The organism is Chryseobacterium sp. 1B4 (assembly GCF_036631475.1).
Taxonomy (GTDB): domain Bacteria; phylum Bacteroidota; class Bacteroidia; order Flavobacteriales; family Weeksellaceae; genus Chryseobacterium.
This window is the reverse complement of the sequence record NZ_JAPNUF010000010.1, coordinates 1-57,671: the sequence shown is the minus strand read 5'-3', so window position 1 is coordinate 57,671 and position 57,671 is coordinate 1. Positions and strand designations below refer to the sequence as shown.

At 37.8% G+C, this 57,671-nt stretch carries 51 protein-coding genes, 13 pseudogenes and 1 riboswitch (1 of these 65 running past the window's edge); of the genes and pseudogenes, 37 read left to right on the top strand and 27 right to left on the bottom strand.

Features of this window, described 5'->3' with window-relative positions; translation table 11 throughout:
- A protein-coding gene (locus OWR28_RS21850) for a cytochrome d ubiquinol oxidase subunit II (protein ID WP_332388508.1) crosses the window boundary here: on the bottom strand, positions 1-102 show its 5' portion. 903 nt of this gene lie to the left of the window's left edge; the window shows 102 of its 1,005 coding nt (coding positions 1-102); the start codon lies at positions 100-102; the stop codon falls past the left edge of the window.
- Positions 99-1,442, bottom strand: a complete 1,344-nt coding sequence (locus OWR28_RS21845) for a cytochrome ubiquinol oxidase subunit I (protein WP_332388507.1) — start codon at positions 1,440-1,442, stop codon at positions 99-101. Before OWR28_RS21845 ends, OWR28_RS21850 begins: the two co-directional genes overlap by 4 nt.
- A gap of 232 nt (positions 1,443-1,674) precedes the next feature.
- Here OWR28_RS21845 and gyrB point away from each other — a divergent pair.
- From gyrB to OWR28_RS21805, 8 genes and pseudogenes are all read left to right on the top strand, one after another.
- Positions 1,675-3,608, top strand: a pseudogene (gene gyrB / locus OWR28_RS21840) (DNA topoisomerase (ATP-hydrolyzing) subunit B).
- Positions 3,609-3,689: 81 nt separating this feature from the next.
- Complete coding sequence (locus tag OWR28_RS21835) at positions 3,690-4,112, top strand: DUF5684 domain-containing protein (protein WP_332388506.1); 423 nt, start codon at positions 3,690-3,692, stop codon at positions 4,110-4,112.
- A gap of 401 nt (positions 4,113-4,513) precedes the next feature.
- Positions 4,514-5,088 (top strand): annotated as a pseudogene (locus OWR28_RS27245) (DUF3857 domain-containing protein); the annotation flags it as partial.
- A 75-nt stretch (positions 5,089-5,163) separates the two neighbouring features.
- A complete protein-coding gene (locus OWR28_RS27240) occupies positions 5,164-5,697 on the top strand; it encodes a transglutaminase domain-containing protein (protein ID WP_494168504.1) in 534 nt (177 codons plus the stop codon).
- On the top strand, positions 5,628-6,404 hold the full coding sequence (locus OWR28_RS21820; protein WP_332388504.1) for a DUF3858 domain-containing protein: 777 nt from the start codon (positions 5,628-5,630) through the stop codon (positions 6,402-6,404). The genes OWR28_RS27240 and OWR28_RS21820 overlap by 70 nt, the downstream gene beginning before the upstream one ends.
- A 2-nt stretch (positions 6,405-6,406) precedes the next feature.
- The gene (locus OWR28_RS21815; RefSeq protein WP_332388503.1) at positions 6,407-8,341 is read left to right on the top strand and encodes a transglutaminase-like domain-containing protein; all 1,935 of its coding nucleotides are present in this window, start codon (positions 6,407-6,409) and stop codon (positions 8,339-8,341) included.
- 91 nt (positions 8,342-8,432) lie between these two features.
- Positions 8,433-9,257 carry an RsiV family protein gene (locus OWR28_RS21810; RefSeq protein ID WP_332388502.1) on the top strand — a complete coding sequence of 275 codons (825 nt, stop codon included), beginning with the start codon at positions 8,433-8,435 and terminating at the stop codon, positions 9,255-9,257.
- Between the two features lie 43 nt (positions 9,258-9,300).
- A pseudogene (locus OWR28_RS21805) lies at positions 9,301-10,151 on the top strand (diacylglycerol/lipid kinase family protein).
- A gap of 182 nt (positions 10,152-10,333) precedes the next feature.
- Here OWR28_RS21805 and OWR28_RS21800 read toward each other — a convergent pair.
- Positions 10,334-11,550: pseudogene (locus OWR28_RS21800) on the bottom strand (dicarboxylate/amino acid:cation symporter).
- A 227-nt stretch (positions 11,551-11,777) separates the two neighbouring features.
- The gene (ggt, locus tag OWR28_RS21795; RefSeq protein ID WP_332388501.1) at positions 11,778-13,466 is read right to left on the bottom strand and encodes a gamma-glutamyltransferase; all 1,689 of its coding nucleotides are present in this window, start codon (positions 13,464-13,466) and stop codon (positions 11,778-11,780) included.
- Positions 13,467-13,864: 398 nt separating this feature from the next.
- Here ggt and OWR28_RS21790 point away from each other — a divergent pair, with 398 nt between their 5' ends.
- The 6 genes from OWR28_RS21790 to OWR28_RS21765 all read left to right on the top strand — a co-directional run bounded on the left by OWR28_RS21790 (position 13,865) and on the right by OWR28_RS21765 (position 20,386).
- Positions 13,865-14,242, top strand: coding sequence for a TonB-dependent receptor plug domain-containing protein (locus OWR28_RS21790; RefSeq protein ID WP_332388500.1), 378 nt, complete (start codon positions 13,865-13,867; stop codon positions 14,240-14,242).
- Positions 14,243-14,375: 133 nt separating this feature from the next.
- Positions 14,376-16,535 carry a TonB-dependent receptor domain-containing protein gene (locus OWR28_RS21785; protein WP_332388499.1) on the top strand — a complete coding sequence of 720 codons (2,160 nt, stop codon included), beginning with the start codon at positions 14,376-14,378 and terminating at the stop codon, positions 16,533-16,535.
- Positions 16,536-16,772: 237 nt separating this feature from the next.
- Complete coding sequence (locus tag OWR28_RS21780) at positions 16,773-16,946, top strand: hypothetical protein (RefSeq protein WP_332388498.1); 174 nt, start codon at positions 16,773-16,775, stop codon at positions 16,944-16,946.
- Between the two features lie 263 nt (positions 16,947-17,209).
- Complete coding sequence (locus tag OWR28_RS21775) at positions 17,210-18,130, top strand: ETX/MTX2 family pore-forming toxin (protein ID WP_332388497.1); 921 nt, start codon at positions 17,210-17,212, stop codon at positions 18,128-18,130.
- Between the two features lie 524 nt (positions 18,131-18,654).
- Positions 18,655-19,620 (top strand): NAD-dependent epimerase/dehydratase family protein, encoded by a 966-nt coding sequence (locus OWR28_RS21770; protein ID WP_332388496.1) that lies wholly within the window; start codon positions 18,655-18,657, stop codon positions 19,618-19,620.
- 406 nt (positions 19,621-20,026) lie between these two features.
- Entirely contained in the window at positions 20,027-20,386 is a 360-nt protein-coding gene (locus tag OWR28_RS21765) for a hypothetical protein (RefSeq protein ID WP_332388495.1), read from the top strand.
- Between the two features lie 222 nt (positions 20,387-20,608).
- Here OWR28_RS21765 and OWR28_RS21760 read toward each other — a convergent pair whose 3' ends face one another.
- Positions 20,609-21,823: a metallophosphoesterase gene (locus OWR28_RS21760; RefSeq protein WP_332388494.1), complete on the bottom strand. Its 1,215-nt coding sequence runs from the start codon at positions 21,821-21,823 to the stop codon at positions 20,609-20,611.
- Between the two features lie 56 nt (positions 21,824-21,879).
- On the bottom strand, positions 21,880-22,947 hold the full coding sequence (locus OWR28_RS21755) for a 3-oxoacyl-ACP synthase III family protein (protein ID WP_002980530.1): 1,068 nt from the start codon (positions 22,945-22,947) through the stop codon (positions 21,880-21,882).
- 101 nt (positions 22,948-23,048) lie between these two features.
- Here OWR28_RS21755 and OWR28_RS21750 point away from each other — a divergent pair, with 101 nt between their 5' ends.
- The 8 genes and pseudogenes from OWR28_RS21750 (at position 23,049) to OWR28_RS21715 (ending at position 29,327) form a co-directional block, all read left to right on the top strand.
- Positions 23,049-23,618 (top strand): hypothetical protein, encoded by a 570-nt coding sequence (locus OWR28_RS21750; protein ID WP_332388493.1) that lies wholly within the window; start codon positions 23,049-23,051, stop codon positions 23,616-23,618.
- A gap of 72 nt (positions 23,619-23,690) precedes the next feature.
- Positions 23,691-24,352 (top strand): annotated as a pseudogene (gene ubiE / locus OWR28_RS21745) (bifunctional demethylmenaquinone methyltransferase/2-methoxy-6-polyprenyl-1,4-benzoquinol methylase UbiE).
- 3 nt (positions 24,353-24,355) lie between these two features.
- The gene (gene porT / locus OWR28_RS21740) at positions 24,356-25,138 is read left to right on the top strand and encodes a type IX secretion/gliding motility protein PorT/SprT (protein ID WP_332388492.1); all 783 of its coding nucleotides are present in this window, start codon (positions 24,356-24,358) and stop codon (positions 25,136-25,138) included.
- Positions 25,139-25,158: 20 nt separating this feature from the next.
- On the top strand, positions 25,159-25,578 hold the full coding sequence (locus OWR28_RS21735; RefSeq protein ID WP_232723173.1) for a V-type ATPase subunit a family protein: 420 nt from the start codon (positions 25,159-25,161) through the stop codon (positions 25,576-25,578).
- Positions 25,578-25,865, top strand: coding sequence for a cell division protein ZapA (locus OWR28_RS21730; protein ID WP_077415090.1), 288 nt, complete (start codon positions 25,578-25,580; stop codon positions 25,863-25,865). The genes OWR28_RS21735 and OWR28_RS21730 overlap by 1 nt, the downstream gene beginning before the upstream one ends.
- 227 nt (positions 25,866-26,092) lie before the next feature.
- A complete protein-coding gene (gene rny, locus OWR28_RS21725; RefSeq protein WP_332388491.1) occupies positions 26,093-27,658 on the top strand; it encodes a ribonuclease Y in 1,566 nt (521 codons plus the stop codon).
- A 73-nt stretch (positions 27,659-27,731) separates the two neighbouring features.
- Positions 27,732-28,973 (top strand): MFS transporter, encoded by a 1,242-nt coding sequence (locus tag OWR28_RS21720; RefSeq protein WP_332388490.1) that lies wholly within the window; start codon positions 27,732-27,734, stop codon positions 28,971-28,973.
- A gap of 174 nt (positions 28,974-29,147) precedes the next feature.
- On the top strand, positions 29,148-29,327 hold the full coding sequence (locus tag OWR28_RS21715) for a hypothetical protein (protein ID WP_209785223.1): 180 nt from the start codon (positions 29,148-29,150) through the stop codon (positions 29,325-29,327).
- Positions 29,328-29,407: 80 nt separating this feature from the next.
- Here the strand turns inward: OWR28_RS21715 and OWR28_RS21710 are convergent, their stop codons facing one another.
- The 6 genes and pseudogenes from OWR28_RS21710 to OWR28_RS21685 form a co-directional block, all read right to left on the bottom strand.
- Positions 29,408-30,343 (bottom strand): YeiH family protein, encoded by a 936-nt coding sequence (locus tag OWR28_RS21710; protein ID WP_332388489.1) that lies wholly within the window; start codon positions 30,341-30,343, stop codon positions 29,408-29,410.
- A 98-nt stretch (positions 30,344-30,441) separates the two neighbouring features.
- Positions 30,442-31,320, bottom strand: a complete 879-nt coding sequence (locus tag OWR28_RS21705; protein WP_332388488.1) for a LysR family transcriptional regulator — start codon at positions 31,318-31,320, stop codon at positions 30,442-30,444.
- A 229-nt stretch (positions 31,321-31,549) separates the two neighbouring features.
- Positions 31,550-32,854 (bottom strand): annotated as a pseudogene (locus tag OWR28_RS21700) (voltage-gated chloride channel family protein).
- 31 nt (positions 32,855-32,885) lie between these two features.
- Positions 32,886-32,953, bottom strand: a riboswitch (Fluoride riboswitch).
- Between the two features lie 164 nt (positions 32,954-33,117).
- Positions 33,118-33,534 (bottom strand): annotated as a pseudogene (locus OWR28_RS21695) (GLPGLI family protein); the annotation flags it as partial.
- Between the two features lie 187 nt (positions 33,535-33,721).
- Complete coding sequence (locus OWR28_RS21690) at positions 33,722-33,955, bottom strand: hypothetical protein (protein WP_332388487.1); 234 nt, start codon at positions 33,953-33,955, stop codon at positions 33,722-33,724.
- A 233-nt stretch (positions 33,956-34,188) separates the two neighbouring features.
- Positions 34,189-34,608 carry a hotdog domain-containing protein gene (locus OWR28_RS21685; RefSeq protein ID WP_332388486.1) on the bottom strand — a complete coding sequence of 140 codons (420 nt, stop codon included), beginning with the start codon at positions 34,606-34,608 and terminating at the stop codon, positions 34,189-34,191.
- A 119-nt stretch (positions 34,609-34,727) separates the two neighbouring features.
- Here OWR28_RS21685 and OWR28_RS21680 point away from each other — a divergent pair, with 119 nt between their 5' ends.
- Together OWR28_RS21680 and OWR28_RS21675 are read left to right on the top strand one after the other, a co-directional pair.
- Positions 34,728-35,084 (top strand): arsenate reductase family protein, encoded by a 357-nt coding sequence (locus OWR28_RS21680; protein WP_332388485.1) that lies wholly within the window; start codon positions 34,728-34,730, stop codon positions 35,082-35,084.
- A 143-nt stretch (positions 35,085-35,227) separates the two neighbouring features.
- A complete protein-coding gene (locus OWR28_RS21675; protein WP_332388484.1) occupies positions 35,228-35,413 on the top strand; it encodes a hypothetical protein in 186 nt (61 codons plus the stop codon).
- Between the two features lie 54 nt (positions 35,414-35,467).
- Here the strand turns inward: OWR28_RS21675 and gcvT are convergent, their stop codons facing one another.
- Genes gcvT through idi form a run of 3 tightly spaced genes read right to left on the bottom strand, consistent with a single transcriptional unit; the run spans position 35,468 to position 37,536 of the window.
- The gene (gene gcvT, locus OWR28_RS21670) at positions 35,468-36,544 is read right to left on the bottom strand and encodes a glycine cleavage system aminomethyltransferase GcvT (protein ID WP_332388483.1); all 1,077 of its coding nucleotides are present in this window, start codon (positions 36,542-36,544) and stop codon (positions 35,468-35,470) included.
- A 9-nt stretch (positions 36,545-36,553) separates the two neighbouring features.
- Positions 36,554-37,027: a hypothetical protein gene (locus OWR28_RS21665; protein WP_332388482.1), complete on the bottom strand. Its 474-nt coding sequence runs from the start codon at positions 37,025-37,027 to the stop codon at positions 36,554-36,556.
- A complete protein-coding gene (gene idi, locus OWR28_RS21660; protein ID WP_332388481.1) occupies positions 37,027-37,536 on the bottom strand; it encodes an isopentenyl-diphosphate Delta-isomerase in 510 nt (169 codons plus the stop codon). Before idi ends, OWR28_RS21665 begins: the two co-directional genes overlap by 1 nt.
- A 325-nt stretch (positions 37,537-37,861) precedes the next feature.
- Here idi and OWR28_RS21655 point away from each other — a divergent pair.
- Both OWR28_RS21655 and OWR28_RS21650 read left to right on the top strand, forming a co-directional pair.
- Positions 37,862-38,271, top strand: a pseudogene (locus OWR28_RS21655) (LNS2 domain-containing protein).
- An 86-nt stretch (positions 38,272-38,357) separates the two neighbouring features.
- Positions 38,358-39,316: pseudogene (locus OWR28_RS21650) on the top strand (D-2-hydroxyacid dehydrogenase).
- Between the two features lie 76 nt (positions 39,317-39,392).
- Here OWR28_RS21650 and mscL read toward each other — a convergent pair.
- On the bottom strand, positions 39,393-39,770 hold the full coding sequence (gene mscL / locus OWR28_RS21645; protein WP_142725646.1) for a large conductance mechanosensitive channel protein MscL: 378 nt from the start codon (positions 39,768-39,770) through the stop codon (positions 39,393-39,395).
- Positions 39,771-40,017: 247 nt separating this feature from the next.
- Between mscL and OWR28_RS21640 the strand changes: the two genes are divergently transcribed.
- Positions 40,018-41,535, top strand: a complete 1,518-nt coding sequence (locus OWR28_RS21640) for an NAD(P)H-hydrate dehydratase (protein ID WP_332388480.1) — start codon at positions 40,018-40,020, stop codon at positions 41,533-41,535.
- A 111-nt stretch (positions 41,536-41,646) separates the two neighbouring features.
- Here the strand turns inward: OWR28_RS21640 and lgt are convergent, their stop codons facing one another.
- Both lgt and yidD read right to left on the bottom strand, forming a co-directional pair.
- Positions 41,647-42,495, bottom strand: a complete 849-nt coding sequence (lgt, locus tag OWR28_RS21635) for a prolipoprotein diacylglyceryl transferase (protein ID WP_332388523.1) — start codon at positions 42,493-42,495, stop codon at positions 41,647-41,649.
- A gap of 448 nt (positions 42,496-42,943) precedes the next feature.
- A pseudogene (gene yidD / locus OWR28_RS21630) lies at positions 42,944-43,194 on the bottom strand (membrane protein insertion efficiency factor YidD).
- Positions 43,195-43,296: 102 nt separating this feature from the next.
- On the opposite strand from yidD, the gene OWR28_RS21625 reads away from it, so the two are divergent.
- On the top strand, positions 43,297-44,574 hold the full coding sequence (locus OWR28_RS21625) for a replication-associated recombination protein A (protein ID WP_332388479.1): 1,278 nt from the start codon (positions 43,297-43,299) through the stop codon (positions 44,572-44,574).
- 93 nt (positions 44,575-44,667) lie between these two features.
- On the opposite strand, the gene OWR28_RS21620 is transcribed toward OWR28_RS21625, so the two are convergent.
- From OWR28_RS21620 to OWR28_RS21595, 6 genes are all read right to left on the bottom strand, one after another.
- Positions 44,668-45,057, bottom strand: a complete 390-nt coding sequence (locus OWR28_RS21620; protein WP_332388478.1) for a hypothetical protein — start codon at positions 45,055-45,057, stop codon at positions 44,668-44,670.
- A gap of 116 nt (positions 45,058-45,173) precedes the next feature.
- On the bottom strand, positions 45,174-46,031 hold the full coding sequence (locus OWR28_RS21615; RefSeq protein WP_332388477.1) for a DUF2339 domain-containing protein: 858 nt from the start codon (positions 46,029-46,031) through the stop codon (positions 45,174-45,176).
- A gap of 107 nt (positions 46,032-46,138) precedes the next feature.
- Positions 46,139-47,401: a DUF2339 domain-containing protein gene (locus OWR28_RS21610; protein ID WP_332388476.1), complete on the bottom strand. Its 1,263-nt coding sequence runs from the start codon at positions 47,399-47,401 to the stop codon at positions 46,139-46,141.
- A 111-nt stretch (positions 47,402-47,512) separates the two neighbouring features.
- Complete coding sequence (locus tag OWR28_RS21605) at positions 47,513-48,223, bottom strand: hypothetical protein (protein ID WP_332388475.1); 711 nt, start codon at positions 48,221-48,223, stop codon at positions 47,513-47,515.
- 366 nt (positions 48,224-48,589) lie between these two features.
- On the bottom strand, positions 48,590-49,438 hold the full coding sequence (pheA, locus tag OWR28_RS21600) for a prephenate dehydratase (RefSeq protein WP_332388474.1): 849 nt from the start codon (positions 49,436-49,438) through the stop codon (positions 48,590-48,592).
- A gap of 215 nt (positions 49,439-49,653) precedes the next feature.
- A complete protein-coding gene (locus OWR28_RS21595; protein WP_332388522.1) occupies positions 49,654-50,067 on the bottom strand; it encodes an acyl-CoA thioesterase in 414 nt (137 codons plus the stop codon).
- 136 nt (positions 50,068-50,203) lie between these two features.
- On the opposite strand from OWR28_RS21595, the pseudogene dnaA reads away from it, so the two are divergent.
- From dnaA to OWR28_RS21565, 6 genes and pseudogenes are all read left to right on the top strand, one after another.
- A pseudogene (gene dnaA / locus OWR28_RS21590) lies at positions 50,204-51,656 on the top strand (chromosomal replication initiator protein DnaA).
- A gap of 96 nt (positions 51,657-51,752) precedes the next feature.
- Positions 51,753-52,205, top strand: a complete 453-nt coding sequence (locus tag OWR28_RS21585; RefSeq protein ID WP_332388473.1) for a low molecular weight protein-tyrosine-phosphatase — start codon at positions 51,753-51,755, stop codon at positions 52,203-52,205.
- A 2-nt stretch (positions 52,206-52,207) separates the two neighbouring features.
- Positions 52,208-52,627 carry a nuclear transport factor 2 family protein gene (locus OWR28_RS21580; protein ID WP_332388472.1) on the top strand — a complete coding sequence of 140 codons (420 nt, stop codon included), beginning with the start codon at positions 52,208-52,210 and terminating at the stop codon, positions 52,625-52,627.
- Between the two features lie 84 nt (positions 52,628-52,711).
- Positions 52,712-53,408: pseudogene (locus OWR28_RS21575) on the top strand (SAM-dependent methyltransferase).
- Between the two features lie 84 nt (positions 53,409-53,492).
- Positions 53,493-53,738: a hypothetical protein gene (locus OWR28_RS21570; protein WP_332388471.1), complete on the top strand. Its 246-nt coding sequence runs from the start codon at positions 53,493-53,495 to the stop codon at positions 53,736-53,738.
- Positions 53,738-53,869 carry a hypothetical protein gene (locus tag OWR28_RS21565; protein WP_332388470.1) on the top strand — a complete coding sequence of 44 codons (132 nt, stop codon included), beginning with the start codon at positions 53,738-53,740 and terminating at the stop codon, positions 53,867-53,869. The genes OWR28_RS21570 and OWR28_RS21565 overlap by 1 nt, the downstream gene beginning before the upstream one ends.
- A gap of 53 nt (positions 53,870-53,922) precedes the next feature.
- Here OWR28_RS21565 and OWR28_RS21560 read toward each other — a convergent pair whose 3' ends face one another.
- Together OWR28_RS21560 and OWR28_RS21555 are read right to left on the bottom strand one after the other, a co-directional pair.
- The gene (locus OWR28_RS21560; RefSeq protein ID WP_332388469.1) at positions 53,923-54,267 is read right to left on the bottom strand and encodes a DUF4349 domain-containing protein; all 345 of its coding nucleotides are present in this window, start codon (positions 54,265-54,267) and stop codon (positions 53,923-53,925) included.
- A gap of 41 nt (positions 54,268-54,308) precedes the next feature.
- Positions 54,309-54,806 carry a DUF4349 domain-containing protein gene (locus tag OWR28_RS21555; protein WP_332388468.1) on the bottom strand — a complete coding sequence of 166 codons (498 nt, stop codon included), beginning with the start codon at positions 54,804-54,806 and terminating at the stop codon, positions 54,309-54,311.
- 160 nt (positions 54,807-54,966) lie between these two features.
- On the opposite strand from OWR28_RS21555, the gene OWR28_RS21550 reads away from it, so the two are divergent.
- Entirely contained in the window at positions 54,967-56,010 is a 1,044-nt protein-coding gene (locus tag OWR28_RS21550; protein WP_332388467.1) for a DUF2891 domain-containing protein, read from the top strand.
- Between the two features lie 52 nt (positions 56,011-56,062).
- On the opposite strand, the gene OWR28_RS21545 is transcribed toward OWR28_RS21550, so the two are convergent.
- Positions 56,063-56,479: an Mpo1-like protein gene (locus OWR28_RS21545; RefSeq protein WP_332388466.1), complete on the bottom strand. Its 417-nt coding sequence runs from the start codon at positions 56,477-56,479 to the stop codon at positions 56,063-56,065.
- Between the two features lie 74 nt (positions 56,480-56,553).
- Here OWR28_RS21545 and OWR28_RS21540 point away from each other — a divergent pair, with 74 nt between their 5' ends.
- On the top strand, positions 56,554-57,399 hold the full coding sequence (locus OWR28_RS21540; protein WP_002980460.1) for a helix-turn-helix domain-containing protein: 846 nt from the start codon (positions 56,554-56,556) through the stop codon (positions 57,397-57,399).
- A gap of 88 nt (positions 57,400-57,487) precedes the next feature.
- Positions 57,488-57,671 (top strand): annotated as a pseudogene (locus tag OWR28_RS21535) (TolC family protein); the annotation flags it as partial.

Below are 57,671 nucleotides of genomic sequence, written 5' to 3'. Positions count from 1 at the left end.
ATTCGTGAAGAGTTCCACAATTCCTGCCCCGAAATCAGCACCTCCCAGAATAATATAAAGACAGATGGAAAGCCAGAGAAAACCTATTACAATGTAAATCATGATTTTTTGTTTTTATCGTTAAACTGAGAATCGGTAGGGTCGTAAAGTTTCGGTACCATCTGAATCTGTCTTTTTAAAAGGAAAATAAGGATCAGTGATAAGGATACAAAAATTGCGGTGAAGAAATAGAATGAATATTGTATTCCCGGCATCGGGGTTACGGCATCTACAGTTCTCATAATGCCGTAGATAATCCATGGCTGTCTTCCCACTTCAGTTACGGTCCATCCTGCTTCCAGTGCAATATATCCAAAAGGTGTTGCGATGAGGAAGGTTTTTAACAGCCAGTTTTTGTTCAGCCATTCTTTTCTGAAGAAAAAAGCATATAAATAGACAGCTCCGATAACAATCATGACCACACCAAAGAAAATCATGATTTGAAAAGCATAATGAACAACTGCAACCGGAGGCCACTCATCTCTCGGAAAATCTTTAAGACCTTTTACTTCGGAATTGAAATCGTTGCTTACCAGGAAGCTCAAAACCTTTGGAATTTTCACTGCATATTTCACTTCTTCATTTTTCTCATCTGGAATTCCTCCAATCACGAATGAAGCTCCTTTTTCAGTTTCAAAATGCGCCTCCATAGCCGCCAGTTTGATGGGCTGTCTTTCCGCAACGGATTTAGCCGCGACATCACCGCTTAAAGGAGCGCCAAAAGCTCCGATAAGGGCAAAGCCCACTGCAATTCTAAAAGCTTTGGTATGAAATTCAATATTCCTTTTTCGCATGATCATAAAGGCGTGAACTCCTGCAACTGCAAATCCTGTCGCACAAAATGCTGCCACTGTCATATGAAGAGCCTGAGGAAACCATGCATCATTGAACATTGCTTTTATAGGATCTATATTAAGGTACTGCCCGTTAATATAATCAAAACCGGTCGGTGAATTCATCCATGAGTTGGCTGCCACCACCAGAATTCCGGAGGCAAGTCCGCTTAGCCCCACAAGAAATCCGCAGAACCAGTGAAACCATTTATTAAACCTTTCCCAGCCATAGAGAAAGAACCCAATGGCAATTGCTTCAATAAAAAAGGCTGTTCCTTCCAGAGAAAAAGGCATTCCGAAAATAGGACCGGCATGTTTCATAAAACCGGGCCACAAAAGTCCCAGTTCAAAGGAAAGCATTGTTCCGGAAACAGCTCCGGTGGCAAAAAGGATAGCCACCCCTTTGCTCCATGCTTTTGTTAATCCTTTATATACTTCATTGTTGGTTTTAAGATATTTCCAATGGGCAAAAGCCATCAGAAAAGGCATCACCATACCCACACAGGAGAATATGATATGAAAGCCCAGGGAAAGTGCCATCTGAGCACGTGCTGCTATAAAATCATCCATAATATCAACTTTTCAGTAAATAAATTTACGCATAAATTATTGATGATGAATATGATTTACAACAGTTGATATTTCACCAATACATTTTAATTTTGATTCTTTATTGACTTCTTATCCCTTATGTCTGGGCTAAGAAAACACTCCATTTTTTGACACTTTTTAACTTTCATACCTCGAAAAAAATCACGATATTTGTAAGTCTTTGCATAGAGCAGGATTTTTAATATTTAATATGAGTCAAAAACAATATACAGCTAGTAGTATTCAGGCATTGGAAGGAATGGAACACGTTCGTATGCGTCCTTCAATGTACATTGGTGATGTAGGAGTCAGAGGACTTCACCACTTGGTTTATGAAGTAGTAGATAACTCTATTGACGAAGCTTTGGCAGGATACTGCGATACGATCTTCGTTAGCATCAAGGAAGGAAACGGAATTGAAGTAAGTGATAACGGTAGAGGTATCCCGGTTGATTTCCACGAAAAAGAGCAGAAATCAGCCCTTGAAGTTGTAATGACTAAAATCGGAGCCGGAGGTAAGTTTGATAAAGACTCTTATAAGGTTTCAGGAGGTCTTCACGGGGTAGGGGTTTCGTGTGTGAATGCACTTTCCAATGAGATGATCACTACTGTTTACAGAGACGGAAACGTTTACCAGCAGATTTATTCCAGAGGAAAAGCGCAGACCGGTGTTGAAGAGATCGGTCACAGCGAAAGAAGAGGAACCAAGCAGTTTTTCCAGCCGGATGATACTATATTTACAGAATTAGTTTACAATTACGATACATTAGCAAGCCGTTTAAGAGAGCTTTCTTACCTTAATAAAGGGATTACCATTACGCTTACCGATGAAAGAGAAAAATTGGAAGACGGATCTTTCCGTTCAGAAGTTTTTCATTCTGAAGGCGGATTGAAAGAGTTCGTTGCTTACATTGACGGTAACCGTGAATCTATCATGGAGCATGTGATTTTCATGGAAGGAGAAAGAGATGATATCCCGGTAGAAGTAGCAATGCGTTATAACACTTCGTTCAATGAGAATCTTCACTCTTATGTAAACAACATCAATACCCATGAAGGGGGAACTCACCTGGCAGGTTTCAGACGTGCTTTGACGAGAACCCTTAAGAAATATGCTGATGATTTAGGGATTCCACAGAAGGAAAAAGTAGAAGTTACAGGAGATGACTTCCGTGAAGGGTTAACAGCTGTAGTTTCCGTAAAAGTAATGGAGCCTCAGTTTGAAGGACAGACTAAAACAAAATTAGGAAACTCTGAAGTTTCCGGTGCTGTAGATAAAATTGTAGGGGAAATGCTTACCAATTTCCTTGAAGAAAACCCAAATGAAGCGAAACAGATTGTTCAGAAAGTGGTTTTGGCAGCAAAAGCAAGGCAGGCTGCTAAGAAAGCCCGTGAAATGGTTCAGAGAAAATCTCCGATGGGAGGTTCTGGTCTTCCGGGAAAACTGTCTGACTGTTCATCAAAAGATCCGGCAGAATCTGAGATCTTCCTTGTAGAGGGAGATTCCGCAGGGGTACTGCCAAGCAGGGAAGAGACAGACACTTCCAGGCAATTCTACCGTTAAGAGGTAAAATCCTGAATGTAGAAAAATCAATGCTTCATAAAGTGTATGATAACGAAGAGATCAGAAATATCTATACAGCTCTTGGAGTTTCTGTAGGAACTGAGGAAGACAGCAAAGCATTGAACTTATCAAAACTGAGATACCACAAGATCGTTATCATGACCGATGCCGATATTGACGGATCTCACATTTCTACACTGATTCTTACTTTCTTCTTCAGATATATGAAAGAACTTATTGAGAACGGTTATATCTATATTGCTCAACCGCCTTTATACCTGTTAAAGAAAGGAAACAAAAAAGTATACGCTTACAACGAAAAAGAACGTGAAGAGTTTACTTTGGAAATGTCTCCGGACGGAAAAGGGGTAGAAGTACAGCGTTACAAAGGTCTTGGAGAAATGAACCCGGAGCAGCTCTGGGAAACAACCCTTAACCCGGAACACAGAATTCTGAAGCAGGTAACCATTGATAATGCGGTGGAAGCAGACAGTATTTTCTCCATGTTGATGGGAGACGAGGTTCCGCCAAGAAGAGAATTTATTGAGAAAAATGCGAAATATGCCAAAATTGATGCATAAACGTTTTTAAAAATATAATAAAAAAGCTTCCGATTATTTGGAAGCTTTTTTTATATTTGGACAAATCAAAAAACAAATAATATGTTAACTCTTTTACAAACAGACCCTTATAACGGGACAGATGCCGTGTCTGGCGCAGCCGCTGCAGGCATAGGGATGGGAGCTATGTTCTTCGGATTATTGTGCTATATATTCTATGGATATTGCATGTACAAGATCTTTCAGAAAGCAGGAAGACAGGATGCATGGGCTGCTTTTATTCCTATTTATAATACAATTGTATTGCTGGAAATCGTGAAAAAACCAATCTGGTGGTTCATCCTTTTCTTTATTCCATTGGTCAATATTTTTGCATGCTGGGTGGTATATGACAGGCTTGCCAAAGGATTTGGAAAAGAAACACCGCTTTACACGATTCTGATTCTCCTTTTCGGATTTATTTTTATTCCGGTATTGGGCCTTGGAAGTGATCAGTTCGATAGCAAGCGTATTCCAAATGATTAAATAATATAAGAAAGAGAAAATTAAAGACTTCAGCAATGAGGTCTTTTTTATTGCTACCATCATTTGTAGAATTAATTGTACTCCTGTTTCAAATTAATTCTACACCTTTTGAATTATATGAATTCTAAATTATTCTAAATTTGAAACGCAGACAATATGAAGCTTATCCCTTCATGTAGCAGAATACATATTCTTCTTTCAATATAGAATGAATACAAATATTCTGCTTTAACTTTTCAGAAATTACTAATGAAAAGTTGATAATGTGTTCATAGCCTTATAGGTACATTTCAAAACAGTACTTTTTTTAAGTATTAGGTTAAGGGCTTCACTGGTTGAAGCCTTTTATATTTTTTTAACAGTTATTAAGATTTTCTTATTTTTGCATCATCTTAATAACTATGATGAAAATATTAGTCCTTGGGGCTTTATCTACCGCCTCATTATATTTTGCACAAAGCTATCCTGCTTCTGCAATTCCGGAGAATCTGAAGAAAAACGCTAACGTCGTTATACGGAAGGATTTTACAACTGTTCAGATCAATAAAGTTGATGAAATAAAGTATCAGCATAATACGGTAACTACAGTTTTAAATAAAGATGGTGACGATGAGGCAGTAGCTTACATTCCTTATGATAAGTCAAAAAGTATTTCGAATATAAAGGTTACAATCTATGATGAATCAGGAAAAAAATTAAAAGTGTTTCAAAATCTGATTTTAAAGATGTAGCTAACAATCCTCAGGGAGTTTTTTATTCTGATAACAGGATATTGGTTTATTCGTATACGCCGGTTCAATATCCCTATACTATTGATTTTTCCTATGAAGTGGAAGATGAAGACACCGTTTTCATTCCGGATTTTGTGCCTTTTAACGCTACCAAAATAGCTCTGGAAGAAGCACAGTTTAAAATCATTAACAATTCGGGAATAGAACTCAGATCTAAAATTTACCCATCAAAATACAACTATACTTCCGTGATAGAAAGCGGTAGTGGAAATGATAAAACATATACCTATAAAAATGTACCTGCAATAGACGATGCTTTTATGATCCCGCAGCCTGTTAAAATCTTACCTGCGGTCAACTTTGCTCTTGCAAAATTCAGCCTCGCAGGGAAGCAGGGAACTTTGAATAACTGGACAGATTTCGGAACCTGGATTTACAATGATCTTTTGGTACCCGTTTCTGCGTCTACTCCTGCTATTAAAGCCGAGGTTGCTTCTTTACAATTACAGGGATCTGTAGAAGATAAAGTAAAGAAAATTTATCAGTATATGCAGAACAAAACCCGGTATATAGCTGTTTCATTAGGGATAGGAGGCTGGCAACCCATGCTGCCGGATGAAGTTCAGAAAAAAGGATATGGTGACTGCAAGGGACTTACCAACTATATGAAGATTCTTTTGAATGAAGCGGGAATTCCTTCTAATTATTGTATCATCAATTCCGGGCGTTCACAGGTTTCCTTTGATCCGGAATTTCCGTCTATGGGGGAAATCATATTATTCTTATGGTTCCGACAGAAAAAGGAAATATATGGCTTGAAAATACCTCTCAGCAAATTGCTTTCAACCATTTAAGTTACAGTACCACCGACAGAAATGTACTTGCTGTAACTCCGAAAGGAATAGAACTGATTAATACACCCGTTTATAAAGCGGAACAGAACAAGGAAAAGCAGAAACTGAGAGTCAACCTTAATGAGGATAACAGTCTTACGGGAAGCGGCAGCTTTTCCTATACCGGAAATCAATATGATTACAATTTAAGTTTTGCCAATCTTGATCCTAAGGAAAAAAATGATGCGATAAAAAGGAGGTTTGATATTTTAAACTTTGAAAAAGTTGAAATGAAAAATTTTAATAACGACAGAGACAATGCCGTTATTACCTATGATCTGGATTTTAAGACCAATAATTTCTCTAAAAAAGCTGGAAACAGCCTCCTGTTCAGATCTGTACCTATTTTTACTGATGCTGTCTTTAAAACGGATGAAAACCGTGAGCTTCCTTTTGAAGTAGGGATGTCTTATGAGGACGAATATGAAATTGCTTTTGTAGTCCCTTTGGGCTATAAAGTAGATGAAGTTCCTGACAACTCAAATATCACTTCTGAATTCGGATCCTATAAGCTGAGTTTTGTTAAAAGTGACGGGCAGATAATGGTGACCAGGAAAATGCAGATTAATAAAGGATTATATCCTAAAGAAAAGTACAACGACTATATCAGTTTCAGAAAGAAAATTCTGAATATGGACAATTCAAAAATTTTAATAACAAAAATATAACCATGAAAAAAATAATAGTATTGCTTCTTTGCTCTGCCAATGCAATATTGCTGAATGCTCAGAAGAAATATGAATTTCTGAATCCACCTAAGTTTAACGAGGCAGATCTGTCTAAAGCAAAATCTTTATTAGATGAAAATGCTCCTGCCGAAATTTTGTACAAATCTGCTTATTTTATGGTAGATGCCAATACGGGTAATCTTCACAAAAGATATTTTTACAGAGTTAAGATATATGATAAAGATAAAGCTGAAGACTGGCTGAATCTTGAAATTCCTATTTATAATGTCGGGACCAACAGGGAATCGTTGGGTAAGTTCAAGGCATTTACCTATAACCTTGAGAATGGAGCTGCTGTTCCTGTAAAGGTGGAAAAGAGTTCTCAATATAAAAGTAAAGAGAATAAATATGTTACGCTGACAAAATTTGCTTTTCCAGGCGTAAAAAACGGATCTGTCATAGAATATCAGTATGAAATTGTATCCCCGTTCCGGTTTATGATTCCGGAAGTACTGATAGAGTCTGATACCCCTTCACTGAATACAGAATATGTTTTTGATGCACCGATCAATATGTCTTATAATGTAAACTATACCGGAGGTATTACGCCTAAGTACAGGGAAATGGAGGAGAGACAGTTGTATGGCACTCAATATAAAACCTTTAGATTTGCTTATGAAAACTTAACCGGTTTTAAAACTGAGAAATTTGTAAGAAATGACAGGAATTTCAGAACCAAAATAAGTGCGGAGCTGAACTCCACTAATTTCGGTGAGCTTAAGCTGTATTCATCTTCATGGGACCAGATTGCCAAGAGACTTTATGAAAGTGAAGACTTTGGAGGAGAACTGAAAAGAACAAAGCTTGCCAAAGAAAATATGCCTGCAGGAGTTTCGGAAATGAAGACTGATCTTGAAAAGGCAAATGCTATTTTTTCATACGTACAGAAAACTTTTACCTGGAATAAAGATAAAGGAATTTATACTGAAGACGGGATTAAGAAGCTTTTGGAAACGAAAACAGGGAATGATGCAGAAATTAATCTTTTTCTTGTTATGATGCTTCGTGAAGCAGGTCTTAAGGCTGATCCACTGGTTATTTCTACCGTAGAAAACGGTCTTATCAATCTGGTGTCTCCTAACGTATCCAATATGAATTTTGTGCTGGCTGCTATCAAGCTGGATGATCAGTTACATATTTATGATGCTACCTCCAAACAGTCTTCATTGGATGAAATTCCTCTTAAAAACTGGAACCAGTATGGAATCCTGGTAACCAAGGATAAAGCGCTGCAGATTCAGATGGCTAATCTGAAATCAAGCAATACTTACCTTACCGTGAATGCCAGAATTAATGATGACGGAAGTATTTCCGGAACCTATTCAGATAAAGATACGGGTGCATATGCAATGTATGTTAAAGACAGCTATGATGATAATCCTGAAAAATATAAAAAACAGTATAAAGAAAACTTCTCAATAGATTTTACGGATATCGATTCAAAAGTATTGGACAACGGCGAATTTGAAAGCAGTATGAAGTTTTCTTCAACAAACCTTATCGATAGGGTAGGAAAGAAAATGATCATTAATCCGATGCTGTTTTTAAATAAGAATTCCAATGAATTTGATCAGACTGAGGTCCGAAAATATCCTATCGATTTCGGATCGCCGATAACCAAAGTGAAAAAGGTTACTCTTGAAATCCCGGACGGATATGTGATTGAAGAAATGCCTAAAGAAAAAAAGATTGTAACGGAAGACAAAGAGATAGCATACACCTATTCTGTACAACAAAAAGGAAATAAACTGGAGGTCACCACTACTACAAAGGTTAACAGTTCAGACTATCCGAAAGAATATTATCCCGCATTTAAACAAATCTGGGGAGTAGCTTCGAAATTTGAAAACCAGGTGATCAGCCTTGTTAAAAAGTAATTTTTTAGCACGATTTACACAAAAAATAAAAAATTTTCAGAAACCATTCATCTTTTGAATGGTTTTTGTATTTGATACCAAAAAATAAATTATGAAAAACACGATTGCTGTTATAGCATTGTCTTCTTTCCTGGCCGTGGCTGCCTGTAAAAAAAGTGAAACAACAGGGCAGGCAGAAAAAACAGAAAACAAAGCAGCTGAAGAATTTGTAGTAGATTCTGTAAAAGTAAATGATTCTACAAAAATTACAGATTCCTTAAAAGTGAGCTTCACTTCAAAATTGTTGGTTTTCCCTACTTTAAAAGATAAAAAATTGCTGGACAGCATCTATTTCCAGAATGAAAAAATCAAAGACTTTTCCAAAGCCGGGCTTCAGGCTTATCTTGATAAAGAAAAGAATGATTATTTCAATTCTGTAAAAAATGATAATAAAGACTGGCTTTCAGATGTGACGTATGCCCAGAATTGGTATTCTAGCTCCCACATGAACCTGATTTCCAATAAAAATGGGTATATGCATATTCAGTATGTAGGAAGCGGCTATGAAGGAGGTGCCCATGATAATTACGGATTTTCAGAAAGGGTTTTTGATCTTAAAAACAACAGAAAACTGGAGTTGAAAGATATTACGTCAATGCCTAAAAATAAAATTGAAGCCATCCTGATGAAAAATATCGATAAAATTAACAGCGGAACGATGGATGGCGATGGGGAAGTTAAGAATTCAGAAATGTTATTGGTAGATAAAATTCCGGCTTCCGATAATTTCTATTTTGATGATAAAAACCTGTATTTCCACTACAGTCCTTATGAAATTGCAGCTTTTGCTGCCGGAGACATTACAATTCCTGTTTCATGGGAAGATCTGAAAGGCACCTTAAATGCAGAATTCAAAGAAAGAATGAAAATTAAGTAAATTAATGCTTCCAGTTCTGGAAGCATTTTTTAATTTTGTGGTGATGGACAAAGTAGCTTTTATTATCAATCCTTTTTCGGCCAAAAAAACTATCAGCCGTTTTTGAACGAACTTAAAACGAAGGTTAAAGACCCGTTGTATTACGTGTCAGAATCTATTCCAGGAACAGACAGGTTTATTCAGGCTCATTTTGGGGAAGTGGATATTTTTGTGGCAATAGGAGGGGACGGTACCATTTCTACAGTAGCCAAAAACCTTATTAATACTGAAAAAATTCTTGCAATTTTTCCGGCCGGCTCTGGAAACGGGTTTTCCAATGAAACACAATTCAGCAAAAATCTGGATGAACTTTTGGAAAAAATAAAAGCAAAAAACTCCAGGAAGATTGATACATTTACTGTGAACGACAGGCTTTCCATCAATGTTTCAGGAACAGGTTTTGACGGTAAAGTAGTAAAGGAGTTTGAGAAAACAAGCCGGGGATTCAAAAACTATATCAAAGTTTCCCTGAAAACTTTCTTCAATTATAAGCCGATCAAAGTAAAATTTTTCGATGAAGCATATCAGCAGTACAATGGAAGATACCTGATGATGAACATTGCCAATACCCGTCAGTTTGGCAACAATGCATACATTGCTCCCAAAGCCAGCAAAAGTGATGGTTTGGTTGATATGGTTCTAGTGAAAAAGTTCCCGTTGACGTATTCTGCTCTTTTTGCTTTCAGAATGTTTACCAAAAGACTTAAAGATGATGAATATGTCACTTATCTTCCCGTCTCTGAAATATCATTTAAAGTCAATACCAAAAACTGGCACCTTGATGGTGAATTCAATAAGATCAAATCACCCATTCACGTTAAAGTACAGCCTTCAAGTTTGAATATTTTGGTTTAAGGTTCAAGGTTTTGAGTTTAAAGCTACAAAAAGATAGTTTAAAGTTATCAGTTGCTGGTTGTTAGTTACTGATAAAATTCACCATTCACTTGCCAGGCAAATTCACTATTGACCTTAATAAACTTCCACTGAAACTTCATAGAATACTTCCTTATAGCTGCAATCTAAGATCTGCCACCGATCTACACTTCCAGCTTTTTCTCTACTTCAGCAGGATGATTCAGGCAGTATTGAAGCCGGTTCCTGTCAAGCTGCTTTTCCCAGTTGGCAACGACAACGGTAGCTACAGAATTTCCAATAACGTTTGTTAAAGCTCTGCATTCACTCATAAACTTGTCAATTCCGAGAATTAAGGTCATTCCCGCAATTGGAATTTCAGGAACCACAGCCAATGTTGCTGCGAGAGTAACAAACCCAGCGCCTGTAACACCTGCTGCACCTTTTGAACTTAACATCGCTACCAGAAGGAGCATAAGCTGCTTTTCAACAGGTAGATGAATGTTTAATGCCTGTGCAATAAAAAGAGAGGCAAGTGTCATATAAATATTGGTTCCGTCAAGATTGAAAGAATATCCTGTAGGAACTACCAGACCTACAATAGCTCTTGAACAGCCGGCTTTTTCAAGTTTTTCCATGATTCCCGGTAAGGCAGATTCCGAAGAACTGGTTCCCAGAACAAGAAGAAGCTCTTCTTTAAGGTAAAAAAGGAATTTGAAAATGTTAAAACCGTTATACCAGGCCACAGCTCCCAGTACGATAACTACAAAAAGAACAGACGTAATATAGAATGTACCGACAAGGAAGAGCAGATTCAGTACAGAATGAAGTCCATATTTTCCGATGGTAAAGGCCATTGCTCCGAAAGCTCCGATTGGCGCAAGCTTCATAAGCATATGTACGATTTTAAAAACAGGAGTTGAGAGATCCTGTAAAAAGTCAGTTACTTTCCGGCTTTTTTCTTTTGTTAAAACCAAAGCAACTCCCATTAAAATAGCCACCAGCAGAACCTGAAGGATATTATCTCCTACCAAAGGACTGAATAAAGTCTCCGGGATAATATTCATAATGAAGCCCGTAAGAGTAGATTCATGTGCTTTTGCCTGATATTGTGAAACATCTCCTGAAAGGGTAGAAGGATTAATATTTAAACCATGTCCCGGTTGTAGAATGTTTCCTACTATTAACCCGATAATAAGAGCGAGGGTTGAAAAAGTGAAAAAGTAAATCATTGCCTTTATTGCAATTCTTCCTACTTTTTTAAATCGGTCATGTGGGCAATTCCCAGCGTAAGTGTAATGAAGATAACCGGAGCGATAATCATTTTCACTAATTTGATAAATCCATCTCCCAAAGGTTTCATTTTTTCTCCCAGTTCAGGATAAAACTTTCCAAGAAGAATACCTGCAATAATTGCGATAATGACTTGAAAATAAAGCTGATTGTATATTTTTTGCTTTCAAAGAACAGTCGTTTTGTTTTTTAAGGGCGAAAATTAAGAAAATTTATCTAAAAACATGACAAAAGTCATTGAAAAGAATCTGTAAGACTGGTTTTATAAGGAGTAAAAGTTCCGGCTTCATTCGAAGAATGAAGCCGGAACTTTACTTTTTGATAATTGTGAAATGTTTATTCCACGGCTACGGAATCATCCCCACGGCCGTCTGCCACTGCATGGATATTTCCGTTTTCATCAAGAACGATCATTTCTGTTTTTCCGATGTATTTTGTCTTTTCAATAACATAATTTTTACTCTTCAGTTCAGAAATAGTACTTTCAGGGAAATTGTTCTCTACCGTAATGGTTTCCGGAAGCCACTGATGGTGGAACTTTGGTGCATTTACTGAGAGATTGGCGTTCAGTTTAAAATCTACAACATTCACAATAGACTGGTATACTGATGTTGGAATAGTTGTTCCTCCGGGAGTTCCCACTACCATATAAGGCCTTCCGCCTTTAAGGATAATGGTTGGGGTCATAGATGAAAGCATTCTTTTATTAGGCTGAATGGAATTGGCTTCTCCACCCACAGCTCCGAACATATTCGGTACACCCGGCTTGATTGAGAAATCATCCATTTCATTATTTAAAAAGAATCCTGCTCCGGAAACTAAAACTTTACTTCCGTAATATCCGTTAAGGGTTGTGGTTACTGAAGCAGCATTTCCATCCTTATCCAATACGGAAATATGAGTAGTCTGCATTGATTCCTTAGGCTGTTCTATGATTTTGCCAACTTCTGCACTTGGGGTAGCTTTATCAAAACTGAAACTTTTCCATCTGCCTTTCAGGTATTCGTCAGAAATCAGGTAAGAAGTTTTGTCCTGAATAAAATCAGGGTCACCCATATATTCTGCTCTGTCTGCAAAAGCTCTTCTTTCTGCTTCAGCCATAATCTGAACTGCTTTTGTTGAGTTCTGCTGATATTTTTCCAGGTTTTCAAAACTTGCCATCCTCAGCATCTGTGCAAGCAAAACTCCTCCGCTTGATGGTAGAGGCATGGTGACAACATCATTTCCTTTATAATCAAATTCAAGAGCTTTTCTTTCTGCAACTTTATAGTTTTTAAGATCTTCCAGAGTGATGATTCCGTTTCCTCTTTTCATTTCAGCAACCAGGAGTTCAGCTGTTTTCCCTTCATAAAAACCTTTGGCTCCTGATTTCTGGATTCGTTTTAAAGTCTCGGCCAGGTCTTTCTGAATTAACAGATCTCCGGCTTTCCAGGGAGTATCTTTTACAAAAATGATAGAAGATTTATTATGCTTCTGGAATTTTTCTCTTTGGCTGTTCAGCATTTCTGCCTCTTTGTCTGTGATGGCAAACCCTTTTTCTGCGAGATCAATGGCAGGCTGGATGATCTTTTCCATCGGCAGCTTGCAATACTTCAAGGTAGCAAAAAATCCTGCCACACTTCCAGGAATGCCTACTGCCAGTCTTCCGTTTTGAGAAAGATCCGTATCTGCCTTTCCTTTTTTGTCGATATACATATCCCGTGAAGCTTTTTTAGGAGCAGTTTCCCTGTAGTCCAATGTGAATTTTTCCCCATTGTTTTTTACCCCTACCAGAAATCCGCCGCCGCCAATATTTCCGGCCTGCGGATACACAACGGCAAGGGCGTACTGTGTGGCTGTAACAGCGTCGTAAGCATTTCCGCCCATCTTTAAGATTTTGGCTCCCGCTTCACTGGCCAGCGGGTGTGCAGAGACTACCACACCTTTATTTTTTACCTGTACTTCCTTGATGATATTGATGTCAGTAAATTGAGCCCAGCTGAGCTGAGCTGCCAAAAGCATCGAAGCAATTAAAATCTTCTTCATATGATTGTTTTTTCTTGAAACAAAATTATTGAATTTTTTATACAAAACTTATTGTTCAGATGGTTGTGAAAATTATTTAAAGTATTTGTTGTTTTAATGTTAAAATGTGTGATAAATTGGTTATTATTTAGTATAAAATAAATTGTATTGAATTTGTTTTATGAAATACGGTCTTTTATTGAATAATAGATATGATTTATATCATGATTTTGTTTACATTTGAAAAAAACAAATGATGAAAAAAATTATAAAATTACCTCTCTGGGGGTTTTCTTTTAGTTTCTGCCCATGGATATGCGCAGACAGGAGATTTAATACAGGTTAAAACTGTAGATGAAGTTAAAATTACTGTTGGATCGAGAAATAAAAGCAGGGTAGCTGTTGATACACCGGTTCCTGTGGATGTAATCAATATCGGATCTCAAGCACTTCTTAGCCCTCAAATGGATCTTAACCAGATTCTGAATTATGCAGCCCCCTCATTTACCTCCAATTCTACCACCGTTGCAGATGGAACGGATCATATTGATCCTGCTCAGCTGAGAGGATTGGGCCCTGATCAGGTTCTTGTACTTCTGAATGGGAAAAGGAGGCATACTTCATCCCTTGTCAATATTAACGGCTCACCCGGAAGAGGTTCCGTAGGGACTGATCTGAATGCGATTCCTGCTTTTTCCATTGAAAGACTCGAGGTATTGAGAGACGGCGCATCCGCACAATATGGCTCTGATGCCATCGCTGGTGTTATTAACGTTATCATGAAAAAATACGAATAATTTCACGGCAGCCATTACCGGAGGAGGTTTCAATTCAAAAGGATCCAACGATCACCAGGGTGGCTGGGATGGAGAAAAATACCAGCTGGACCTCAACTACGGAGTAAAGCTCGGACAGAAAGGATTTGTTAATATGACAGCAAGCATTCTGAACCGGGACATGACGCGAAGAGCAGGAACAGCAACAGGAAATATCTTTAACGCTTACAATGCCATTGAACAGAGAGCCCGTGAAAACGGGGTGGATATCAACTCTTTATTTGGAAATATTGGAAATACACCCAATACTCAGCAGATTATCAATGATATTCATCAATATGCTTCCCAAGTGAATTATTTCAGTCCGGCCATGGTAACAGAGATACAAAAGGCTAATACAATCCCTGCGCTGCAATCAATTTTAAGGACTGATGTTACAGAGAATGAGCTGGCCTATAGGAGGCTGGAGAGAAGAGATTTTAATATGCGGGTCGGGCAGTCTAAACTGGAATCGGGACAGCTTTTTGTGAATTCAGAATTTGATATTTCTTCGTCTGTTCGTGGATATGCATTTGGAGGAGTTTCATACAGGAAGGGAAATGCGGGTGGATTTTATAGGAGACCCAACCAAAGCCGTACGCCTACTTCCCTTTACCCCAACGGATTTCTTCCGGAAATTGATTCTGATGTGATTGATCTCTCATTGGCAGCCGGTTTTAAAGGGAAAGTAGGAAAGATCGGTTATGATATCAGCAATACTTTTGGTCAGAATACGTTTGATTATACGATAAAGAATACAGCTAATACTTCCATGTTACGCTCAGATAAAAGAGAGTTCAGGGCCGGAGGTTTAGGATTTCTGCAAAATACTGTTAATGCAGATTTTGATACCAGATTTGAATGGATGAAAGGTTTTAATATTGCCTTTGGTGCGGAGATGAGGCTGGAACGATATAAGATAAATAATGGAGAACAAGATTCATGGGCACTTTATGATATTCATGGGAATATACAGACTCCCGGAACAGATGCTTTACTAAAACCCACGGATTTTATGGGGGCAACCAAGCTGGGAGGAGCACAGGTATTTCCGGGATTCAGACCTGAAAATGCATTGGGAAAAGGGAGGAGTTCCGTAGCTGCTTATCTGGACACAGAACTGGATGTTACGACCCGACTTTTGATCAATACAGCTTTGAGGTTCGAGAACTATTCGGACTTTGGTTCTACTTTCAACTATAAAGTAGCATCGCGTTTTAGACTTACAGACCATATTAATATCAGAGCTGCCCATTCAACAGGCTTCAGAGCCCCTTCTCTGCAACAGATTTATTTTAATGCAACAGCTACCCAATTCGTTGGCGGTACAGCGTATGAGGTAGGCACCTTTTCCAATGATTCTGATGTGGCGCAGATTTTAGGTATTCCGCAACTAAAACAGGAAAAGTCCGGAAGCTTTTCTTTAGGTATTACTGCTAAGATTCCACAAGTGAATTTAACTTTTACCGTAGACGGATATTATATCAAAATAAAAAATAGAGTAGTATTAACAGATCAGTTTTCCAGACCTGTTGGTACATTTCCGGAAGGAAGTCCTCAATATGAACTTCAAAAGGGGTTTGATAAAGCTAATGCTAATGCTGCAACATTCTTTGCGAATGCCATCGATACCCAAACCAAAGGGGTAGAAGCGGTAGTCTCCCACAGATGGAAAGCCTCTGACAAAGTATCGCTGAATTCTGATCTCGCAGCAACACTTTCCAAAACCAACAGGGTAGGAAATATTCATGGTTCTGATATTTTGGTTAATGCAGGACAGGTCAATAAGTATTATTCCGAAACCAGCCGCGTTTACCTTGAGGAAGCTGTGCCACGTTTTAAAGCTTCATTGAATAATGCTTTGGAGTTTAACAAATTTAGTATTCTTTTGAGGAATGTATATTTTGGAAAAGTTACTGACCCCAATACAACAGATGTAAATGGAGATGGTATCGTCAACAGTACTTTCATCAACGGGCAGGAGGTTCCTGTTGAACATCCTGTGTGGGGAGGTAAACTCATTACAGATCTTTCCATCGGATACCGGTTTACTAAAAGCTTTCGGCTGACGTTAGGTGCCAATAATTTGTTTGATATCTATCCGGACAGAAACATCGGACCCCAATCTTTAAAGATTCCCTCTGTAGATGCTGCAGGAAATGCAATCAGGAGTATTGATCTTACCAATCAGGATCAGTTTGTCTACTCCAGAAACGTTTCCCAGTTTGGAATGAATGGAAGATTTCTGTTTCTCAGATTAAATATGAGCCTGTAACTCATGAAGGTCTCACCTCTGTCTGCTAAATAGATTGTAATCGCCGGCTCGCTGTTATACGGACCGGAAAATATTAAGATCCAATAAAGTACGCCGGGACTTAACGGCTGGGAAAACTCTCAAAGGGCAAAAGAAATCAGCCATCTCTTATAGAAATCTATACTACCGGTAAGATACTGATGTCTGGGACTTAAGGTGTCCTTTGTACGAAAAACTAACCTTATAAATACTATAGAAATGCAAAAAAACAGTAAAATTATAGTCCTTCTGATGGCTGTTTTATCTTTAACAGCCTGTGAAGTTGAACGGGAAGTGCTTAAAGCTTCTCATGAACCCAACAAACCTGCGGGAGAAACTTTTAACGGAAAAAAATTATTAAGCATGGAACCCCTGAGTATGATCTTGTGGTAAAAAATGCAATAGCCTTAGATTTTGAAAATGCCCCCGCAATCCTCTCTCAAAACGCTCCTGAACAAGTTTCCAGAAAAGCCTCTGACGGAAAGATTTTTGAACTGCCTCCTGCTGTGCTTTATAGCTGGGGTATTAACCATCAAAGTTTACGTAAGCTAACCCAAAAAACTCAAGTTCCCGGTTTTAATAATTTTATTTTGGCTGCAGGTACAGTATCGACTCATAGGCCAAATTCTATATTTCCTAACGATAATAAGCATCGGATGGATTTATTGTATAAAAACCAAACCCAGACAACGAGTATCAACAGACATGGAAAAGAATGGTGGAGTGTTCCTGAACATGATTTTAGTTGGAATTTCATTGGTCCTAATAATTTCAATCAATGTTATATGTATAATGGTTATTTTAAGAATGTGGACTTAAGACCTGTTGACCCTATGTTGGTTGTAGATGGGTATGGTGCCGGACAGTTAAGTAATTCACATGCTGCTTTCGGTTACTATTTGCAGGACAATTTGAGGGGAGGGGATTTTAAAAGTGAATTCCTGAATAAAACCTATCATGACGGCTATTACTATAATCTGGGAATATGGTGGGATCTGCCGTTGACGTATGGGGTGTATAATACCGGAGATCCTGATAAACCGTGGGATTTTATGTACTATTATGATGAGCTGCCTGAGTCGGATATCAGTAAGTCTGCGGCTTCCAGAGAACCTTACAAAAGCTGGCATCCGGGGTTGAAATCGAACATTCAGGGGCAATATATAGGTGGAGAGAACGTGTCAACTTATACTAACGTTGAAGGAGATTTAGTCGAAATCAAATCTGACGTGCTGCAAAATCTTACTGAATCAGATGAAGTAAGTCTGATGAGTGAATTTAGTGAACAGGAAGAAGAGACAGTAGTAATGACCAATAGTACCGAGAATCAATTTGTTGGCGGTGTTACCTTATCGTATGAAGTAAGTGTCAATGTGCTTAAAGTGGTCACGATAAAAACGAATACAGCATATAAATTTGAATACAGCAGTACTAACTCAGAAACACTTACAACTTCCACAAGGAAATTAAATTGGTACAAAACGGCTGTAACGGTTAAGGTGGCCAAAGGAAAAAAATCCTTGTTCAGCTGCTTGGCTATCGGAAACAGATCGATATCAATGGAGGGGCTTATCTGAAGGTATTTCAAAAGTTATTTAAAGATAAAAGCGATTTTCATGTTCCTCCTTTTATTTCTCTCAATCAAAGTACCTGGGAGCCGCTTATCAATGTTCCTTTGCGGGTATTTGCCTCAAAGTCAGGACTAGCCAATGGATACAAAAACCGCTATTTATATACCGGTATAGAGAATTCGGGACAATCGCAAAACAATATCAACGCCTATGACCTGCTTTATATGGGCGATAGCAAAATAATAGTAAGTACAATGGCAAATATGAGAAAGTTGATTAAAGTCACCGATATTACTGATCCTTCTAATCCTATAGATGTAACGGGTACTGCGGTCCTTGAGACGAAAAAATTAAATATGAAAACTGAAACACTGTAAGAAACTCTTACAGGTAGTGCATGGATTAGCTTTGTTTTTTGGCTGGAATTCATAAAGGTTTTTTCAGCGACATCAGGTGTATTTTTTAAATACACCTTTTTTATTATGGTTGACATGTTTTTTACTTTTGTACAATTCTAAAAAAATCTGAAAATGGAATCCTATACGGAAAGAATACTGATTACAGGTGCCCTGGGACAAATTGGTACCGAACTTACGAACAGACTTGTTGAAATCCACGGAGCAGAAAATGTTGTTGCTTCAGGACTGGACAGATGGCAGGAAGGAATTACTTCTGCCGGACACTATGAAAGAATGGATGTTACCAATACGCAATTGGTAAGGCAGGTGATTAAAGATTACGATATCACTACAGTGTATCACCTTGCTTCGCTTTTATCCGGGACTTCGGAAAAGCAGCCTATTTTTGCGTGGAAACTGAATCTTGAACCACTGCTTCATTTTTGTGAAATGGCGAAAGAAGGGCTTCTTAAAAAGATCTTCTGGCCAAGTTCTATCGCTGTATTTGGAAAAGGAATTCCAAAGCATGACGTGGGACAGGATGTAGTGTTGAATCCTACCACTGTTTACGGGATTTCAAAAATGGCAGGGGAGAAGTGGTGTGAATACTATTTCGACAAACATGGAGTGGATGTAAGAAGTATCAGGTATCCCGGATTGATCTCATGGAAGACTCCCGCAGGAGGGGGAACCACTGACTACGCTGTTGAGATTTTCTACAAAGCAATTGAAGACGGAAAATATACAAGCTTTATTTCCGAAAATACAGGAATGCCGATGCTGTATATGGATGATGCCATCAATGCAACCTTGAAACTGATGGAAGCTCCAAAAGAAAGTGTAACAGTTCGTTCTTCTTACAATCTGGGTGGAATGTCATTTACCCCAAAAGAACTGGCGGAAGAAATCAGGAAAGAAATTCCGGATTTTACGATTGATTATAACCCGGATTTCAGACAGGCAATTGCAGATTCATGGCCGGCTTCTATTGATGATTCGGTAGCGAAAAAAGACTGGGGCCTTACATATGATTTCGGAATTTCTGAAATGACAAAAGATATGATCAGGAATCTGAAAGTAAAATTGGGTAAGAATTAATAAGGTAAAGTAATACTTTAAATAATAATGTTTTTAACATCTGATTTTTAATGTATTAAAACTTTTATATAAAATTTAATTTAAATGGTATTATTGACGTTTAACATCACTTGTATTGAAGCCGAAGTAAAAAAGGCTTCCGGATTTCCGATGAAGAGCGATTGAAAATCATAGAAAATAATGCCAAAGCAATTCTTAGAATTTTAGATATTCATGATATCAAATCAAGTTTTTTGTAGAAATTTCTCTTACTGAAAAACTTCAGAATTTAATAAAAGCAATTTCATCCAAAGGGCATGAAATTGCTTTTTATAATAAAGGTTCAAATCCTGAAGAAATTGAAAATGCCAAAAAGAATATTCAGGATCTTCTGGAAAAACAGATCAGGGGAATCCGCCAGAAAGATGTGAAAGTTCCGCAGGATATTTTGAAGCTGATGGAATTCAATTACGTTTCTAATATTGATAATGCCAATATTCTTTTCCCATTCAAAAGACTCAAAAGAGATACGGAAATTATAGAAGAGGACGGACTGAGTATTGTCCCGGAAAGTATCTCTCCTTACAGTCAGCTGCCCTATAATGATTTCGTGTTCCAGATCCTGCCGATGAAGTATTATCAGAATATGGTGCTGGAGACTCTGCAGAATGAAGAATTTGTGCTGATCTATCTTAACACATGGCAGTTTACGGATTTCAAAAATACCGCTTTGATATTCCTTTTTACCGCAGCTTATTTTCGGGTAAAAAAATGGAGGACAAATTAGATGCCCTCCTTACTTTTCTCAACGACAGGGAAATGGCTACTTCCCGTATGAAAGATTATATTTTTTAGATGTTAGGTGCCAGTTTGCAGATATTAGGTTGCAGGGATCAGGTAAAGGGGTTAAGGTTTTAAGTTCAAGGTTTAATGTTTGATGTTCTGTGTAACATGTAACCCGGAATAAACTAACTCGCAACCAAACAACCAGCAACCAATAACCGCCACTCTAACTCAGTTCAAAAAGCGTAATCTCCGGCAATACACCCACTCTTCCCGGATATCCCAATACTCCGAATCCTCTGTTGACATACAGCAGCTTTCCTTCACTTTCATATAAATCCGCCCATTTAGGATACTTGTATTGTACCGGTGACCATTTTACATTTTTAAGATCCAGACCAAACTGCATTCCATGGGTATGTCCTGAAAGGGTTAAATGGATGTTTGCAGGGTGTTTTTTTACCACATAATCAAAGTGGGTAGGGTCATGGCTCATCAGGATCTTCGTGGCGGATTCCGGTACATCTTTTAAGGCGTCATCTATTTTTCCGAATTGAGGGAATGGTTTTAATCCCCAGTTCTCAACACCCAGTATATAGAGCTTTTCTCCGTTTTTTTCAATAACCCTGTGCTCATTTCTCAGCATATCAAATCCGGCTTGTTTTTCATAACGGATCAGGGTGTCAAGATTTTCTTTTTTGGCAGCAGGTGATGCCCATGTCACATAATCTCCGTAATCATGGTTGCCTAAGACTGCAAACTTACCGTCTTTAGCCTGAATTTTAGAAAACAGGGGTATAAATGGTTTGAACTCATCCGCAACATTATTTACCATATCTCCGGTAAATAATACCAGGTCGGGCTTTTGTTCATTGATCAGCTCAATGGCATGCTCTAATTTGCCAGGATCAGAGAAGCTCCCGCTGTGAACATCCGAAATCTGAATGATCTTATATCCTTTAAAGCTTTTCGGAAGATTGGTAAAATTTACCCTTACCCTTCTTACTTTATGCCTGTACTTTCCAAACGTAATTCCATCTATGAAAAGGGCAGAAAGGACGCCGCTCATTCCCAGTCCCACAAGGCTCAAGAATTTCCTTCTTTCCGGGAAGAAATTTTCCGAAGGTTTGGAAAAACCGATAAGGTAGCCTCCGATTCTGATGATATCATCAATTAATAAAAACAGAACCACGAAAATTTTCGGAAGGATAAAAATCAAAAATAATGAAATCATGATCTGGGCCCTTACCATGCTTCTGTCTGATCGCTGGTAATGGGTAACTTCATAAGCGAAGATTCCATATACAGCTAATGATATAACCCAATATCCGATTTTGATCCACAGGTTATCGGTAAGTGTTCTGACAGCCTGGTAAATGTACACTTCCAAAAACAGGAAGATTCCGGCAATGATTAAAAATTCTTTTGCATGTCTGGTCAAAAAAGCACAAAGAATAACTTCCCTGTGCTTTATATTTTTTGTTTTATTAAATATTTTTAAGGAAATCTGTATACGATAGCATTGATGTTCATTCCGGCACCTACCGAAGTCATCACAATGTTACCTTTTTCTTTAAACGATTGACCCTCCATTTTTCCTTTAATTATTAAATCATACATGGTAGGAATCGTTGCTACAGAAGTGTTTCCGAAATCCTGAATGGTCATAGGTGAGATGGCATGATCGTATTCTTTCACATCATAAAGCTTGTGAAGCCTTTCGATCATTGCATAATCCATTTTAGCATTTGCCTGGTGAATTAAGATTTTGTCTATATCTTCAATAGAAAGACCGGCATCGGTAATGGTATCCTTAATCGCAACCGGTACATTTTTTAAAGCATACTCATAGATTTTTCTTCCTAACATTCTTACATACAGACGTCTCTGATCTACTTCTTTATTGATGGAAGGAGCGTTTTCAAGATAGTTCAGTTCCGGGCCATTGTCACAGATCGTATTGTGAGCGATAATTCCCACATTTTCTTCATCAGTTGCTTTTACGACTACAGCTCCTGCACCATCAGCAAAAATCATTCTGTTTCTGTCATGCGGATCTGTTACGCGGCTTAATGTTTCACCTCCTATTACCAAGATCGTTTTGGCTACTTTGGCTTTAATCAGGTTATCTGCCAGGATCATGGCTTCTACCCATCCAGGGCATCCGAAAAGCATATCGTAGGTTACGCACTTTCTGTTTTTGATTCCCAGTTTGTTCTTCACTCTCGCTGCCATGGTAGGCATAAAATCAGCATATCCGTGTTCAGTAACTTCCCCGAAATTGCTTGCATAAATAATATAATCCAGGTCCTCGCCATCTACTTTTGCATCCTCAAGGGCAATTTTTGCAGCTTCATAACCGATTTGTGAGTTGGAAAGATGATCCTCAATGAATCTCCTGTTTTCGATTTCTGTAATCTCTACAAATTTCGCAATGGTTTCTTCCACAGGCTTTTCAATCTTTACTCCGTCTTCAGTGTAGAACTCAGAATTCATGAAGTAATCTCTACCAATAACTCTGTTCGGAATATAACATCCAGAGCCAATAATGATCGTATTCGGCATTCGTTTATATGATTTTTTTAAAGTTGCAAAGTTAATAATTAATATTAATAACGGAGAATTAAAAATATTATTAAATTTGCAAAAATTGTACTTTACAATCTATGAAAAACAACTCGTCCTTAAAAGGCTTACTTATTGCAGCTGTGGCGTTTATCGTTGCCTTTGGGATCTACTTCCTTTTTTTAGCCAAGAAGAATTATTATGTTGTAGATAATCCTACCCCGAATACCTATTATTTCAAGATCAATAACGGATCTGAAGGCGTTATTTCAGCGGGGCAGTATGTGCATGTGGATTTGAATAAGGGGAAAAACTCTATTCAGGTTTTTGATCAGAATAAAAAAATGCTGTACGATTCGGCATTTGAAGTCAACAAGCTTCGCGGTCTGATCAATATTACCCACCAGGATTACTATATCAATGATCAGTACTACGGATACAACCTTAAAAAGGATTCGCTACTGACAGCACTTGATAAAACAGTTATTGACGGAAAAGATTATTACGGAGGAGCGAAACGCTTCAACAAGCTTTACACAGAAGATTTTTATTACAATGTGGATGAAGACTATGACAAAGTGATCAAGAATATCCAGAAAGTGGAATCAAGATCCAAAATCTTCAGAAAGCAGGATTACCTAAATTATTACAAAGAATATTACAAGTTTTAAGTTTTGACAAAAGATATTACCAAAGTTACTCCCTACAATTCAGAGGCTACGAAAAAAAGCCAGGTAGAGGATATGTTCGACAACATTGCACCGAAGTACGACCTTCTGAACCATGTTTTATCCATGAAAATTGATGTTTTATGGAGAAATAAACTGGTAAAATGGATGAAAAATGATAATCCGCAGGAAGTGCTGGATGTGGCTACAGGAACGGGAGATCTGGCTATTACTATAGAAAAAGGAACCGGTTCTAAAGTAGTCGGATTAGATTTATCACAACAAATGCTGAATGTTGGCGTTATTAAAATAAAAAAACTTAAATTAGACGGCAAAATTTCCATGCAAAAAGGAGATGCAGAAAATTTACCTTTTGAGGACAATAGATTTGATGCGGTTTCCGTTGCATTTGGAGTAAGGAATTTTGAGAACCTTACCAAAGGTTTGGCAGAGTTAAGAAGAGTAGTTAAAGATAACAAAAGTGTTTATATACTGGAGTTTTCAAAGGTTGAGGGTTTCATGGGGCCATTGTATATGTTTTATTTCAAAATATATTGCCTGCGATTGGCAGGCTGGTTTCCAAGGATAATAGGGCATATACATACCTTCCGGATTCTGTAAATGCTTTTCCTTTCGGGGAGAAGATGAAGCAAATTCTTTTAGATACGGGATTTAAGAAAGTTGAATATAAAAAATTAAGTTTAGGTATAGCCACAATTTATAAAGCAACAAAGTAACCTATGAATAAATTTCTATTAAAAGCACTGGTTTTAACCTCAGTAAATGTTGCCGTTTTTGCAAACGCGCAATTCAGAACCCGAAACAGAATGGATAAGCTGGAAGATTTCGACGAACAGAAATTCAGTTGGGGGTTTTATTTGAACGGGAACAGACTGGATTACCGCATTGTTTTACATCCGAAATATGGGATGAATGATAATGAAAACCTTGTTACCTCCAAGGAAAGTTATAGTTTCGGTGCCGGGCTTATTGCAAAATGGAGACTGAACGACTATCTAGACGTAAGAATAGAGCCAGGTTTACAGTTTGCACAAAGACAGTTGACTTTTAATACTCAATCCAATGATATTTATGCAGGCGGATCTTTAACGAATGATCCCTTCATACCGTTCCTTTTACAGGAAAAGGATAAAGTAAGAGAAATTAAATCCACATTAATTGATATTCCGGTACTTTTGGAGCTTCACGGACAAAGATGGTATAACTCAAGACCTTACGTTGCAGCAGGGGTGAACTACGTAGTAAACCTTCAGTCTAATGCAACTTCTACCGATGATAACATGCAGGGTATCTTCAGATCTACCACGCACAACTTTGCATGGTCTGCAGAAATGGGAATCCAGTTTTATTTCAACAAGTTTAAACTGACTCCTGCAATCAGAGGAACATTCTTCATGAACAATGAGAAAGTGGCGGATAACGCGACTACACCTCCTTACTGGGCATCTGCTGTTTCTACATTACAGACAAGAGCAGTAATGTTCGTGCTGAAATTTGAATAAAAATTTTCACTGGAAAATACATGGGAGACGCTCTGGCGCCTCCTTTTTTGTTTATATATCAAAATATAGAGCGTTTTATTTTTGTTAGTGTTATTATTTTTTTATTTTTGCTTTTAGTTAGAATATACAAACCTGAAATGCTTCAAGATTTAGAAAATAATTTTTCAGAATTAGAGAGAAAGATTTCGACTCTGCAAAAGAACTATAAAAATCTTACGGAAAATTTAAAAGAATTAAGTATTGAGCATGAAGAGTTGAAGAAGAAGTATGATGAAGAAAGAAGAAAAAATCAGGTATTAGCAGAAGAACAAAAAAATATAAAACTTTATTCAGCAATATCAGGAAATCCTGAACACAATAGATTAATGAAAAACCATATCAACAGATTGGTAAAAGAAATTGATTTCTGTATTGCTCAGCTTCAAAACAGTGGATTATAATGGAGATAAGGAGAATAACCGTCAACATTGCAGGAAGAGTGTATCCGCTGAACGTACCGGCAGCAGAGGAAGAAACTTTGCGCAAAGTAGGGAAGCAGATCGAGAATATGATTAAAGATTTTGAACAGAACTTCGATGTAAGAGATAAACAGGATGCTTTGGCTATGTGTGCCCTTAAACTGGGAACCAATGCAGAAGTGGTTTCTCTTAACTACGAGAAAAATATTAATTCTACCAACGAAAGATTAACGCAGATTAATCAATCGCTGAATGAAATCGGGAAATAGATTTTTTTCCTGAAAAATTACTGCCTACAATAATTCTAACACATTAAAGGTAAACTCAACGCTAAACAATTACCGAACAAATGTCCATTGAATGGCGTGCCGGGCTTCCGGATTACAGACAGTGGAAATCAGTTCAAATCGTGTTGATTAGGAGTTTACTCTCAATCTCTGGATTATTGTAGGCTTTTTTATTTAGATATGAATACAATTAAAACTCAATATATATTATGATAGAAGTTATAGTCGGTGTTGTTTGTTTGGTAATCGGAGCCGTAGTGGGAATGTTTTTTTCCAGAAGTTCTCTGAATACTAAAGCAAAATTCATCATAGATGATGCCAAGAAAAATGCCGAAAACCTTATAGAAAAAGCTAATGTACAGGCTGAATCCATAAAGAAAGAAAAGAATCTCCAGGCAAAAGAAAAATTCCTGGAACTGAAATCACAGCATGACGCTGACATTCAGGCCCGCGAAAAGAAAATGCAGGAGATTGAGAAAAGAATCAAGGATAAAGAACATAAGCTGAATGACGAGCTTAGTAAGACCGGAAAACTTGAAAAAGATCTGGATAAGCAGATTGCTGACTACGCTAAGAAGAACGAAATTCTGGAAAGAAAACAACAGGAACTGGATGTTGCAACGGCTAAGAAAGTCGAAATACTTGAGAAAATTTCGAACTATACCGCTGAAGAAGCTAAGGCTGAACTGGTAGAAACCATGAAAGCTGAAGCGAAGACAAGAGCACAGGCACACGTTCAGAGCATTATGGAGGAAGCTCAGATGAATGCTAAAAACGAAGCAAGAAAAATCGTTATCCAAACGATCCAGAGAATCGGGACGGAGCAGGCTATCGAAAATTCAGTATCAGTTTTCAACATTGAGTCTGATGAAGTAAAAGGTAGAATTATCGGTAGAGAAGGTAGAAATATCCGTGCTTTGGAAGCGGTAACAGGAGTAGAAATCATTGTTGACGATACCCCGGAAGCAATTCTTCTTTCTTGTTTCGATCCGGTAAGAAGAGAAATTGCAAGGCTATCCCTTCACAGGTTGGTAACTGACGGTAGAATTCACCCGGCAAGAATCGAAGAAGTGGTTGAAAAAACAAGAAAACAGATCGAGGAGGAAATCATTGAAGTAGGTAAGAGAACGATCATTGATTTAGGAATCCATGGATTACACCCTGAGCTGATCAAAATCGTAGGTAGAATGAAATACCGTTCTTCTTACGGACAGAACTTACTTCAGCACTCAAGAGAAGTTGCGAATATCGCTGCAACGATGGCTGCTGAATTAGGATTAAACGTAAAATTAGCAAAAAGAGCAGGTCTTTTACACGATATCGGTAAAGTTCCTGAGCAGGAATCAGAATTACCACACGCCCTTTTAGGTATGCAGTGGGCTGAGAAATACGGTGAAAATCCGGAAGTTGTTAACGCAATCGGAGCGCACCACGACGAAATTGAAATGAAATCATTATTATCCCCGATCATTCAGGTTGCCGATGCAATCTCAGGAGCAAGACCGGGAGCAAGAAGACAGGTGCTGGAATCTTATATCCAGAGATTGAAAGACCTTGAATCTGCAGCATTAAGCTTCGATGGAGTATCCAGTGCCTATGCAATCCAGGCGGGTAGAGAACTGCGAGTAATGGTGGAAAGCGGAAAAGTAAACGATGAAGTAGCTTCCCAGCTTTCTTACGATATCTCTGAGAAAATCCAGAATGAACTGACTTATCCGGGACAGGTAAAAGTAACAGTGATCAGAGAAACGAGAGCCGTGAATATTGCCAGATAATACTCAGAAAAAGATATTTGATAAAAACCTTTCAAGAAATTGAAAGGTTTTTTATTTTTATCAAAACTTAAAAATGCAAGAACTGTCCATGTCTTCAAAATTAAAGTACATTTTTTCTATTCCCGTTATTATATCAGCCCTCGGCTATTTTGTAGACATCTATGATCTCCTTTTGTTTGGAATTGTCAGGATACCCAGCTTAAAGGCATTAGGCCTTAATCCGGATGCAGACGGAACCTTTATTCTGAACTGCCAGATGGTAGGGCTTCTTCTCGGAGGTGTTTTCTGGGGAATTTTCGGAGACAAGAAAGGGAGGCTTTCCGTACTCTTCGGGTCTATTCTGGTGTATTCTTTAGCCAATATTGCCTGTGGTTTTCTGCCTTATTTTCCAAAAGAACATTTAGTGTACCAATATGCCGGTTTAAGGTTTATTGCTGGTATTGGCCTTGCCGGAGAGCTTGGAGCAGGAATTACACTGGTTTCTGAAAGCCTGCCGAAGAATTTAAGAGCAATCGGAACCTCAGTTGTTGCCGGCTTCGGATTAATGGGCGCTGTTGTTGCCCAGCTTACTGTAGAGCTGGCTGGTGGCTGGAACATTTCTTACATTATTGGTGGGATCATGGGAATCATGTTATTGATACTGAGAATAAGCGTCTCAGAATCAGGGATTTACAAGAATATTGAGCATAAAAATGTCTCAAAAGGAAATTTTCTCTCCTTCTTTACCAATAAAGACCGATTGATAAGGTATCTAAAATGTATTGCAGTAGGATTACCTACGTGGTATTGCATAGGGATTCTGGCTGTTTTAGCTAACCAGTTTGCCCCTGAATTAGGAATAAAGGATATCAACCCCGGAAAAGCAATTATGTGGGCTTACGTAGGTATTTCTGTAGGTGATCTGCTGAGCGGTTTCATTTCTCATGCATTAAAATCCCGCAAAATGGCCATCTTTTACATGCTGATCTTTACACTGATTGGCGTCGCCGTCATGCTGTTCGGGAATACGAATACGGAAACCAAATATTATCTGTTTTGTGTCTGGCTGGGATTCGGTACAGGATATTGGGCTATGTTTGTGACATTGGCAGCAGAACAGTTTGGGACCAATATCAGAAATACAGCAACGACAACTGTTCCGAACATGGTGAGAGGCCTTGTTCCTGTTATGATTCTGGCTTTTGATTCTCTTAAAGCTCATTTCCCGGTGGTGGAAAGTGCTGCCATAGTAGGAGTGGTAGTATTCGGGCTGGCATTTTATTCCTCACTTACCATTTCAGAAACCCACGACAGGGATCTTGAATTTACGGAATAATTAAACTGTTTAAAAAAAGAAAAAGCTGTTCCTTATTTTGGATATAATAATTACATTAAAATCAGTAAATTATTAATTTTTATGCTAATTTTTGTTGCGTGTAATTAATATTTGTTTAACTTTGGAAAGTAACTAAAACTATAATTGTTTAATCAACTAAATCTCATGAACATTATGAAAAATGCTAAAAAATTAAGAAAGCAGGATCTGAAAAACATTACTGGAGGAATAAGCGGAAATCCTGATCTATCTCTTTGCGGATGCAGCTGCTCAGGATCAGTAACAGGACCTTGGTATTGCGTACAATATATCGCTTGTCCTCAGGTTTATACTTGTGGTGAAGCTGCTATCTAAAGAAATTATTTCAATATGAAATAAACATTTCCACATTTAATATGCAGCACCCTTTTGGTTTCAAAAGGGTGCTGCTCTTTTTAACGGATAATGTAAAGAAGACTGCCGGCACTTATCGTAACCCAAAGGAGTACTGCGGTTAATAATGGCTTTAATCCTATAGATTTCAGGGTCTGAAGGGAAAGGGTAGAACCAATGAAAAACAGGGTCAGGTTCAGTCCGGATTTTGCCAGAACAGTGACTGAAGTACTGAAACGATCAAGAACCGGGAAATACGTATTCAAAAGAATAGCCACAATAAAGTAGCCAATAAACCATGGAATCTTTATTTTAGTGCCTTTACTTTTAAAAATAAACATTGTAATCAGTGAAACCGGGATAATCCACAATGCACGGGCAAGCTTCACTGTCGTTGCTATTTTCAGAGCCTCATCGCCATATTTACTCGCGGCTCCTACTACAGAACTTGTATCATGAATTCCCACGGCACACCAAAGCCCGAACTGCTCCTGTGAAAGATTCAGCAGATGCCCTATCGCAGGATATACAAACAACGCAATTGAATTTAAGGTAAAAACAATCGCCAGTGCAAGGGAAATCTGTTTTGTGCTTGGTTTAATAATGGGAGATACCGCTGCGATGGCACTTCCGCCACATATAGCTGTTCCTGCAGACAAAAGATAAGACAGGGGTCTTTCCAGTTTAAATATTTTTCCCAGAAAATATCCCAAAACCATTACGGTAACAATACTTACAATAGTCAGCATCAGGCCCGTTTTTCCCGCGTTAAGAGCTTCATCCAGCTTTAACCCGAATCCGAGTCCTACAATTGAGATCTGCAGCAGCAGATGAATATATTGATGAAGATGTTTTTCAAAAGGATTTCCTATAAAAACAGCCAGGGCAAATCCCAAAGCAAGAGCAATTGGAGAAGATATAAGCGGTGTAAGGCATAAGACAGCCAAAACTATAAAGAATACTTTCCGGGTCATTTCATTCTGAATGAAATTTTTCATAATGCGAACTTTTAAAATCTGCACCAAAAGTCCGGAATAAAGTATTATAAAGTAAATTGTATTTTGTTATGTCGGATAACTAAAAGTTATATCTTTGCTTATTGCTCTGCAAATCTCAGGAAAAGCTTAATCAGTTCAGACTGTTCTCCTTTAGGAAGAATAAAATGAAAATCCCTTTCAATACTGAAGTACTTAATATCAATGACGGTGAGGATATTATTTTTAAGTTCATTCAATATCGTGCTGATGGAAAGAAATGCCATACACTCCGAATGAAGAAGGTAATTTTTAATACTTTCACTGCTTCCCAGCTGCATAACGGTGTTCAGTTCATTGATATTGATTTCTTTCTCTTTAAGCCTGTTTTGTATAAACTCCAGCGTTCCGGAACCCTGTTCCCTGAAGATGAGATCCAGCTGATAGAGATCTTTTAAGTGTAACGTTTTATGGGCAAGAGGATGATCGGATTTCGCTGCCAAAACAATTTCATCCGGCTTGAAAGTCCTGTATTCAAAATAAGAAGACTGTGATTCTCCTTCAATAATACCGAGATCAATTTTTTCTTCTTTTAAAAGTGTTGAGATCGTTTCCGTATTTCCGGTAAGCAGTTCAATCTTGATATCTCTATAATAAGAATTGAATTTGGCCAGAATTTCAGGTAAAATATACTGTGCAACCGTTGTGCTTGCTCCGATAATCAGTTTTCCCTTATGCTGCTGATTGATCTGACTGATTTCAAACTCCATGTCACGGTAGATATTTCTTATCTTTTCGGCATGCTCATACAAAATTTTACCGCTTTGGGTCAGTTGAATAGAAGTTCCTTTACGGTCAAATAATTTGGCGCCTACCTGAGTTTCAATTTCTTTAATATGCTTGGTAACAGCAGGCTGTGAAATGTGAAGCTCTTCTGAGGCCTTAGTGAAACTTAACCGGGAAGCTACCGTATGGAAAACTTTTAATCTGTAATCGAACATGGGGTAAAATTACGAATTATAGTTGAAAATGGGAAGCGGAGTGAGTCTGAGAGAGGGAGAATCTGAGAATGGAAAGGTTCAGGTGGTAAGCTTCCGGGTTTCGGGATTCGTGGTTATTCGCTTCAAAATTTAAAGGTTATAGGCAGACGACTAAGAAAGAATAAAAACCGGCATCCTGCAACAGGCAACAAAAAATGACAGGCACCCGCACCTCGAAACCCGCAGCCCCTTATAAAAAATCAGAAATCGATCTGTCCTGCTGGCTTTCATATCTTCTGTTTTTTGCTTCTCCGATCTTCTGCTTTGTATAAATGCTGTTGTGACCGGAAAGAAGATAAGAGGCAACACAGGCAATGGCTGCATATACGCCACATTCTGCTCCAAACAACTCAATTCCCATCAGCATACAGGCCAAAGGCGTATTGGTGGCTCCGGCAAATACGGCAACGAATCCCATCCCGGCCAATAACCCGAAAGGTAAAGGAATAAAAAGAGATAAAGCACTGCCTAAAGTAGCTCCGATAAAGAACAGCGGGGTAACTTCACCCCTTGAATCCCGCAGAAAGCGTGACAATGGTAAAAATCATTTTTAAAGCAAAATCATACAATGGAAGCTGTTTTTCAAAAGATTCCAGGATAACGGGAACTCCTAATCCGATATAGCGGGTTGTACCCATCGCAAAAACAGCAATTGCAATAATAGTTCCCCCTATGAAAGGTCGGAATGGGGGATATTTAATTTTTGATCTGAAAAAAGACCCCATCCCATGGATGATTTTACTGAAAGCTGCTGCACAGATTCCAAAAGCAATACCTGCCAGGATACTGTAAAGAATGGGCAGGAATTCCAGTTTTGGTATGAAATCAATATGATAATGGGTATGTTTTACATTCCAGAGATTGGTTACCAGATCAGCAAGAATGGCCGAAGCAAATGCAGGAAAAATAGCATTGTAACGGATTCTCCCAATGAGAAAAACTTCAAGACCGAAAACCGCACCTGCCAGAGGAGTTCCGAAAACAGAGCCGAATCCGGCGGCTATCGCTGAAATAATCAATACTTTTCGATCATTTCGGTCGAGTTTAAAAGGTTTCGTAAGCTGATCTGCAATAGCACCTGCCATTTGAAGAGCTGTTCCTTCACGGCCTGCAGAACCCCCAAAGAAATGCGTTGCAATGGTTCCCAGATAAACAAAAGGAGCCATTTTAAACGGAATGATGCCTTTGGGCTCATGGATTGTATCAATCAACAGGTTGTTTCCGGCTTCAACATCTTTCCCGAAGTAATAATAAAGCAGTCCTATCAGAAATCCGGCAACAGGAAGAAAAGCTATCAGCCAGAGATGATTTTCTCTGAAATTGGTAGCCCATTCCAAAGACTGAAGAAATCCTGCAGAAGCGGTTCCCACTAATGCTCCAGTAATCATACTGATGAAGAGCCATTTTAAAATATAAGGCAGTGCCGGAAATTTTCTGAAGAAAAATGAGTCTGAAAAATTGCTTTTTTACCAAGTGTTCTTTGACTTTTTGACATAATAATCCTGATTAGTTATTTGTTAATAATCTTTTAATCAGGCGTCATCAGCTTTTGTAAAGCGGTTGGGTAAGGAAGAACACCATTTCCTTTTGATGATGCAAATATATGAATTATGCTAAAAAGATAAAAGATAAAAGATAAAAGATGTTGTTTGTTAAATTTTACCCTTGTTTGACTATATCAATAGGGGTGGGCTTTAGCCCAGCCAAATAAATTTTAAATCCATTGGCTTTAGCCCAAACTTAAAAATAACCATAGTTTTAATATACCGGATAATGCATCGCCTTATCGATTTCAACCGGGTTATTATATTTTCTGATGACCTCCTGCATGCTTTTGGTCTGAGTATTCAGTTCATCCACATTATGAATTTCCTTTCCGTTGATATTAATTCTAAGGTCATTATTGGATTTGCTGATATTATTTCTTTCAAAGGCAAAAGGGTCATTATAAAACTCCATAAGCAGCTTATGTTTTTGCTTCTCATTAATAGGAATTGCTTTATTACCAAAGCTGGATTCCAGGAAATCTGAAGTAGAGGAGATTTCCGGAAGTTCTCTGCTTTTAACGAGAGTATAAATGAAATTTTTCTTAGCATCTGACAGCTCAAAGATCAAACCGGGTAACCCACGCAGTTTAAATGGCCCTTCATTAAATGGAATATCTTTACAGAACCAGGCCGTCCAGCTTCTCCCTCCGAATTTTGTAGTTGCTTTTTGTAAAGTATAATTTTCTACCTTTTAATCTCATCAGCGATCGCCCAATTAATCTTATCCGTAGTTTTAAATGTATAATATCCATTTTTAATGTTGATGAAATTTTCATTATCAAAAGAATTGATCTTTCTTTTAACCACCTGTCCGGTCATATCAGTATAGCTGAAGTTCGTCCCGAATTTTTATTCAGTGAGTCTCTGATGGCGAGATCTTTTCCATAGAACTTTACCTCTTTCGGGGTGATATCCAGGATCATATTCACTTTTTCATATCCGGCCCCGGTAGAATCCATTTTATACTGAAGTTCATAAATGAACCTATGGGTTTGTGCCTGAAGAAAAGCCATCAACAGAACCGCTGTGATTGTAAGGATATTTTTCATATTATATTTTAAATGGACTGATACTAAATTAGTTAATCTTAATTTCTTGTGCAATATAATATGAAAAAGCAGGTCTATGAATTCAGAATGGAGGTAATGAATCTTATTCTTTTATACTATCAAACCACAGAACACATACCCACACTAAATTTTGCAGACTTTTTCCTGAAAACCTTTCTGATTCTTCTATAAAAAAGGTTTCATTTCATCTTCAATCTGTGTTCTCAGCTCCATCAGGCGTTTGGCATACATTTCAAGCTGCTTTTCTTCCTCTGTTTCCGGAGTCCACTTAGGTACTGGGAGTTTTTTACCATTTTCATCCACAGCAACAAAAACAATGATACAATGGGTTTTTTCTCAAAATTAGGCTGTTTCAGGTTTCTTGAAAAAACATTAATGGCGATATGCATGCTTGAAGTCCCGGTGTAAATCACCTGGGCATCAACTTTTACGACTTCCCCGATTTTGATAGGATCATAAAAACGGATTCCGCCCACATACACTGTGACGGAATAATTACCACTCCATGTGGTGGCACATGCATAACCGGCCTGGTCGATCCATTTCATCACACTTCCTCCATGTACATTTCCTCCGTAATTAACATCTGAAGGCTCCGAAATAAACTGAAAAGTAATAGGCTTGTTCTGCATCTTTAAAAATTTGAATAAAGTTATTTAATAATTTCCAAAGTTTTGGATTAAATCCTACTTTTGAAAGACGAAACTTTCAATGAAAGGGAATTTTAACAATAACAGATTTAGAAAACGTAATGAAGAAAGTATTTTATCTCAATACATGCGATACCTGCAGAAAAATTTTAGCCCAATTCGACCTTACCGGCTGGGAACTTCGCGAAATCAAAAAAGAGCCGATCACGAAAGAGGAATTGGCCGAAATGCATAAAAAAACAAAATCGTACGAAGCATTATTCAGTAAAAAATCTACACAGATCAAACTGAGAGGCCTGGATGTAAAGTCTCTGACAGAAAAAGACTTTAAAGAATTGCTTCTGGATCATTATACCTTTTTAAAAAGACCTGTTTTTATGACAGATAAGGAAATTTTTGTAGGAAATGATAAGAAAAATGTTGAAGAACTGCAGAAGTTCTTTGGGGTAATTGAATAAGCAGCCTTAAAGAAAACTGTCCGATTTAATGATTTTATTATTGTGCCGGATATTTTTATATTTAGATTGTATATTTTTTTGTAAGTATTTGATTGTTAGTTGTTTTTGAATGGCTATATTTGCGATCACCAAAAATGTACAATATGAAAACAAACTTTTCAAAAGCAAAAAAGCTTAACAGATCAGAAATGAAAGAAGCTAACGGAGGTGTTGCTTCTTTACCTATCTGCAGTATTTTATGCGGACCTGCCGGAGGTGTAATTTCCAATACACCGGGAGCAGGAGATGTCTGTACCTCTGACAGAAAGACCTGCTGCATCTGCTATTAAACCAAAAAAGAGGCTGTGATTTTTCACAGCCTCTTTTTTTATATTCTGAACAGATTATACAAAAGGAGCTTTCACCACTTTTGCAGGGATATTCTTGTTTCTTACCTGGATGAAGATTTCAGATCCTAATTTGAAATGAGGTTTGTCCACATAAGCAAGACCTAAACCTACCTTTTTCATTGGAGATTGTGTTCCGGAAGTTACTTTTCCGATCACGTTTCCTTCAGCATCTACTACAGGATAGTCATGTCTTGGAACGCCTTTGTCTGTCAGTTCGAAACCAACTAATTTTCTGGAAACTCCTTCTTCTTTCTGCTTTGCGAAAACATCTTTGGAAACGAAGTCTTTATCAAACTTGGTGATCCACCCTAAACCAGCTTCAATCGGAGACGTTGTATCATCAATGTCATTTCCGTAAAGACAGAACCCTTTTTCTAATCTTAATGTATCTCTGGCAGCCAGTCCACAAGGAATAATTCCTTCTTCTTTACCAGCTTCCATTACTGCATCCCAAAGTTTCTCAGCACTTTCGTTTTTGAAATAAATCTCAAAACCTCCGCTTCCTGTATATCCTGTATTTGAAATGATCACATCATTTTCTCCCGCAACACTTCCAACAGTAAAATGGTAGTAAGGAATTTCGGAAAGATTGACATCGGTAAGTTTTTGAAGAATCTCAGTAGCTTTAGGCCCCTGAACTGCCAATAAAGACATTTCATCAGAAGCATTGGTCATTTTAGCCCCGAAAGTATTGTATTTTGAAATATGATTCCAGTCCTTATCAATATTGGATGCATTTACCACCACGAAATATTTGTCATCTTCCATTTTGTAAACGATAAGGTCATCCACAATTCCTCCGTTTTCGTTCGGCAGGCAGGAGTACTGAGCTTTTCCGTTTTCAAGCGCATCTACATTATTAGTGGTTACAAATTGTAAAAGGTCTTTTGAACCCGGCCCTTCGATGAAAAACTGTCCCATGTGGGAAACATCAAATAATCCTGCTTTTTCTCTTACGGCAAAATGCTCTTCTGTAACCCCTGAATATTGAACAGGCATTTCAAAACCTGCGAAAGGTACGATCTTAGCTCCCAAAGAAACATGTTTGTCGTACAAGGCTGTTTTCTTCATATTTAATTTTTATTTCTTTATTTTAAAACTGTTAAAAGTCTCATTGAATAGGGTCATATAGTTTCCGTTCCAGAATTTCTGGCCACAATTGATGGAAACCAAATATAAGTTTTTGTCTTTCTGGAAAGCTTTGGTTACCCAGAACAGCTTTTCTTTTTCGTCAAAATGTTCATACAGGTATTCTGTATATCCTTTCTGGCTCTTTTTTTCCTTTACTTTGCTCTCCTGGTCTTGTGATTGATAAAGTGCCAGCATAAATTTTTTCACTTCCTCTTTTGGAAGGGGAAGATCGTGATACTCCGAAATGGTAATTGCACCTATCTGACTCGTAGGGAAAATATTAACTATTTCACTGTCGTTGGTAGACTTCCAGCCTTCAGGAACATTAATAGAATAACTGGAATTTTCGTAGACCTTTGCTTTCTGTGCAAAAAAAAGGCTTCCCGTCAAAAGAGCAGAAAAAAACAATATCTTTTTCATCATTAAAAATGGTGTTTATATTCTTCAAGGATGATTTTAAACCATGCCGTAAAGTTTTCAGGATGCTCGGAAATTTCTTTATCCAGATCTTCCATAGAAATGAATCTTACAGCATCCACTTCCTCTTTATTTAAATTGAAACCCGCTTCATGATTTCCTACAAACACATGATCCAGCTCGTGCTCCCAAAGGCCGCCGCCTACATCCGCCTTGTAAATAAAATTGAATTTTTCTGAAAGTTCTGTCTCGATTCCCAGTTCTTCTTTCAGCCTGCGCGCTGCTCCTTGCTGATAAGTTTCCCCTTCTCTTGGGTGTGAACATACGGCATTGGTCCATTGATTAGGAGAATGATACTTTCCTGAAGCCCTTTTCTGCAGAAGCATTTCTCCTTTGCTGTTGAAAAGAAATACAGAAAAAGCACGGTGCAGCAGACCATTGATGTGAGCCTGCTGCTTTTCCATCAGCCCTAAAACCCGATCTTCAGGATTTACTAAAACGACAAATTCTTCCATTCCTACAAATGTAAGGGTAATAAATGTATTTTGGAAATTTTTAGCTAAACATCATGCTTTTTATAATAATGATAACAAGATGAAAGAAAATACAAAAAGTAACAGAGTAAAATTATCAATTTTCCGATTTGTTTGTCTGCAATCCTGATTCACTTTATTAAAAAGAAATTCAAAACGAAAAATTTTAACTATTTTGAGTGAAATAATGAATAAATTATTGATATTATTCTCTGAATATTATTTTTATAGTAAAATTTTAACTTAAACTAAGATTAATGTGCCTGATAGTTCTAAAAACGTTAACTTTGTTACTTAATATTTAGTAATGGAATTAGAATACATTGAACACATTAGTCCTATTCTAAAGGATGGAATAAAAAATTACTTAATAGATATCGACGGAACCATTACTGATGACGTTCCCAACGAAGAACCGGAAAGAATGGTTACCTGCGAACCATACCCTGATGCACTGGAAACGATCAACAGGTGGTATGATGAAGGGCATCAGATCTGCTTTTTACTTCAAGAACCGAAAATCTGAAACAAATCACAATCGACTGGCTGGATAAGCATGGCTTCAAATACCACAGCGTGCTTTGCGGAAAACCGAGAGGGGGAAATTATCACTGGATAGATAACCACCTGGTAAGGGCTACAAGGTATAAAGGAAGATTTACGGACCTGGTAGAAAAACAAGTGACCATTGAAGTATTCAAAGAAGACGGCGAATAAAAATATAATTCAAAGATTTAAAAATTACATGGGAACCAGTTCCTTTAATTTTTAAATCTTTCATTTTTTAATATACTTGATATTTTATGAAAGTTTTAGCAAACGACGGCCTTGATCAATCAGGAATAGATGCATTGACAGAAAAAGGCTTTGAGGTTATCACTACAAAAGTTCCGCAGGAGTTTTTGGTAGATTATATTAATGAGCACAAAATCCGCACCCTGCTGGTAAGAAGTGCTACACAGGTAAGAAAAGATATTATTGACGGATGCCCGTCCATCGACATTATTGGAAGAGGTGGGGTAGGTATGGATAATATCGATGTAGATTACGCAAGGGAAAAAGGAATTCATGTGATCAATACACCTTCTGCTTCTTCGGAATCTGTGGCTGAGCTTGTTTTCGCTCATTTGTTTTCCGGAGTGAGATTCCTTCAGGATTCCAACAGAAAAATGCCTGTAGTAGGAGATACTGAATTTGCTGCTCTTAAAAAAGCATACGCTCCGGGAATCGAACTGAGAGGAAAAACCATCGGTATTGTAGGGATGGGAAGAATCGGCCAGGAAGTGGCAAGAATTGCTTTAGGGCTTGGGATGAGAGTGGTTGCTGCTGATAACAATGTAGGTAGGGCAAGTATCAAAGTGAAGTTTTACAACAATCAGTTTATCAATGTTGATATAGAAACAGAACCTTTACAGGATGTTTTGAAGCATTCTGACTTCATTACTTTACACGTTCCTGCACAGAAGGATGGTTATATGATTGGCCAGAATGAGTTTGAGATCATGAAAGACGGAGTGGCTGTCGTGAACTGTTCCAGAGGGGAGTTATCGATGAAGCGGCTTTGATTCAGGCTTTGGATTCAGGTAAAGTAAGATTTGCCGGGTTAGATGTTTTCATTAATGAACCAACACCTTCCAAAGAAATTCTTACTCACCCGAAGATTTCGCTTACTCCTCACACCGGAGCTTCTACTCTTGAAGCACAGGATAGAATAGGGCTTTCCCTGGCAGAGCAGATTTCAAGTATCTTACAGATTCAATAATTTGAAATAGATGATAAAAAAGCACCCCGGTTTACTAACCGGGGTGCTTTTTTTATTTTAAAACTGCTGTTATAGACTAGATATTTCTGCTTTTCAATAAATCTCTGATTTCCGTCAGTAATTTTTGATCTTCCGTAGGTCCTGCCGGAGCCGGAGCTTCTTTTTTGTTGACTTTATTAGCCAGTTTGATAATCCAGAAAAGAACCATGGCAATACAAAGGAAACTGATTACTGCTGAAAGGAAATTCCCATAAGCAACCCCATTCCATGTAAGCTTTGCAATGTTTTCTGCGCCGGCCGCTTTTAATGCCGGGTTTAATATCAGAGGAGTGATTACATCTTCTACCAAAGACGAAACAATTTTACCAAATGCTGCCCCAATGATCACACCGACAGCAAGATCGAGAACATTACCCTTAAAGGCAAACTCTTTAAATTCTTTTACAAATCCCATAATTTATATTTTTTTAATTAGTATATACACAAAAATATGATTAAAAAATGTAAAAAACACTACATTTTATAGTTTTTTATTCCCAAAATATTGAATTTTATGATGATTTCATGCCATTTCATTTTAATGAATATTTTAGCTTTATACAGATACTTTAATTCATTAATGAAGGCTCCTTATTTTTATTAATAACCGTGATATCATAATGGAAAATCTTTTGTAATTTGCTTAAAAGTTTGATTTGTCTATGAAAATTTTTACCGCAGAACAGATACGCAGCTGGGATCAGTTTACCATTTCCCATGAGCCGGTTTCTTCCATCCAGCTGATGGAAAGAGCTTCAATGGCTGTGGCTCACTGGATTTCTGAACATTGTAAAAACCATAAAAAACTGGCCGTATTTTGTGGTAACGGAAATAACGGAGGGGATGGGTTGGCTGTCGCAAGGATACTCTATCTGAAAGGTTTTGATATAGATGTATTCGTTAGCGATTCCAAAAGAAAATTTTCTGAAGATGCTTCTGTTAATCTTAAAAGGCTCCGTGATTTGTCAGGAATTTCAGTCAGGAAATTTGATCCAGATGAACACTATAGCTTTGATGATAAAACGATTATTGTAGATGCCCTTTTCGGGACAGGATTATCAAGACCGCTGGAAGGAGAATACAAAAGGCTTGTTGAGCAGCTGAATACCAAAAAGAATATTAAAATATCCATTGATATTCCTTCCGGGCTGTCTGCAGATAGAATGTTTGACAATAATCCTGTCATTATGAAAGCTGATTATACGCTGACTTTTCAATGCTGGAAACGCACTTTTTTGCATCCTGAAACCGGAAAATATACCGGAAAAGTAGAAGTGCTGGATATTGATTTAAGTAAAACTTACGCAGACACCACTGATGCTGTATATTCTGTAATTGATGATCAGCTGATAGAACCGATATTTGTTCCGAGACAGGATTTTTCCCACAAAGGAAGCTATGGCAAGGCAGTTATCGCAGCAGGAAGTTACGGAAAAATAGGTGCCGCAGTGCTGGCCGTAAAATCAGCCTTGAAAACCGGAGCGGGATTAACCTTTGCTCTGGCACCGGAATGCGGATATGAGATTTTGCAGACTTCATGTCCTGAAGCAATGTTTTTACAAGGAGGTGAGAAGTTTATATTTAATTTTGAGATTGAAGATGATTTTGTCTGTGGTGTAGGTCCCGGGTTGGGAACTCATCAGGAAACAGAAAAAGGTTTTCTGAGCTTTTTGAAAAGCTGTAAACGGCCATTAATCCTGGATGCAGATGCTTTGAATATCATTTCAAAAGATTCGGGAAATCTGAAATTAATTCCTAAAAGATCAATCATTACACCCCATCCCAAAGAGTTTGAAAGGCTTTTCGGAAGTACTGCAGATTCTTTCAAAAGGCTTGAGCTTGCAAGAGAAAAAGCAAAAGAACTGGATATTTATATTGTGTTAAAAGATCACCATACCCAGGTTATTACTCCACAGGGAAATGTTTTTTACAATATTACCGGGAATGCGGGGCTTGCCAAAGGAGGAAGCGGAGATATTCTTACCGGAATCCTGACTTCACTTTCAGCCCAGAAATATTCTGAAGAACACACCTGTATTCTGGGTGTCTGGCTGCATGGCAGGGCTGCGGAGATTGCTTCAGAAAAGCATTCAAAAGAATCTATGCTTCCCACTGATGTTATTGATGCATTGGGAAGTGTTTTTGAAGAGCTGAACAGGAAAGCAGCAAGAAATTTATAAGACACGGGAAGAAAAAGTAAACAGCAAAATAAGATAAATAAAAAGGCAAATCTGTATTTTACAAATTTGCCTTTTTGCTTTTCAGCTGATTTACTTTTTAGTCTGATGAACCTATTCCGGTTTTGCGTTTTCTTCCGGTGTGATTGTAAACTTCTTGGAAACAAGCATAATCACAACTCCTGCAATCATAAAAGGTATGGAAAGGACCTGGCCTGTATTCAGACTGCCAATCTGGATGAATTCATCTCCCTGTGGCTCTTTAAGAAATTCCACAAAGAATCTGATCGCCCAAAGAATGATGAAAAACAAACCGAATAACCAGCCCTGCTGATATTTTTTATCCGTTTTTCTGTACAATATCCATAATAAAATGAAAAGAAGAACATACCCTACTGCTTCAAATAACTGACTTGGATAACGCGGAACGGTAAGACCATATTCACTGCTTTGTTGTGGGAAAAGTAAAGCGAACGGAGAGTTGGGATCAGCTGGCTTACCTACGATTTCAGAATTGAAAAAGTTCCCCATTCTTACAAATGCACCTCCCAAAGCCACTACGATACCTAATCTGTCATATACCCAGAACGGATTTTTTCTGATGACTTTAAATGAATAATATAATGTTGTAAAAATCAAAGCGATTGTAGCACCGTGACTTGCCAGACCTGAAAATCCTGTGAATTTTAAACCGTTTTTTGTACTTATCGGTAAAAATACACTCCAGAAATCTTCTTTAAATAATTCCGGCTGATAAAAGATAACGTGTCCTAATCTTGCTCCAAGAATAGTCCCGATCAATGTCCATGTGAAAAGAGGTTCCAGATATTTTTGGTTAACGTTGTCGATTTTAAAGATTCTTGTCATTAAAACATATCCGAATCCGAATGCAAAAACAAACATCAAACTATAAAAGTGAAGGGTAAAGGATCCGATACGAATTCCTTTTGAAGGATCCCATATTTTAAACGGAGTTTTAAGCTCTACCTTATCAGAATCAGTAATAGGTTTCACTGATTTTACAGCATATTTGAATTTTGAAATATTATCCCTGGTAACAGAAGTATCAATAAGCTTAAAGTTTTTATCGAAAAACTGATACTTTGAATCCTTATATTTGGCTAAAGTTGAAGCGCCGTAATTGTAATATTCAGGCTCAAAATTTGATTCATTTAAGATGACAACAAAAGACTGGTTCTTATCCGATTCCCTGTCAGGAAAAGCCGTAAGGTCTCCCATCTCCGTGGTGGAATAGATTTTTACGGGAATGTTGTTTCCATTGATATCTAAAGTTCCGTCAGATAAACCCCCAGGGTATTCCTGTGCAAAGAGGCATTGGGTGATCAATGCAAACAGCACAAAGTAAATTCTGAAAAAAAGTATTCATTTTTCTATTGATTTAATAGTTTGATTATTGACATTTATGTTTAGGGGGAACAGGATCATAGCCGCTTCCTCCCCATGGATGGCATCTTAAAATCCTTTTAAATCCCAGCCAGAAACCTTTAAAGACACCATGTACCTGAAGAGACTCAATCATATAATGAGAGCAGGTAGGTTCGTAACGGCAGTTTTGGGAAGTAAAGGCGAGATGAACCATTGGTAAAATTTGATCAAAATTACCAGTGGAAATGTAATGATTTTATTGAATGTAAGTTTCAAAACAATGCAAAAATAGGGTAAAAAAATGAAAATTAGTTTAATTTTGTTATAAGTTTCGGAGATCGGAAATCCGGGACATTGATCTTAAAAAATAGAATTACTTTGAATCAAAATATCCCATTAGCTGAAAAATTAAGACCCAAAACCCTGAACGATGTATTGGGGCAGGAGCACCTTACCGGCGATAAAGGAACTATCAGGAAAATGATCGAAAATAATACCCTGAACTCGCTGATATTCTGGGGGCCGCCGGGAACCGGAAAAACCACGTTGGCTGAAATTATTTCAGAACAGTCGGGGAGGAAATTTTATAAGCTTTCTGCTGTTTCCTCCGGAGTGAAAGATGTACGTGAGGTGATTGAAGATGCCAAAAAGCAGAATCTGTTCTCCGGAAAGTCACCGATCTTATTTATAGATGAAATTCACAGGTTCAATAAATCTCAGCAGGACTCATTATTGCATGCGGTAGAAAAGGGATGGATTGTACTGATCGGTGCAACTACGGAAAATCCGAGCTTCGAAGTTGTTTCAGCGCTGCTTTCAAGAAGTCAGGTTTACATTTTAAAAGCTTTGAGCTATGAAAAACTGGAAGAACTCATTGATATTGCTTCGGAAAGGTACAACAAAGATGAAGGTACCGGTTTTAAAATCCTGGAAAAAGAAGCATTCATTCAGTATTCGGGAGGAGATGCCAGGAAGCTGATCAATTCTGTGGAATTGGTTCTTAATCAATATAAAAACTCTGACACAAAAGAAATCCTTAATTCAGATGTTCTTGAAGTTCTTCAGGAGACCATGGCACTCTATGATAAAAACGGTGAGCAGCATTATGATATTATTTCGGCCTTCATCAAATCCATGCGTGGAGGAGATCCCAATGGTGCGGTTTACTGGCTGGCAAGGATGATTGCCGGGGGAGAAGATATCAAGTTTATAGCCCGGAGAATGCTTATACTTGCGGCTGAAGATGTTGGATTAGCTAATCCGAATGCATTGGTGGTCGCCAACAACTGTTTTCAGGCAATTAATGTGATCGGAAACCCGGAGGCGAGGATTATACTAAGTGAAACAGCTATATATCTGGCGGTTTCCCCTAAAAGTAATTCTGCTTATATGGCGATTAATGAAGCGCTGGCTCTGGTGAAACAGACAGGAAATCTGCCCGTGCCGCTTCATCTGAGAAATGCTCCTACGAAACTGATGAAGGATCTTGATTACGGAAAAGACTATAAATATGCCCATTCTTATGAGGGGAATTTTGTAGAACAGGACTTTCTTCCTGAAGAAATCAGAAATATAAAATTATATGAGCCCGGGAATAATTCTACAGAAAAGAAAATCTACGAAGAGCTCAGGAAAAAATGGAACAATAAATACTAATAAAAAAGGATGCTCTAAAACAGCATCCTTCTTATTTAATATTGAATTATTCAGTTGTATAAATGAATAATGTTTTTTTACCATTATAATCTTTTACCTCCGTTTTTTCCTGATTTGCGGATAGATTAGTGTGCCGGTGTCTGTAAATTCATAACCTTCAATAAACACGGGATTATCCGCCGGGATGTTGTATTGTACATTGATTTCAGATAATGCCATTTTATCCAATGGATTCTCTCCGTTCTTGAACTTATACTCAGTGATCCCTTTGGTAAAAACAGAGCTGTATTTTTTTAAACTTTGTGGAAGGCTTGCCGGGGTATTGTATACTTTTGAAACCTGCAGCAGGTTCTTTCTTGTGTTGAATAATTCTACTGTTCCGATAGCATTGTCAGCCACTGCAAACTTTACAGCAGGATTTTTTTGCTGTGCCAATAAAGTAACAGAGGATAGTATTAAAAAAGAATAGAGTATTTTTTTCATAATCAGAATATGTAACTGTTAAAAACGTGATAAATATAGTTATTTTTTATAAAATCTGAATTAAATCTTATATTGTTTTACATTTTATTTAGAAATAAAAACTTTTATCCTGATTCTTAGTCGGCAGCTTCTTCGTTTTCATCATTGCTGTCTTTCTTATCTACCATATTTCTGATGATATTTTTCAGGCGCTGGAAAGCAAAAGAGCTTATCAATAAAATGACTCCAAGAGCAATAAAGGCGCTGATTCTTGAAATATTATCCATTTGCCAGACATCATAGCCGTACAGCTTCAATACCATCAGGCCTACCAGCGCAAAACCAATTTTGTTATACTCCCGGATATTCCTTTTTAAACCGGTATAAATAAAAATACTGGCAAGGATTGTCCATATGACAGGAAGATAAAGAATATTGAAATGCTTATTCGCTTCATAAGATTTAGTGATGTCATTTGAAATCAACAAAACATAGGAATGATGCAGTTCGCAGCTTACCAGTACGATAAGAGCCAAAGAAAGTATCCAGTAAGAAATCTGACGTTTGTGAAACTCCGAAGAAGGAATGATTTTGCTGTAAACATATATAAAAGGTATCCATTGCAGCAGATGCAGCAAATAAAATCCGGGATACAGTTTTTTTGATAAAATAACTGTAACTACTGCCGGAGTGGATACGGAAATAGTGAGAACTGCCAGTAAAAGAAGCAGGTAGATCAGCATATTCTGAATGTCATTTCTGATACCCAACGGTTTTCTGAAAAGCAGTAATATAAAAACATAACAGATACTGAATAACAGCCCTGCAGTGGTAACTGCTGACCAATGCATTTCCGAAATATGATAGGTAATCTCAAGCAGGAAGGTAATATAAATAGCACCATAGCTGATTACAGTGATGAGATCTTCAAAAAAGTTATTGTCTTTTTCCTCCGGCTCTTTTGTTTCATCCCTTAATAAATACAAATTGATCATTATGGAAATTATAGTAAACGAGCTGGTAATAAACGGAGGATTGAATATGATGTTAAAATCTTTTGTTCCAAAATATTCGGTCCAAGTTATCATCTGGGCAATCATTACTAATGGAAACAGAATATAAAAGAAGGTCTTGAAAATCTTATGGCCGGTTTTTTCCAGATGAAAAGAAGCAGGGTACTTTCTATTGCCCAGATACTGGTGATGAGGTGGGTTTTAAACTGAATTGCAACGGCAATCGTTATAAGGCTTGTCACCAGTCCTGCAAATACGGAATAGGCAATTCCGAAATTCTTCTGTGCATATTCTCTGAACAGCAGGATGGAATTGGCTGCAGCAAAAATAAGCGGGAAAATAATGGGAGTTTCATATCCAAGGGTCTTAAAAATATAGATCAGCCCAAGAACACTTGAAAAATTAGCAAGAGCAAGAATGGCAATATCAGAGGTTGAAAGGATATTTTTTCTGAAGTAATCATGCAGTGCGAAAATATAGAATACCACATAACTGATCAGATAAAAAGTAATGCTTAAAAGCTCCGGACTTTCATGGGTCCAGGAGAAAAGATAACCGGTTGTGAAAATATAAGCTGTCCAGCCCACACTTTTCCAATGCTGGAGGAAAGAGGCTACCAGCATTCCGGTATTTAGTAGCGTGAGATAAATAAAGAGGAACAGGTAATTGCTTTGTCCCGTACTGATCATTAAAGGAGCCGCAAAACCTCCTATCAGAGAGAAAATAATCAGCACCTCGCTTTTATAATAATATGATAAAATGATAGAGGCAGCTGTAATCAGGATAGTTATGGCAAAAGCTGTGTTTTGGGTAAAGAGATGATATTCCCGGAAGGCAATAGTGGCTGTGAAATATAAAACGGCAATTCCGCCTCCTGTAATAATAGAGGAAAAAGCTTTGTAATTTTTTCGAAGGAAATGTCCGGTCATGATGATGCCTGCTCCGGTACAAAAACCTATACCAGCTCTTGCAGCTTCACCGATCCAGTTTTTATCGATCGCATACTTTACAAAATAACCAATTCCCAAAACAAGGGTGAAAATACCAATAACAGTAAGTGCATTCTGTTTCAGGAAATCAAAAACGGGAGCCAGCCAGTCTTTTCCGGGAGGCGTTGGAGGCTCTTCTATATGTTTTGCGCCTTCATGATCAACCTGTTGAGGTGGTATTGGCGAAATGACCGTTTCTTCAGATGGAGTTTTCTTTTGTGTAACTTCAGGACTGGCAGTTCCCTTGCCGATTTTATAATTAAGATCTGAGATCTCCTTTTCCAATTTCCTGATTTTGGTATTCAGATTATTGAAAATGATGAAGATAATGATAAGAATTATAACCACAACAAACTCACTCATTTCATTAGTTTTATCAAATATAAAGGAAATGTCTGATATGTTATTCAAAAATTAACCCATCACGGTGCAGCGATGGGTTAAATGGTATAGATAACTAACAATATGTTTTTACTAGTTTGATACTTTGTAAATATAGAATGATGTAATACTTGAACCTAACAATCCTACAGTGAATACCCCAGCGTCTGTAAGTCCGAAAGATACTTTGTCACCAGCCTGGAATGAATACAAAGAGTTGATGCTGGAATCAGAAAGTGTTAGGTTAACTGCCAGGGCAAGGTTAACGCCACTGAAAGGACGGCTATCTATTATCGTAGAAACACCTGCTCTGGTTCTCGCGATTCCGATTCCCGGAGTCCCTGATAACAATGAAGCCTGCAATCCTGTTCCATATCTGAATGCGTATCCTACCGCATACACTCCCGTCGTTGGAATGTTATATGCACCATCAGAGTCTGTAAATAAAGCTGCGCTTCCAATATTCCTGTCGGCTGCTACAAAGTTTACGGGCTGAAATGCTGCCGGAAAGGCTCCTATGCTCAGAAGGCTTATTCCTGTTGTTTTTTTCGCTGCATATACGGAAGTATTGGTTCCTGATGCCGCTATTAATAGCGACGGATCCACAGTATAAACCTGAGTACTTCCCTGATTGATTGCTAAAACCTGATATCCGGGTAATGATGTAGCAGCGGGGGTATCACGAACTTTCAGGGTTCCGTTAACATCTAAAGTTGCAGAAGGGGTTGCTGTATTGATACCTACTTGGGAAAATAAAGGTAAAGTTGCGCATGCTAACATTAAGCTGTAAAGTTTAGTTTTCATGATCAAGATTTTTAATTAGTTGCTAAGCAAATATACAATAAAAATTATACCCAGCATTGTGAAATTTATAATTTTAACATTAAAACAATACAATATATTTAAACATATGTTTATTTTTTAGTTAAAATTACTACATAATTTAATTACGACTTATTATATTTCTTTTTAAATTAATCTCCTGTTTATGAGTGTTTTAGCGAAAAATAATTCTCCCAATGTGTGGGTTATTTTTTCGTGATCCAGAACAAGTGGTCGGTAGGGTGATTTATGGTAATATTTTTTTAATTTCTCGTGTTTTTAATAGCAGATAATAAAAAAACACTGCCTTAATGACAGTGTTTTTTAAACCTATTTATTGTTTTTTTCTTAGCTTTCCAGGAGAAATTCCTTATAATTTCCAAGAAAATCAACGTTGGCATTAATTGATTCAAGTTCTTTTAGCGCATTCCCGTGTAAGACTTCTTGCCATGGGCCTTCAACATTGATAAAAAAGAAATAATTTCCCAATCCGGTTTTTAGTGTTCTGGATTCAATTTTGCTCAGGTTCATCTTCCTCCACGCAAACACGGATAAAACCTGATGAAGCCCGCCGGGATGATCTTCCGGAAGTGTAATGAGCATTCCTGATTTTTCACCCAAGGTTTCCAGCTGATCATTCTGATATTTGTTCTGTTCTTTGGAAATAATGATAAAGCGGGTATGGTTCTGCTCAAAATCCTGAATATTACGGTTCACAATTTTCAAACCGTACAAATTGGCTGCAAACTGATTGGCTACTGCGGCAATAGGAGTATCCGGGGTTTCGGAAACAAACTTGGCTGCAGCAGCAGTAGAGGAAAAGTCCTGCTTGGGAATTTCCTTATAATGGGTATCCAGAAAATGAAAGCTCTGCGCGAGGGCCTGTGGGTGTGAATATATTCTTTCAATATCCTCAATGGAATTTTCCGGATGAATCATCAGATGATGGGCAATCGGCATTACTGCTTCTGCTTCGATTTTAATAGACGGGGTCTTGTATAAATAATCCAGCGTCATAGAAACGGTTCCTTCAATAGAGTTTTCCAATGGCACAACCGCCTTTACTGCTTCTCCGTTTTCAACAGCATTGAAACAATCCAGAATGCTGGCTTGTGGCAATAATTCATCATCAGGAAAAAGCTGTGCAGCGGCAAGCTGCGTAAAACTGGCATGGGGTCCCAAAAAAGCAATCTTCATAGTATATAATATAAGGGATAATTAAAATAAAGGTACAAAGGTGCGAATTAATTCATAAATAGAGTGGGTGTTACGGGCTTCTTTTGTTGCGAGTTGCGTACGGGGTGGGGGTGCGGGTTGTCTTTGTTGCGGGTTATCCATAACGTTAAATTCAGGACATTATCCTTAAACTCTCAAATCCTCAAACCCTGTCAATCTCAAGCTCAAAACCCCTGTTACCTTTCTTTCCAGTTTTTCTCAATGAGCTCCATCAGAAATTCCGGACACTTAATCACCTTATTGGTTTTGGCATCAAGAAAGAAAAGGGTAGTGGATGCTTCTGTTATTTTAATATGCTCTTCATTGTAAATTTCATATTCAAATTCAATTCTTACTCCCGGAATTTTTTTGACATAGGTATGAATTTCTAATTTCTGATCATACAAAGCAGGTCGGATATACTTAATTTTGTAGTCCGAAACGGGAAGCCAAATTCCTTGGTTTTCAATTTCATCGTATGAGATTCCTATGCTTCTGAAGAGCTCAACTCTCGCCACTTCGAAGTACGTTGCATAGTTTCCGTAGTATACGTATTTCATCGGGTCTGTCTCTGCGTAACGTACTCGTATTGAGTGTGTTGTGTGTATCATTTTAGGTGTTAAATTATACATACAAATATATTTTTAAATAATCAATACCTGCAATATTTTTTTTTGAAAAGAAAAAATTAGACCTTTGTCTTCCTTCTAAACACAGTACAAACAAAGAATAATCGGGGCTTAAAAAATGGATGACAATTTAATGATGATTTGGCAGAAATGCCTTCAGTTTATGCGCGATAACCTGAACGCTGCTGAAGACAATTCTGACCTTAAAAAACTTGAAAAATCTTTCGATATGCTATTCGATAAGGTTCAGCCGCTTTCATTGGTGGCCAATAACCTTACGTTGATCGTACCGAGCGATTTTTACAAGGAATATATAGAGGATAATTACCTGTCCTTACTTTCTGCTGCCCTGAAGAAAAATATTGGAAAAGGAGTGAAATTATGGTATTCTGTAATGGAAAACAGACCCAAAGGCGAAGAAAAGCCGGTTACCATGAACATCAAAGGACAGAGCGTTCCTACTCCGAAAACACAGGAAACAATGCCGCAGGGATTCTCTGCCAATATTGTAAACCCATTTGTGGTTCCTGGAATAAGAAAAGTAAACATAGATTCTAACCTGAAACCTGACTACTCTTTTGATAGTTATGTAGAAGGAGAAAGCAATAAATTTGCAGCGACTGTTGCCAGATCCATTGCAAAAAGACCTGGAGCAACCGCTTTCAACCCATTATTCCTATATGGAGGTTACGGAGTTGGAAAACCCACCTGGGACAGGCTGTTGGCCTTGAAGTAAAAAATCAGTTCCCTGATAAAGTAGTACTTTATTTATCATCTGAAAAGTTTATCCAGCAGTTTATCTCTGCTGCCAAAGCACACAAGCAGACTGAGTTTGCGAATTTCTACCAGATGGTAGATGTACTGATTATTGATGATATCCAGTTCCTATCAGGAAAATCAGCTACGCAGGACAGCTTCTTCCATATTTTTGATCACCTGCATCAGAACGGAAAACAGATTATCCTTACTTCAGATAAGGCGCCTGCAGACATCATGGATATTCAGGACAGAATTGTTTCCCGTTTCAAATGGGGACTTTCTGCAGAAATCAAATCTCCGGATCTTTCTACAAGAAGGCAGATTATTGAAGATAAACTAAGCAGAGACGGAATTGTTCTTCCGGGAGATATGCTTGACTTCCTTGCTGCTGAAGCCAAAACCAATGTAAGAGAGCTGATAGGGGTAATTAACTCAGTGATCGCTTATTCTACAGTATATAAGAGAGACCTGAGTCTTGAATTGCTGAAAGAAACCATTAACAGAATTGCTGCCAACCAGAAAAAGTCATCAATATTCCTTATATCCAGGAAGTGGTTTGTGATTATTTCGGAATCAAAAAAGAGCAGCTGCTTTCAAAAACAAGAAAAAGAGAGATCGCATTGCCAAGACAGCTTGCCATGTATTTCTCAAAAGAATTCACCAATTCCACATTTACTAAAATCGGTGAGGAAATGGGAGGAAAAGACCACTCAACAGTAATGTATGCTTGTGATACCATCAAAGACGTATCGAAAATTGATAAAGAAATCAAGAAATACGTAAAAGATCTTACTGAAAGAATCAAACAGTAAATAGCTGAGCTTAAAAATAATTAAAATGAAGGATCGTTGTATTCTTCATTTTTTATTTAGTTTTGTCGTTAAAAGTCTTTTTATAAATACTGACCTATGAAAATATTAATGGTTTGTCTGGGAAATATATGCAGAAGTCCTCTGGCAGAAGGAATCATGAAAACAAAAGTGCCGGAAAGCTTTGTGATTGACTCAGCCGGAACCATTTCATTGCACGAAGGAGAGCATCCGGATAAAAGAGCTGTTAAAACTGCTGCAAACCATAATATTGATATCTCAAAACAGAAATCAAGACCCATTACCCGAAGAGATTTTGAAACATTTGATAAAATCTACTGCATGGATATTGATGTGTTCGAAGACGTGGTTTCTAAAACCAAAAACGAAGAAGAGCGAAAGAAAGTAGCGTTGTTTTTAGAAGTACTGGGAGATCATGAAAATGCTGAGGTTCCTGATCCGTATTGGGGAGATATGAAAGATTTCGAAAATGTTTTCCAGCTTCTGGATCAGGGATGTGATGCCATTAAGAACCAAATACTAAAATATTAACCATGAAAAAATTATTGCTGCTGCTTTTAGTAAGCTTTAATTTCTGTTTTGCCCAAACTAAAGATGAAACAGAGATCCGTAAGGTAATGGATGACTTTATGGGATGCATTAAGTCCCGTGATGAAGCCAAATATCTTTCTTTGTTTCAGGAACCTGTACTCTGGACCGGAATCTACAAAGACAGGACCCAGGCAAAACGTCTTGAGAAAAACCCTAAAGCGGATTACTACTTTGCCGATGATTATAAGGCTTTTATCAAAAGCTTTAAAGATGATAAATCTGAAGAAAAATTTGACAATATTAAGATCATAGAAGACGGATCAATTGCTTCTGCCAATTTTGACTACAGTTTCTGGTATGACGGTAAAATGGAAAACTGGGGAAAAGAGATCTGGACACTGATGAAGATCAACGGAACCTGAAAAATTACCTCTGTTACCTTTTCCATGGATCTTACAAAATATTTCCCACAACCCTCATTAAACGAAAGAACTAAAAATAATACAATGCTTTTCTTACTCCCTGCTTACTTATCAGAAAATACTTCTATCAACCACTTTTCACCTGTTTTGAAGGATTATATCATGCAAACGGATTATTTCTTCGTGGAAAATGAAAAGACGGCGAGAAAGGTTGTTAAATTTTTTGCTCCTGAAAAAAGCAGGCCGATCTGAAGTTATTTCTGTTAGATAAATACACGGAAAATGCAGATATTAAAGAAGCTCAGGAACTGATGCTGAAAGGGCAGGACTTCGGATTGTTATCAGAAGCAGGGTTACCTTGTATCGCTGATCCCGGAAACCTGATCGTTAAATGGTGTCATGAGAAAAATATCAGGGTAGTTCCTGTTTCGGGGCCGTCATCTATTATTCTGGCTCTGATTTCCAGTGGATTCAACGGGCAGGAATTCACTTTCCATGGCTATCTTCCTATTGATAAAGGAGAAAAAAGAAACAGATCCTGAATCTTGAAGGTCTTGTACAGAAAACAGGATATTCTCAGATTTTCATGGAAACGCCTTACCGGAACAACCAGCTTTTTGAAGATTTATGTAAATTTTTGTCACCGAATACCAAACTGTGTATTGCTGCCAATATTAATGACCCGGAACATGAATTTATTAAAACAAAATCAATAAAAGACTGGCAGAAGCAAAAGCCGGAACTTCATAAAATCCCTGCAGTATTTGTGCTGGGGAAATAATATGATATTAACATTTAACAGCCCTTAACACGGCTGTTGCATTATTCTTGTTTTTTATCTGGCATCACTTAAAATTATATGATTATGTCTGATAAAAAATTAGCAGGTATCTGGATTGATACAGAGAAAGCCATTGTAGCCAGAAATCACGATGGACAGAATACTTCTGAATTTACCCTTTGTAAGCCTGTAAAAGCGGAGATTCAGCATGGTAATTCCAGTGAAAATGCAGGAAATAATGCTGAAATCACCAACAGAAACAAGTTTTTTAAAGAAATTGAACATCTGCTGACCAATTCCCAGGAACTCTATATTACAGGTCCTGAGTAATGCAGGAAGAACTGAAACATTTTCTGCATGATACAGCACAGTTCAGAGATTTAAAAATTACGTTAGGAACTTCACAGAAAATGGCAGATGAGAAAGTACTGGAAACAGTAAAGGACTATTTTAATAGGTAAATTGTTGATTATGCAGTAAGAATCTCGGCATCTCCGATGCCCGGATTCTTAGTTTATGAACTTTTCTGTTTTTTATTTTCCTTCCATTTCCTCCAAAAGAAAACTATGACAGGAATGATCAGAAAGAACGGCCACAGTGAAACCATTCCCAGCAGGAAGCTTACAAAACTGTTCCAGCCTTCAGTCAGAGAATCAATAAACCGGCTTCCGAAGCCAATTTTAGAGGTGGCTGAGCTTCTCACTTTTTCTTTATATAGGTTTAAATTCAGGGTACTGTAATTTACTCTGTCATCAATAAAACGAAGTCTGCCTTCAGCAATGTCAATTTCATCTTCCAGTTCCCGGATCTTTTCCTGGATTTCCAGCATATCTTTCGTTGTGGAAGCCTTTTTAAGCATATCCCGGTATTTTTCAAGATATATCTTTTTGTTGGCCAGCTTTAGGCAACATCGGTATATTCCTCGGTCACATCATCAGATGAAACATTTTTAGACAGAACAGATCCAATACCATCTGAAAATGAATTGATAAGAGCATCAAAATTTTTGTGAGGTACACGGATAATCAGTGTAAGGTTATCATCCATATCCGTATTCTGGTATTCTTCTTTCTGGATATAGGCATTGTTTTTCCTGATAATTTCATTGACCTGATTTTGTGCTTTTTTAATATCACCCACCTGAATCTTCATATCTCCGTTTTTAATAATTTTTTTGGAAATAGTATCGGCTTTTTTGCGGGTATAGCTTTCTGTGCTGGATTCATTTTTGTCGGATACCGTTTTCTCAGAAATAACAGGAGCCGGAGAAGATAATGCTGTAACTTTCTCTTCAGGAATAACTTCCATCAGGTCAGCTTTCGCTTCAAATTTATCATTGCCGGATTTACTGCAACTGATCAGGAGAAGGGTGGATAAAAAAAGAATAATGTTTTTCATAGCTTAGTTTCTGATGATATCATCAAAAATTGTGCTTAAAAATAGTTATACTGCAAATTGGACATACATTCAGAACAAAACTTTTAAAACCGATTGGAAAAATTGCTGAAACTGTAAATTATTTCTATTTTTAATTCATGAAAAAAGTCTTTTAGCATTTGTGTTTTCTCCATTTCTGATGTATGCCCAGGAAGTTCCGAAACTTACAGACGAAATGGCAATGAAGCTTTCCGATAAACCTCTTCACTGCATCAATCAGGAATATCCTAATAAAACGGCACATATAATCAATAATGCGGGCGAAGTTCCTTTGACACCTAAAGATCTCCATCCCAGTTTTTATGGATGTTTCGACTGGCATAGCTCCGTTCACGGACATTGGATGCTGGCAAGACTTTTGAAAACAAAACCTAATCTCTCCAGTGCTAAGGATATTGAAAAAATTCTGGATGAATCATTTCAGAAAGATAAGCTGCAGACGGAAGCAGATTATTTTACAAAATTTCAGCTGACAGGGACCTTCGAGAGAACTTACGGCTGGGCGTGGATATTAAAACTGGATGAAGAACTCACCAACTGGGATCATCCGAAAGCTAAAACATGGCACCGGAATCTGAAACCATTAACAGATCAGATTCTCAAATCGTGGAAAACATACCTTCCAAAACAAACTTATCCCAACAGAACCGGAGTTCATCCGAATACCGCATTTGCTATGGCTTTTGCTATAGATTGGGCAAGAGCCAATAAAGATAAAGAATTCGAAAATCAGCTGATGGAAAAAGCGAAATACTTTTTCTTAAAAGATCAGAAAACACCCGCTTATCTGGAGCCGGACGGCTCAGATTTCTTTTCTCCAAGTCTTGAGATTGCAGACCTGATGCGCAGAGTACTTCCTCAAAAGGAATTTGTACAGTGGCTGAATGCTTTCTATGAAAAAAGAAGTCTGGAGAATATTGAAAAAATTCCGGTGGTAAGTGACCTGAGTGATTACCAAACGGTTCACCTGGTGGGATTGTCTTTTTCCAAAGCATGGTGTATGAAAGGGATTTCAAATGCCCTTCCGGCCAATCATCCGCTGAAGAAAAGCTTCAGGAAGAAGGCAGATGTATTCCTGGCTAACGGTTTGCCGCTGCTTTTCCAGGGGAATTACGGGGGAGACCATTGGCTGGCCAGTTTTGCGGTTTATGCCCTGGAAGATTAATATCTGATTCCTGCCTTTTTGAAAATAAACCCTAAAAGCCAGATCGGTCCTATCAGAAGAAACTGAAGGTCTTTGAGAAAAGAAGTTTTTGCCCTTCAATTTTGTGGCCTATCCATTGAAAAATCCAGGTAATGATGAATACGGACAGATAAACTACCCAGGATTGCTTTCCAAAACTTATGTTGGTAAGATAAATGAAATGCTCCATAACAAGCATTACAGCAAGCATTACTACCGCGATCTTAAAAGAAAGCCTGATATAAAATAAAGTAATCAGAAGAATCACTATAAGGCTTACAATACTGACGCATCCGAAATAGGAAGCACAGAAATGAGGTGCGGGAATCAGGGAGGCAAACCCCAGAATCGTCCAGAAAATCAGAGGTACACAAATCCAGTGAATGAACTTGTTGGTAGGATTTCTATGGCTTTTACTGTATTCGGCAAATAATAGATCAACCTTTCTCATACTGACAGAAAATTGGATTGATGCTAAAATAATAAAATTTTGTAATCACTGGTAAGATTGCTTACATTTGCCCTATGTCTGCCTTAGAAAAGTTCGGAGTTGATATTTTTACGGAACGTAATATTTTCGAGCGAATAGCCGTTGGTAAGCCTTTTCGTCCCGATAATCCTGCTTTTATCTTTATTAAATCCGGAACCATAAAACTCCGCCAGCATTTCAGTGATCTGGAAGTTTCTGCCAATATGTTTATGGTAACCGACCCCCAAACCATCTATGAAGTGGTGGGAGTGACGGGTGACTTTCAGTCAAGGATGGTCTCCTATAAAAGGGAATTTATTTCAGCATTATCATTAAAGTTTAACCGCCTGATTACCTATCGGTATTTCAGACAGCAGATGAATAAAGGGGTGCCTTTTCCTGAAGATGAAATGGAAGTAGTCTGGAAAAGTGTTAACTTCCTGAAGTATATCCTGGATTCTGATACCGATATGCTCTATAAGAAAGAAATGGTGGAACATCTTTTCTCTGTTTTCTGTTATCAGATGGCGGGAATCATCTCAAAAGAAGACAACAGTTCTATGAATCAGATGTCCAGGCAGGAAGAAATTGTATTTGTATTTCTTACCGATCTTGCTGAACATCATCTTACAGAAAGAACAGTTGAGTTTTATGCCGAAAGGCAGTCAATTACAACCAGACATCTTTCTTCTGTTGTAAAGACCATCACAGGTAAATCTGCAAGTCAGATCATTGCTTTAATTGTCATTAATGAAGCTAAAGTTCTCTTAAACTCTTCCAACAAACCGGTGTCGGAGATTTCATCTATCCTTGGCTTCAGTGATCAATACTCATTTTCTCACTTTTTCAAGAAACATCTGGAAGTAAGTCCTACACAATACAGACATCAGTTCGAAAATTAAAATCTTACATTTGAACATCTTTTTCCAAAATCAAACATTTGATTGATTTTGTTGTTGACCTAACTTTGCATCTGTAAAACAAGGTAAAATGACAAAGAAAATAAAAACAGCACTATCACTTTTGATAGCAGCTTTTCCTGAGCTGTTTTTTTCACAACAGATCAGGCAGATGACCGCAGATGAGGTGGCGGAACTCGCTGTTCAGAATCATCAGCAGCTCAAAGTTTCCGCTCAGAATATTGATATCGCAAAACAGAATACCCATGTTGCAA

Excerpts from the sequence above, each read along its gene's own strand:
- OWR28_RS21845 (WP_332388507.1), bottom strand. The coding sequence starts at position 1,442 with ATGGATGATTTTATAGCAGCACGTGCTCAGATGGCACTTTCCCTGGGC.
- OWR28_RS21835 (WP_332388506.1), top strand. The coding sequence starts at position 3,690 with ATGTTAACTCTTTTACAAACAGACCCTTATAACGGGACAGATGCCGTG.
- OWR28_RS27240 (WP_494168504.1), top strand. The coding sequence starts at position 5,164 with ATGATCCCGCAGCCTGTTAAAATCTTACCTGCGGTCAACTTTGCTCTT.
- OWR28_RS21820 (WP_332388504.1), top strand. The coding sequence starts at position 5,628 with ATGGTTCCGACAGAAAAAGGAAATATATGGCTTGAAAATACCTCTCAG.
- OWR28_RS21815 (WP_332388503.1), top strand. The coding sequence starts at position 6,407 with ATGAAAAAAATAATAGTATTGCTTCTTTGCTCTGCCAATGCAATATTG.
- OWR28_RS21810 (WP_332388502.1), top strand. The coding sequence starts at position 8,433 with ATGAAAAACACGATTGCTGTTATAGCATTGTCTTCTTTCCTGGCCGTG.
- ggt (WP_332388501.1), bottom strand. The coding sequence starts at position 13,466 with ATGAAGAAGATTTTAATTGCTTCGATGCTTTTGGCAGCTCAGCTCAGC.
- OWR28_RS21785 (WP_332388499.1), top strand. The coding sequence starts at position 14,376 with ATGACAGCAAGCATTCTGAACCGGGACATGACGCGAAGAGCAGGAACA.
- OWR28_RS21780 (WP_332388498.1), top strand. The coding sequence starts at position 16,773 with ATGCAAAAAAACAGTAAAATTATAGTCCTTCTGATGGCTGTTTTATCT.
- OWR28_RS21775 (WP_332388497.1), top strand. The coding sequence starts at position 17,210 with ATGGATTTATTGTATAAAAACCAAACCCAGACAACGAGTATCAACAGA.
- OWR28_RS21770 (WP_332388496.1), top strand. The coding sequence starts at position 18,655 with ATGGAATCCTATACGGAAAGAATACTGATTACAGGTGCCCTGGGACAA.
- OWR28_RS21755 (WP_002980530.1), bottom strand. The coding sequence starts at position 22,947 with ATGCCGAATACGATCATTATTGGCTCTGGATGTTATATTCCGAACAGA.
- OWR28_RS21750 (WP_332388493.1), top strand. The coding sequence starts at position 23,049 with ATGAAAAACAACTCGTCCTTAAAAGGCTTACTTATTGCAGCTGTGGCG.
- porT (WP_332388492.1), top strand. The coding sequence starts at position 24,356 with ATGAATAAATTTCTATTAAAAGCACTGGTTTTAACCTCAGTAAATGTT.
- OWR28_RS21735 (WP_232723173.1), top strand. The coding sequence starts at position 25,159 with ATGGGAGACGCTCTGGCGCCTCCTTTTTTGTTTATATATCAAAATATA.
- OWR28_RS21730 (WP_077415090.1), top strand. The coding sequence starts at position 25,578 with ATGGAGATAAGGAGAATAACCGTCAACATTGCAGGAAGAGTGTATCCG.
- rny (WP_332388491.1), top strand. The coding sequence starts at position 26,093 with ATGATAGAAGTTATAGTCGGTGTTGTTTGTTTGGTAATCGGAGCCGTA.
- OWR28_RS21720 (WP_332388490.1), top strand. The coding sequence starts at position 27,732 with ATGCAAGAACTGTCCATGTCTTCAAAATTAAAGTACATTTTTTCTATT.
- OWR28_RS21715 (WP_209785223.1), top strand. The coding sequence starts at position 29,148 with ATGAAAAATGCTAAAAAATTAAGAAAGCAGGATCTGAAAAACATTACT.
- OWR28_RS21710 (WP_332388489.1), bottom strand. The coding sequence starts at position 30,343 with ATGAAAAATTTCATTCAGAATGAAATGACCCGGAAAGTATTCTTTATA.
- OWR28_RS21705 (WP_332388488.1), bottom strand. The coding sequence starts at position 31,320 with ATGTTCGATTACAGATTAAAAGTTTTCCATACGGTAGCTTCCCGGTTA.
- OWR28_RS21690 (WP_332388487.1), bottom strand. The coding sequence starts at position 33,955 with ATGAAAAATATCCTTACAATCACAGCGGTTCTGTTGATGGCTTTTCTT.
- OWR28_RS21685 (WP_332388486.1), bottom strand. The coding sequence starts at position 34,608 with ATGCAGAACAAGCCTATTACTTTTCAGTTTATTTCGGAGCCTTCAGAT.
- OWR28_RS21680 (WP_332388485.1), top strand. The coding sequence starts at position 34,728 with ATGAAGAAAGTATTTTATCTCAATACATGCGATACCTGCAGAAAAATT.
- OWR28_RS21675 (WP_332388484.1), top strand. The coding sequence starts at position 35,228 with ATGAAAACAAACTTTTCAAAAGCAAAAAAGCTTAACAGATCAGAAATG.
- gcvT (WP_332388483.1), bottom strand. The coding sequence starts at position 36,544 with ATGAAGAAAACAGCCTTGTACGACAAACATGTTTCTTTGGGAGCTAAG.
- OWR28_RS21665 (WP_332388482.1), bottom strand. The coding sequence starts at position 37,027 with ATGATGAAAAAGATATTGTTTTTTTCTGCTCTTTTGACGGGAAGCCTT.
- idi (WP_332388481.1), bottom strand. The coding sequence starts at position 37,536 with ATGGAAGAATTTGTCGTTTTAGTAAATCCTGAAGATCGGGTTTTAGGG.
- mscL (WP_142725646.1), bottom strand. The coding sequence starts at position 39,770 with ATGGGATTTGTAAAAGAATTTAAAGAGTTTGCCTTTAAGGGTAATGTT.
- OWR28_RS21640 (WP_332388480.1), top strand. The coding sequence starts at position 40,018 with ATGAAAATTTTTACCGCAGAACAGATACGCAGCTGGGATCAGTTTACC.
- OWR28_RS21620 (WP_332388478.1), bottom strand. The coding sequence starts at position 45,057 with ATGAAAAAAATACTCTATTCTTTTTTAATACTATCCTCTGTTACTTTA.
- OWR28_RS21615 (WP_332388477.1), bottom strand. The coding sequence starts at position 46,031 with ATGATCAATTTGTATTTATTAAGGGATGAAACAAAAGAGCCGGAGGAA.
- OWR28_RS21610 (WP_332388476.1), bottom strand. The coding sequence starts at position 47,401 with ATGAGTGAGTTTGTTGTGGTTATAATTCTTATCATTATCTTCATCATT.
- OWR28_RS21605 (WP_332388475.1), bottom strand. The coding sequence starts at position 48,223 with ATGAAAACTAAACTTTACAGCTTAATGTTAGCATGCGCAACTTTACCT.
- pheA (WP_332388474.1), bottom strand. The coding sequence starts at position 49,438 with ATGAAGATTGCTTTTTTGGGACCCCATGCCAGTTTTACGCAGCTTGCC.
- OWR28_RS21595 (WP_332388522.1), bottom strand. The coding sequence starts at position 50,067 with ATGATACACACAACACACTCAATACGAGTACGTTACGCAGAGACAGAC.
- OWR28_RS21585 (WP_332388473.1), top strand. The coding sequence starts at position 51,753 with ATGAAAATATTAATGGTTTGTCTGGGAAATATATGCAGAAGTCCTCTG.
- OWR28_RS21580 (WP_332388472.1), top strand. The coding sequence starts at position 52,208 with ATGAAAAAATTATTGCTGCTGCTTTTAGTAAGCTTTAATTTCTGTTTT.
- OWR28_RS21570 (WP_332388471.1), top strand. The coding sequence starts at position 53,493 with ATGTCTGATAAAAAATTAGCAGGTATCTGGATTGATACAGAGAAAGCC.
- OWR28_RS21565 (WP_332388470.1), top strand. The coding sequence starts at position 53,738 with ATGCAGGAAGAACTGAAACATTTTCTGCATGATACAGCACAGTTCAGA.
- OWR28_RS21560 (WP_332388469.1), bottom strand. The coding sequence starts at position 54,267 with ATGCTTAAAAAGGCTTCCACAACGAAAGATATGCTGGAAATCCAGGAA.
- OWR28_RS21555 (WP_332388468.1), bottom strand. The coding sequence starts at position 54,806 with ATGAAAAACATTATTCTTTTTTTATCCACCCTTCTCCTGATCAGTTGC.
- OWR28_RS21545 (WP_332388466.1), bottom strand. The coding sequence starts at position 56,479 with ATGAGAAAGGTTGATCTATTATTTGCCGAATACAGTAAAAGCCATAGA.
- OWR28_RS21540 (WP_002980460.1), top strand. The coding sequence starts at position 56,554 with ATGTCTGCCTTAGAAAAGTTCGGAGTTGATATTTTTACGGAACGTAAT.